57 protein-coding genes and 2 riboswitches (2 of these 59 running past the window's edge) are annotated in these 54,899 nt (G+C 70.7%); of the genes, 25 read left to right on the top strand and 32 right to left on the bottom strand.

What is annotated here, in order from left to right:
* Together menD and ACQPWU_RS26335 are read right to left on the bottom strand one after the other, a co-directional pair.
* Positions 1-7, bottom strand: the start of a protein-coding gene (menD, locus tag ACQPWU_RS26340; protein ID WP_433444384.1) for a 2-succinyl-5-enolpyruvyl-6-hydroxy-3-cyclohexene-1-carboxylic-acid synthase. 1,661 nt of this gene lie to the left of the window's left edge; 7 of the gene's 1,668 nt are visible here — the first part of the coding sequence; it begins with the start codon at positions 5-7; its stop codon lies off the left edge, out of view.
* Positions 4-897, bottom strand: coding sequence for an o-succinylbenzoate synthase (locus ACQPWU_RS26335; RefSeq protein WP_433445291.1), 894 nt, complete (start codon positions 895-897; stop codon positions 4-6). Before ACQPWU_RS26335 ends, menD begins: the two co-directional genes overlap by 4 nt.
* An 81-nt stretch (positions 898-978) precedes the next feature.
* Here ACQPWU_RS26335 and ACQPWU_RS26330 point away from each other — a divergent pair, with 81 nt between their 5' ends.
* The 3 genes from ACQPWU_RS26330 (at position 979) to ACQPWU_RS26320 (ending at position 3,972) form a co-directional block, all read left to right on the top strand.
* Positions 979-2,124, top strand: coding sequence for an AMP-binding protein (locus ACQPWU_RS26330; protein ID WP_433444383.1), 1,146 nt, complete (start codon positions 979-981; stop codon positions 2,122-2,124).
* Between the two features lie 43 nt (positions 2,125-2,167).
* A complete protein-coding gene (locus ACQPWU_RS26325) occupies positions 2,168-2,470 on the top strand; it encodes a hypothetical protein (protein WP_433444382.1) in 303 nt (100 codons plus the stop codon).
* A 170-nt stretch (positions 2,471-2,640) separates the two neighbouring features.
* Entirely contained in the window at positions 2,641-3,972 is a 1,332-nt protein-coding gene (locus ACQPWU_RS26320; protein WP_433444381.1) for an RNA polymerase sigma factor, read from the top strand.
* 333 nt (positions 3,973-4,305) lie between these two features.
* Here the strand turns inward: ACQPWU_RS26320 and ACQPWU_RS26315 are convergent, their stop codons facing one another.
* Positions 4,306-4,704, bottom strand: a complete 399-nt coding sequence (locus ACQPWU_RS26315; protein ID WP_433444380.1) for a hypothetical protein — start codon at positions 4,702-4,704, stop codon at positions 4,306-4,308.
* 114 nt (positions 4,705-4,818) lie between these two features.
* On the opposite strand from ACQPWU_RS26315, the gene ACQPWU_RS26310 reads away from it, so the two are divergent.
* Positions 4,819-5,379: a TetR/AcrR family transcriptional regulator C-terminal domain-containing protein gene (locus tag ACQPWU_RS26310; protein WP_433444379.1), complete on the top strand. Its 561-nt coding sequence runs from the start codon at positions 4,819-4,821 to the stop codon at positions 5,377-5,379.
* A gap of 202 nt (positions 5,380-5,581) precedes the next feature.
* A complete protein-coding gene (locus ACQPWU_RS26305; RefSeq protein WP_138669881.1) occupies positions 5,582-5,773 on the top strand; it encodes a DUF5999 family protein in 192 nt (63 codons plus the stop codon).
* A gap of 1 nt (position 5,774) precedes the next feature.
* Here the strand turns inward: ACQPWU_RS26305 and ACQPWU_RS26300 are convergent, their stop codons facing one another.
* Complete coding sequence (locus ACQPWU_RS26300; RefSeq protein ID WP_433444378.1) at positions 5,775-6,365, bottom strand: alpha/beta hydrolase family protein; 591 nt, start codon at positions 6,363-6,365, stop codon at positions 5,775-5,777.
* A gap of 82 nt (positions 6,366-6,447) precedes the next feature.
* Between ACQPWU_RS26300 and ACQPWU_RS26295 the strand changes: the two genes are divergently transcribed.
* Complete coding sequence (locus ACQPWU_RS26295; RefSeq protein WP_360708704.1) at positions 6,448-6,795, top strand: hypothetical protein; 348 nt, start codon at positions 6,448-6,450, stop codon at positions 6,793-6,795.
* A 53-nt stretch (positions 6,796-6,848) separates the two neighbouring features.
* On the opposite strand, the gene ACQPWU_RS26290 is transcribed toward ACQPWU_RS26295, so the two are convergent.
* Positions 6,849-7,304 (bottom strand): Lrp/AsnC family transcriptional regulator, encoded by a 456-nt coding sequence (locus ACQPWU_RS26290; RefSeq protein ID WP_433444377.1) that lies wholly within the window; start codon positions 7,302-7,304, stop codon positions 6,849-6,851.
* 93 nt (positions 7,305-7,397) lie between these two features.
* On the opposite strand from ACQPWU_RS26290, the gene ACQPWU_RS26285 reads away from it, so the two are divergent.
* Both ACQPWU_RS26285 and ACQPWU_RS26280 read left to right on the top strand, forming a co-directional pair.
* Positions 7,398-8,252, top strand: a complete 855-nt coding sequence (locus tag ACQPWU_RS26285; protein WP_433444376.1) for an LLM class flavin-dependent oxidoreductase — start codon at positions 7,398-7,400, stop codon at positions 8,250-8,252.
* The gene (locus tag ACQPWU_RS26280; protein WP_360708695.1) at positions 8,249-8,674 is read left to right on the top strand and encodes a nucleoside deaminase; all 426 of its coding nucleotides are present in this window, start codon (positions 8,249-8,251) and stop codon (positions 8,672-8,674) included. The genes ACQPWU_RS26285 and ACQPWU_RS26280 overlap by 4 nt, the downstream gene beginning before the upstream one ends.
* Before the next feature lie 13 nt (positions 8,675-8,687).
* Here ACQPWU_RS26280 and ACQPWU_RS26275 read toward each other — a convergent pair whose 3' ends face one another.
* From ACQPWU_RS26275 to ACQPWU_RS26215, 13 genes are all read right to left on the bottom strand, one after another.
* Positions 8,688-9,485: a tetratricopeptide repeat protein gene (locus ACQPWU_RS26275; RefSeq protein WP_433444375.1), complete on the bottom strand. Its 798-nt coding sequence runs from the start codon at positions 9,483-9,485 to the stop codon at positions 8,688-8,690.
* A gap of 111 nt (positions 9,486-9,596) precedes the next feature.
* Complete coding sequence (gcvP, locus tag ACQPWU_RS26270) at positions 9,597-12,422, bottom strand: aminomethyl-transferring glycine dehydrogenase (RefSeq protein ID WP_433444374.1); 2,826 nt, start codon at positions 12,420-12,422, stop codon at positions 9,597-9,599.
* Between the two features lie 55 nt (positions 12,423-12,477).
* A riboswitch (glycine riboswitch) is annotated at positions 12,478-12,590 on the bottom strand.
* Positions 12,591-12,689, bottom strand: a riboswitch (glycine riboswitch). It abuts the riboswitch before it with no gap.
* Between the two features lie 125 nt (positions 12,690-12,814).
* Complete coding sequence (locus ACQPWU_RS26265) at positions 12,815-13,435, bottom strand: MerR family transcriptional regulator (RefSeq protein WP_433444373.1); 621 nt, start codon at positions 13,433-13,435, stop codon at positions 12,815-12,817.
* 147 nt (positions 13,436-13,582) lie between these two features.
* Entirely contained in the window at positions 13,583-14,053 is a 471-nt protein-coding gene (locus ACQPWU_RS26260) for a bifunctional nuclease family protein (RefSeq protein WP_090771501.1), read from the bottom strand.
* A 133-nt stretch (positions 14,054-14,186) separates the two neighbouring features.
* Entirely contained in the window at positions 14,187-14,840 is a 654-nt protein-coding gene (gene ftsR / locus ACQPWU_RS26255) for a transcriptional regulator FtsR (protein WP_433444372.1), read from the bottom strand.
* A gap of 67 nt (positions 14,841-14,907) precedes the next feature.
* Positions 14,908-15,420 (bottom strand): FHA domain-containing protein, encoded by a 513-nt coding sequence (locus tag ACQPWU_RS26250; RefSeq protein ID WP_433444371.1) that lies wholly within the window; start codon positions 15,418-15,420, stop codon positions 14,908-14,910.
* 294 nt (positions 15,421-15,714) lie between these two features.
* Positions 15,715-18,219 carry a sugar phosphate nucleotidyltransferase gene (locus tag ACQPWU_RS26245; RefSeq protein ID WP_433444370.1) on the bottom strand — a complete coding sequence of 835 codons (2,505 nt, stop codon included), beginning with the start codon at positions 18,217-18,219 and terminating at the stop codon, positions 15,715-15,717.
* Between the two features lie 4 nt (positions 18,220-18,223).
* On the bottom strand, positions 18,224-18,805 hold the full coding sequence (locus tag ACQPWU_RS26240) for a CDP-alcohol phosphatidyltransferase family protein (RefSeq protein WP_433444369.1): 582 nt from the start codon (positions 18,803-18,805) through the stop codon (positions 18,224-18,226).
* A 43-nt stretch (positions 18,806-18,848) separates the two neighbouring features.
* Entirely contained in the window at positions 18,849-19,616 is a 768-nt protein-coding gene (locus ACQPWU_RS26235) for a GNAT family N-acetyltransferase (RefSeq protein ID WP_433444368.1), read from the bottom strand.
* Positions 19,606-20,202, bottom strand: coding sequence for a phosphoribosylanthranilate isomerase (locus ACQPWU_RS26230; protein ID WP_433444367.1), 597 nt, complete (start codon positions 20,200-20,202; stop codon positions 19,606-19,608). The genes ACQPWU_RS26235 and ACQPWU_RS26230 overlap by 11 nt, the downstream gene beginning before the upstream one ends.
* Before the next feature lie 10 nt (positions 20,203-20,212).
* Positions 20,213-20,623: a hypothetical protein gene (locus ACQPWU_RS26225; protein WP_433444366.1), complete on the bottom strand. Its 411-nt coding sequence runs from the start codon at positions 20,621-20,623 to the stop codon at positions 20,213-20,215.
* A gap of 118 nt (positions 20,624-20,741) precedes the next feature.
* Positions 20,742-21,422 (bottom strand): response regulator, encoded by a 681-nt coding sequence (locus ACQPWU_RS26220; RefSeq protein ID WP_433444365.1) that lies wholly within the window; start codon positions 21,420-21,422, stop codon positions 20,742-20,744.
* On the bottom strand, positions 21,419-23,011 hold the full coding sequence (locus ACQPWU_RS26215) for a histidine kinase (protein WP_433444364.1): 1,593 nt from the start codon (positions 23,009-23,011) through the stop codon (positions 21,419-21,421). Before ACQPWU_RS26215 ends, ACQPWU_RS26220 begins: the two co-directional genes overlap by 4 nt.
* Positions 23,012-23,140: 129 nt before the next feature.
* On the opposite strand from ACQPWU_RS26215, the gene ACQPWU_RS26210 reads away from it, so the two are divergent.
* Positions 23,141-23,731, top strand: a complete 591-nt coding sequence (locus ACQPWU_RS26210) for a class I SAM-dependent methyltransferase (RefSeq protein WP_433444363.1) — start codon at positions 23,141-23,143, stop codon at positions 23,729-23,731.
* 162 nt (positions 23,732-23,893) lie between these two features.
* Here the strand turns inward: ACQPWU_RS26210 and ACQPWU_RS26205 are convergent, their stop codons facing one another.
* The 5 genes from ACQPWU_RS26205 to ACQPWU_RS26185 form a co-directional block, all read right to left on the bottom strand.
* Positions 23,894-24,673: an enoyl-CoA hydratase/isomerase family protein gene (locus ACQPWU_RS26205; protein ID WP_433444362.1), complete on the bottom strand. Its 780-nt coding sequence runs from the start codon at positions 24,671-24,673 to the stop codon at positions 23,894-23,896.
* The gene (locus tag ACQPWU_RS26200; RefSeq protein ID WP_433444361.1) at positions 24,670-25,584 is read right to left on the bottom strand and encodes an alpha/beta hydrolase; all 915 of its coding nucleotides are present in this window, start codon (positions 25,582-25,584) and stop codon (positions 24,670-24,672) included. Before ACQPWU_RS26200 ends, ACQPWU_RS26205 begins: the two co-directional genes overlap by 4 nt.
* Positions 25,585-25,593: 9 nt before the next feature.
* Positions 25,594-26,280 (bottom strand): gamma-glutamyl-gamma-aminobutyrate hydrolase family protein, encoded by a 687-nt coding sequence (locus ACQPWU_RS26195; protein WP_433444360.1) that lies wholly within the window; start codon positions 26,278-26,280, stop codon positions 25,594-25,596.
* A 243-nt stretch (positions 26,281-26,523) separates the two neighbouring features.
* Positions 26,524-26,814: a hypothetical protein gene (locus ACQPWU_RS26190; RefSeq protein WP_360712908.1), complete on the bottom strand. Its 291-nt coding sequence runs from the start codon at positions 26,812-26,814 to the stop codon at positions 26,524-26,526.
* 12 nt (positions 26,815-26,826) lie between these two features.
* Positions 26,827-27,906, bottom strand: coding sequence for a WD40/YVTN/BNR-like repeat-containing protein (locus tag ACQPWU_RS26185; RefSeq protein WP_433444359.1), 1,080 nt, complete (start codon positions 27,904-27,906; stop codon positions 26,827-26,829).
* Between the two features lie 140 nt (positions 27,907-28,046).
* On the opposite strand from ACQPWU_RS26185, the gene ACQPWU_RS26180 reads away from it, so the two are divergent.
* Positions 28,047-28,844 carry a helix-turn-helix domain-containing protein gene (locus ACQPWU_RS26180; RefSeq protein WP_433444358.1) on the top strand — a complete coding sequence of 266 codons (798 nt, stop codon included), beginning with the start codon at positions 28,047-28,049 and terminating at the stop codon, positions 28,842-28,844.
* Here ACQPWU_RS26180 and ACQPWU_RS26175 read toward each other — a convergent pair.
* Complete coding sequence (locus tag ACQPWU_RS26175; protein WP_433444357.1) at positions 28,841-30,280, bottom strand: sialidase family protein; 1,440 nt, start codon at positions 30,278-30,280, stop codon at positions 28,841-28,843. The genes ACQPWU_RS26180 and ACQPWU_RS26175 overlap by 4 nt on opposite strands.
* A 66-nt stretch (positions 30,281-30,346) precedes the next feature.
* Complete coding sequence (locus tag ACQPWU_RS26170; protein WP_433444356.1) at positions 30,347-31,465, bottom strand: globin domain-containing protein; 1,119 nt, start codon at positions 31,463-31,465, stop codon at positions 30,347-30,349.
* 291 nt (positions 31,466-31,756) lie between these two features.
* Here ACQPWU_RS26170 and ACQPWU_RS26165 point away from each other — a divergent pair, with 291 nt between their 5' ends.
* Together ACQPWU_RS26165 and ACQPWU_RS26160 are read left to right on the top strand one after the other, a co-directional pair.
* Positions 31,757-32,065: a DsbA family protein gene (locus ACQPWU_RS26165; protein WP_433444355.1), complete on the top strand. Its 309-nt coding sequence runs from the start codon at positions 31,757-31,759 to the stop codon at positions 32,063-32,065.
* 40 nt (positions 32,066-32,105) lie between these two features.
* Positions 32,106-32,396 (top strand): hypothetical protein, encoded by a 291-nt coding sequence (locus ACQPWU_RS26160; RefSeq protein ID WP_433444354.1) that lies wholly within the window; start codon positions 32,106-32,108, stop codon positions 32,394-32,396.
* A gap of 51 nt (positions 32,397-32,447) precedes the next feature.
* Here the strand turns inward: ACQPWU_RS26160 and thyX are convergent, their stop codons facing one another.
* The 3 genes from thyX to ACQPWU_RS26145 all read right to left on the bottom strand — a co-directional run bounded on the left by thyX (position 32,448) and on the right by ACQPWU_RS26145 (position 36,622).
* Entirely contained in the window at positions 32,448-33,182 is a 735-nt protein-coding gene (gene thyX, locus ACQPWU_RS26155; protein ID WP_433444353.1) for an FAD-dependent thymidylate synthase, read from the bottom strand.
* A gap of 85 nt (positions 33,183-33,267) precedes the next feature.
* Complete coding sequence (locus tag ACQPWU_RS26150) at positions 33,268-34,422, bottom strand: amidohydrolase family protein (RefSeq protein ID WP_433444352.1); 1,155 nt, start codon at positions 34,420-34,422, stop codon at positions 33,268-33,270.
* 61 nt (positions 34,423-34,483) lie between these two features.
* A complete protein-coding gene (locus ACQPWU_RS26145) occupies positions 34,484-36,622 on the bottom strand; it encodes an anthranilate synthase component I (RefSeq protein ID WP_433444351.1) in 2,139 nt (712 codons plus the stop codon).
* Positions 36,623-36,882: 260 nt separating this feature from the next.
* Between ACQPWU_RS26145 and ACQPWU_RS26140 the strand changes: the two genes are divergently transcribed.
* From ACQPWU_RS26140 to ACQPWU_RS26115, 6 genes are all read left to right on the top strand, one after another.
* Complete coding sequence (locus tag ACQPWU_RS26140) at positions 36,883-38,073, top strand: cytochrome P450 (protein ID WP_433444350.1); 1,191 nt, start codon at positions 36,883-36,885, stop codon at positions 38,071-38,073.
* Complete coding sequence (locus ACQPWU_RS26135) at positions 38,070-38,891, top strand: oxidoreductase (RefSeq protein ID WP_433444349.1); 822 nt, start codon at positions 38,070-38,072, stop codon at positions 38,889-38,891. Before ACQPWU_RS26140 ends, ACQPWU_RS26135 begins: the two co-directional genes overlap by 4 nt.
* Complete coding sequence (locus tag ACQPWU_RS26130) at positions 38,888-39,526, top strand: TetR/AcrR family transcriptional regulator (protein WP_433444348.1); 639 nt, start codon at positions 38,888-38,890, stop codon at positions 39,524-39,526. Before ACQPWU_RS26135 ends, ACQPWU_RS26130 begins: the two co-directional genes overlap by 4 nt.
* 165 nt (positions 39,527-39,691) lie before the next feature.
* Positions 39,692-43,186 (top strand): S8 family serine peptidase, encoded by a 3,495-nt coding sequence (locus ACQPWU_RS26125; protein ID WP_433444347.1) that lies wholly within the window; start codon positions 39,692-39,694, stop codon positions 43,184-43,186.
* Positions 43,187-43,285: 99 nt separating this feature from the next.
* On the top strand, positions 43,286-44,866 hold the full coding sequence (locus tag ACQPWU_RS26120; protein WP_433444346.1) for a CocE/NonD family hydrolase: 1,581 nt from the start codon (positions 43,286-43,288) through the stop codon (positions 44,864-44,866).
* The gene (locus ACQPWU_RS26115; RefSeq protein WP_433444345.1) at positions 44,848-45,789 is read left to right on the top strand and encodes a helix-turn-helix transcriptional regulator; all 942 of its coding nucleotides are present in this window, start codon (positions 44,848-44,850) and stop codon (positions 45,787-45,789) included. Before ACQPWU_RS26120 ends, ACQPWU_RS26115 begins: the two co-directional genes overlap by 19 nt.
* A gap of 1 nt (position 45,790) precedes the next feature.
* Here the strand turns inward: ACQPWU_RS26115 and ACQPWU_RS26110 are convergent, their stop codons facing one another.
* Entirely contained in the window at positions 45,791-46,681 is an 891-nt protein-coding gene (locus ACQPWU_RS26110; protein ID WP_433444344.1) for an SDR family oxidoreductase, read from the bottom strand.
* Between the two features lie 324 nt (positions 46,682-47,005).
* Here ACQPWU_RS26110 and ACQPWU_RS26105 point away from each other — a divergent pair, with 324 nt between their 5' ends.
* Together ACQPWU_RS26105 and mctP are read left to right on the top strand one after the other, a co-directional pair.
* Positions 47,006-47,215 carry a DUF3311 domain-containing protein gene (locus tag ACQPWU_RS26105; RefSeq protein WP_433444343.1) on the top strand — a complete coding sequence of 70 codons (210 nt, stop codon included), beginning with the start codon at positions 47,006-47,008 and terminating at the stop codon, positions 47,213-47,215.
* Entirely contained in the window at positions 47,212-48,807 is a 1,596-nt protein-coding gene (gene mctP, locus ACQPWU_RS26100) for a monocarboxylate uptake permease MctP (protein ID WP_433444342.1), read from the top strand. The genes ACQPWU_RS26105 and mctP overlap by 4 nt, the downstream gene beginning before the upstream one ends.
* Before the next feature lie 71 nt (positions 48,808-48,878).
* On the opposite strand, the gene ACQPWU_RS26095 is transcribed toward mctP, so the two are convergent.
* On the bottom strand, positions 48,879-49,223 hold the full coding sequence (locus ACQPWU_RS26095; RefSeq protein ID WP_360709991.1) for a DUF6285 domain-containing protein: 345 nt from the start codon (positions 49,221-49,223) through the stop codon (positions 48,879-48,881).
* 59 nt (positions 49,224-49,282) lie between these two features.
* Here ACQPWU_RS26095 and ACQPWU_RS26090 point away from each other — a divergent pair, with 59 nt between their 5' ends.
* The 3 genes from ACQPWU_RS26090 (at position 49,283) to ACQPWU_RS26080 (ending at position 52,282) form a co-directional block, all read left to right on the top strand.
* Positions 49,283-50,077 carry a CPBP family intramembrane glutamic endopeptidase gene (locus ACQPWU_RS26090; RefSeq protein ID WP_433444341.1) on the top strand — a complete coding sequence of 265 codons (795 nt, stop codon included), beginning with the start codon at positions 49,283-49,285 and terminating at the stop codon, positions 50,075-50,077.
* Between the two features lie 67 nt (positions 50,078-50,144).
* Positions 50,145-51,335, top strand: a complete 1,191-nt coding sequence (locus ACQPWU_RS26085; RefSeq protein WP_433444340.1) for an acyl-CoA dehydrogenase family protein — start codon at positions 50,145-50,147, stop codon at positions 51,333-51,335.
* On the top strand, positions 51,332-52,282 hold the full coding sequence (locus ACQPWU_RS26080; RefSeq protein ID WP_433444339.1) for a phosphotransferase family protein: 951 nt from the start codon (positions 51,332-51,334) through the stop codon (positions 52,280-52,282). Before ACQPWU_RS26085 ends, ACQPWU_RS26080 begins: the two co-directional genes overlap by 4 nt.
* A 20-nt stretch (positions 52,283-52,302) precedes the next feature.
* Here ACQPWU_RS26080 and ACQPWU_RS26075 read toward each other — a convergent pair whose 3' ends face one another.
* A complete protein-coding gene (locus tag ACQPWU_RS26075; RefSeq protein ID WP_433444338.1) occupies positions 52,303-52,932 on the bottom strand; it encodes a TetR/AcrR family transcriptional regulator in 630 nt (209 codons plus the stop codon).
* Positions 52,933-52,983: 51 nt separating this feature from the next.
* Positions 52,984-53,421, bottom strand: coding sequence for a hypothetical protein (locus ACQPWU_RS26070; RefSeq protein WP_433445617.1), 438 nt, complete (start codon positions 53,419-53,421; stop codon positions 52,984-52,986).
* Positions 53,422-53,608: 187 nt separating this feature from the next.
* On the opposite strand from ACQPWU_RS26070, the gene ACQPWU_RS26065 reads away from it, so the two are divergent.
* Together ACQPWU_RS26065 and ACQPWU_RS26060 are read left to right on the top strand one after the other, a co-directional pair.
* Positions 53,609-54,379 (top strand): hypothetical protein, encoded by a 771-nt coding sequence (locus tag ACQPWU_RS26065; protein WP_433444337.1) that lies wholly within the window; start codon positions 53,609-53,611, stop codon positions 54,377-54,379.
* Positions 54,376-54,899: the beginning of a hypothetical protein gene (locus tag ACQPWU_RS26060; RefSeq protein ID WP_433444336.1), read on the top strand. The gene runs 607 nt beyond the window's last position; the window shows 524 of its 1,131 coding nt (coding positions 1-524); it begins with the start codon at positions 54,376-54,378; the stop codon falls past the right edge of the window. The genes ACQPWU_RS26065 and ACQPWU_RS26060 overlap by 4 nt, the downstream gene beginning before the upstream one ends.

Here is a 54,899-nt window from a genome sequence, read left to right as displayed (position 1 = left end):
GGTTCAAAGTGACGCCTCCTGCATCCGGCGAAGCCACTGGGGAGATTCAATCTCAAATGCCGACAAATGCTGAAAATTCACCGAGGGACGGCGTACCGTCAGGCATCCGTCCACGGGCGCCAGCGAATCGTCCACGACGTCGCCCGTCAGCAGCGCCATCGTGCCGAGCCCGCACGCGTACGGCAACGACGGCAGCGCCGCCGCCAGCGCCAGACCCGCCGCCAGCCCCACGGACGTCTCCACGGCGCTGGAGACCACGGCGGGCAGCCCGCACGCCTCCACCACCCGCAGCGCGCTGCGCACGCCGCCGAGCGGCTGCACCTTGACCACCGCGATGTCGGCGGCCTCCGCCGCCCGCACCCGCAGCGGGTCCTCGGCCCTGCGGATGGACTCGTCGGCCGCGATCGGCACGTCGCACGCCCGCCGCACCGCCGCCAGCTCCTCCAGCGTGGCACACGGCTGCTCGGCGTATTCCAGGTCGAACCGGTCGAGCCGCTTCAGCCGCCGCACCGCCTCGTCGACGTCCCACGCGCCGTTGGCGTCGACCCGCAGCCGGCCGCCCGGCCCGAGCGCGTCACGCACGGCCTCCACCCTGGCCACGTCGTCGTCGAACGTCTGACCGCGCTCGGCCACCTTCACCTTGGCCGTGCCGCAGCCGGACCACCGGACGATGTCGTACGCCTGCTCAGGCCCCACAGCGGGCACGGTCGCGTTGACGGGGACGCTGTCGCGCACCGGCTCGGGCCATCCCTCGAACGCCGCCTCACGGGCGCATGCCAGCCAACGGGCGCACTCGCGCGGGCCGTACTCCGGGAACGGGGAGAACTCCCCCCACCCCGCGGGACCGTGCAGCAGCACGCCTTCCCTGACGGTCTGCCCACGGAACCGCGTGCGCATGGGGATGCGGAAGACCACGGGAGAACGCGTCACGACCCTCCCTGCGCCTCAATCCGACCTGTCGCCACTAACCTTACGAGCATGTGGAGGAACCCGTCGCATCCGGACCGTCCGCTGCATGCCATTGTGCAGCCTCCCGGCCCTGCCCTGTTCAGGGCCGTCCGCGACGCCCTGTCGGGCGAGGGCCCGGCCGTGCTCCCCCTGGCTCCCGGCCAGTCCGAGGCCGCCATCGCCGCCCTGCGCCCCACCCACGTCAACGGCGCGCTCCAGAGCGACGGCACGGGCGTGCCCTCCGACGTGGCGGTCGTGATCGCCACCAGCGGCAGCACCGGCGCGCCCAAGGGCGTGATGCTCTCGGCCACCGCGCTGCGCGCCTCCGCCGCGGCCTCGCTGCGCCGCGTGGAGGCCTCCAAGGGCGAGCGCTGGCTGTGCTGCCTGCCCGTCTCCCACATCTCCGGCCTCCAGGTCCTGGTACGCGCCCTGCTGTCGGACAGCGAGCCGATCATCCACGCCAGGTTCGACCCTGACGAGGTCCTTCGCTCGGGGGCCGGCCACGTCTCCCTCGTCCCCACCCAGCTCCACCGGCTGGTCGAGCTGGGGGCGGACCTTTCGGTGTTCCGCACGATCCTGCTCGGCGGCGCCGCGCCCAGGCCGGGCCTGGTGGACCAGGCCCGTGACCTCGGTGCCCGGGTCGTGACGACGTACGGGATGAGCGAGACGTGCGGCGGCTGCGTGTACGACGGCCAGCCCCTTTACAATGTAGATCTCAAGATCGGCGAGGACGGCCTGATCAGGATCTCCGGGCCCGTGCTGTTCTCGGGCTACCGCTTCGGCGGGCCCGATCCGTTCGACGGCGGCTGGTTCCGCACCTCCGACCTGGGCGAACTGACCGGCGGCCGGCTGCGCGTGCTGGGCCGGGCCGACGACGTGATCAACACCGGCGGCGAGAAGGTCGTGGCGGCCGCCGTGGTCACGGTGCTCTGCACCCACCCCGAGGTGGCCGACGCGGCCGTGGTCGGCACGCCCGACCTGGAATGGGGCGAGCGTGTCACCGCCGTGGTGGTCCCCGCCAACCCCGACACGCCCCCTACGCTTGCTCAATTGCGGGCATACTGCCGCGATAGGCTTCCCTCTCACGCCGCACCACGCGATCTTCGCCTGGTGCCCCAGCTCCCGTTGCTGCCGAACGGCAAGACCGATTTGGTACGGCTTCGGGCAGGAACCTGACGAGTTGCGGCTGCGTCAAATTGGGGAGAAGGAGGGAGCCTTCATGGATCAGACCCGCAAGATGTGGGCATCCGCGGCAGTCGTCGGCGCGATCGTCGCCGGAGGCGCCTCAATCGCGGCGGCCGCCTCGGCGGGCAAGCTCGACCAGGTCGCGAAGGAGACCAGAGCCGTGGTGGAGAAGGCGTCACCGTCCCCGACGGCCGGCGATGACGGCATCGTGGTCTCGCACGAGGTCAATCCCGACCCTCGCACCGTCATCGACTACTGGACGGACCAGCGCATGCAGGACGCCCAGCCGATGCCCATGCCCGAAGTCTCGGCTGGAGAGATCGAGGTTCGGGAATAAGACTCAGGGGAAGGGGGCGGTCGTTCCTTTGGGGCGATCCGCCCCTTTTTCGTCCCCCCGGGAACAAATGACGGCGATTGGCGTTATTGATACTGGTGCGCCGTGCGGACAGAAGCCGCCCCACCACAACCTGCCTGATCGCTTCGACTCCGTACGGAGGAGGTGTCCTCATGCCCAGAACCGCCGTAGCGACCCCACCTGCGACTCTCGACCAACTGATTGAACGAGGGCGAGCCCAGGGTCACCTTTCTCTGGCGGAGCTGCGTGACGCGTTCGCGGAGGCCGGTATCAGCCCCTCTGAAGGCCGCACGATCCTGCGCGAGCTCTCGGAGAGCGGCGTGAGCCTGGCTGCCGAGAACGAACCGTCTCTCAGCAAGACCGCCCCTAAGAAGACGCCCAGGAAGCCTGCGCGTGCAAAGACTACCGGCCGCAAGGTGGCCGAGGCAAAAACCGCCACGGAAACCGCCGCCAAGGCTGTGACCCCGTCCGAGACGAAGCCGGAGCACGAGGAGGACGTCCCTGAAGACCTCGCTCTGAGCTCCGACGACGCCGAAATCGAGAACGAGCAGATCGACCTGGACGACACGCAGTCGGCCATGGGCGACTCCGTGCACACCTACCTGAAGTCCATCGGCCGCCGCACCCTGCTCACAGCCGCGCAGGAGGTCGAACTGGCCCGGCGGATCGAGGCGGGCCTGTACGCCGAGTACAAGCTGGAGACGCAGCCCGACCTGTCCCCCTCCTACCGGGAGGACCTGCTTCTGGTCGTCGAGGACGGCAAGCAGGCCAAGGACCACATGCTGGAGGCCAACCTCCGGCTCGTGGTGTCGGTCGCCAAGAAGTACACCGACCGCGGCATGTCCCTCCTGGACGTGGTCCAGGAGGGCAACCTGGGGCTGATCAGGGCGGTGGAGAAGTTCGACTACACCAAGGGGTTCAAGTTCTCCACGTACGCCATGTGGTGGATCAGGCAGGCCATCCAGCGCGGCTTCGCCGACTCGGCCCGTACGATCCGGCTGCCCGTGCACGTCCTGGAGATGCTGTCCAAGCTGTCGCGCATCGAGCGTGACATGCACCAGCGCCTGGGGCGCGAACCCACGCCCGAGGAGCTGGCCGTCGAGCTCGACAAGACGCCGGACCAGATCGAGGAGCTGCTGCGGACGAGCCGTCAGCCGATCTCGCTCAACGCGACGATCGGTGAGGACGGGGAGACCACGATCGGCGACCTCATCGAGGACGTCGACTCGCCGGAGGCCTCGGAGATCGTCGACCGCCAGCTGCTGGGCGACCAGCTGCGTGGCGTCCTCGACAACCTCTCGCCCCGGGAGTCGAAGATCATGGCCCTGCGCTTCGGCCTGGTGGACGGCAAGCCGCACACGCTGGACGAGATCGGCAAGCACCTGGGGCTGACGCGGGAGCGGATCCGCCAGCTGGAGAAGGAGTCCCTCTCCAAGCTCCGCCACCCGAGCAACACCCGTCCGCTGCTCGACTGGGCCAGCTGACATTCCGGGAAGCCCCGGCACAACGAGGGAGGATGTGCCGGGGCTTCACCGTGTCCGGCCCCAGACGGCCTACCGGCCTCGCGCGCGGCGGGGCCATGCCGACGGCTCTCGCCTTGCGGGCCCGCGTCGGCGAGACGCCCGGCGAAGGGACTCGGCGCAAGGCCCCCCGCCACTCCCGCCCGCGGCCGGCAGCGCCAAACGCAACAGCACAAGACACCTGCCGCACGCGTGGCGTCGAACCGCTCCTCACCGGCCCGGCACTCGTGCGGGCGTGGGTGACAGCGGCGTAGTTCGGCCGCCGCGAGGCCCTGGAAACCGCCAGAAACCTTTGTGTCAGAGGGTCGCGGGCACCGAACGGGGCACGCGGGGGATCCCCCACAGCCGGTTGTCCTCGCGGAGCGTGCGCAGCCGATCGACCTCGGCCGTCCACATGGCCCCCGCGGGCGTCGCCTTGGCCTTGCGGCGCGCGATCCGGTTGTCGTACGACTTCACCCCGAACGTGGACCGCTGCCCCGCCTCGGCGGCACGCAGCGCGTCCGTCAGCGTACGGTCGAACTCCCGCCCGGCGGCCAGCAGCTCGATCTCGTCGGCAGCGGCGGCCCGCAGCTCCCGCACCGTCTCCTCGGCCCGGCGAGCCTTCTCGAGCAACTCGGGATAGCTCTTGGAGATCTCCTGGTCCGCGTGGTAGCGAACCTCAGCCTCCCGGCTCACCCGCGGACGGAAAAACGCCATCGAACCTGCCCCTTCACGCTGCCATTACTCGTTCAAGCGCCAAGGGTACGCCGTCGCGCGACACAGCGGGAAATCGGCCCGGCGCGGCGGCCTTTACGAAGTAAGATGATCTCCATGCCCGCCAAGAGACCGCCCGTCCCGCTCTCCCGCGAGCGCATCATCGAGGCCGCGCTCCACATCGCCGACAGCCAGGGCCTGCGCCGGCTCACCATGCGCCGCCTGGGCGACGCCCTGCAGGTGGAGGCCATGGCCATCTACCACCACCTGCCCCGGGGCAAGGAGGCGCTGATGGACGCCCTGGCCGAGCACGTGACCACGGTCCACGTCGAGCAGGGGCCCTCCTGGCAGGAGACCGCAAAGGCATGGTGCAGAGCGGAGAGGGAGCTCCTGCGCGAGCATCCGGGCGTACTCGCACTGGCCCTGACCAAACCGCCCAAAGGCGCTACAGCCCTCGCCATCAGGGAGCAGACGGAGCAACTGACCGAAGGCGGCCTGCCCGGCGCGGCGGAGGCCGTACGCGCGCTGCGGGCCTTCGTGTTCGGGAGTGTGGCCGTCGAGGTGCAGCAGTCGGGCTGGGCCGATCCCGAGGTTGACGAGTGGGTCAGGCGTGACGAAAGAGCCGATGTGGATTTCGAGCGCGGACTCGACGCTCTGCTCAAGGGATTGCAAAGGTAGTGCGCGTGTCACGCTTGGCCCGTTATTCTGCATAAGGCACGCTGTGTCGAAGGTCACACGACCGGGCAAATCTCCCGTAACGGGTCCGCAACGGGCTATGCCGAGAGTGTGACATCCGTCGCACACTTGCCAGTACAACTATCCGAGCCGGCTCCCGGACCCTCCAAACGGGAGCATCCCACGAGATATCGGAGGCACGCCGATGTGCCCGCACGACCCGGCCTGTCCGGATGCCGAGGCGCCTGACCGCGAGAAGGCACGCACTCTCGCCTGCCACCCCGAGCAGGGGTGGAGCCTGCTCTGCAACGGCGTCGTCCTGTTCGAGGACACCGGGGAGCTTCTTCCCAGCGGCGCCACCATCGAACCGCACCGGCCCGTCGTCGGCGCCGCGTGAACTACGCGTAGTGGACGATCCACTCCGCCACGACCTCGCCCACCCGGGCGGGGTCCTTTTTCAGATCATGTCCCTCTCCCGGCAGCACCACCAGGCGTGCGGCGTCCTCGGCCTCCGGCACGCCGAACGGATCCCGGTCCCCGTTGACCACCAGCACGTCCACCCCGGCGCCACGTAGCTCATCGGCCCTGGAGCGTTCCGGCTTCCCCGGCGGGTGCAGCGGAAAGGCCAGCGCCACCACCGCGGCCGCGCCGACCGCCCTGGCCGTACGGCAGGCCACCCGCGCCCCGTTGCTCCGCCCGCCCTGCACGACAGGCAGCCCGGGCCGGCGCTTACGCAACTCCTTGAGCACGATCTCCCAGGCCTCGTCCTGCCTGACCGCAGAGCCCGGCGCCCGCGCCCCCGCCACCCTGAACGCCTGCGTCACCCTGGCCACCGTGGCCCCGGCCCTCAACGCGGCGTCCCGTACGGCCAGCAGGTCGGGAGCGTCCACTCCCCCGGACGACCCATGGGTGAGCACCAGCAGCAGCCGCGGCTCCGCGACCTCGTCCATTTGGACGAGCGCCGGCCCTCGCGGGGTCATGACCTCCATGCCAGCACCGTACCTGGGGAGGATCTCACGTTAGCTCTCAGGTCGGATGACGGCGTGCCGTACGCGGTGGATGATTGCTCACATGCCAGACACGCGCCCCATCCGGGATGAACTGCAGGCCACGCTGGACGCCCGCCGCGACCTGGGTCCCGAGTACGAAGCCGCGCTCGTCGAGTCGTTCGTGGAGCGCCTCGACGCCACGATCTCCGCCCGCGTGCGGGCCGAGCTGGACCATCACGGCGCCGCGCCGCGCAAGAAGAGCACTCCGGGCGCCGCCATGATCCCGATCGCGCTGGGCTCGATGGGCATCGGCATCCCGCTGACGGCCATCGCGGCGGGCTACGCGGGTCTGACGGGGCTGACGATCGCGTGGATCGCGATCGTGATCATCAACGTGGCCGCCGCCGGAGCCGTGATGCGCCGCAACTGAACCTCGCGGGTACTCGGCGCAGGCCACGGGAGTGCCCCGCCGTGCACGTGCCATCAGGCGTCCGGCGGGCGCTGCGGACCGCGGTACGTCAGCGTCTGGCTGTAAACGATGCTGGTCGTCGTGCTTCCGAACTCGGCGAGCTCGCCGACCAGCCGTTCCAAATGCCGCATGGACGCCGCGGCGACCTTCAGCGTGTAGCAGTCGTCGCCGGTGGTCCGCAGGCACTCCAGGATCTCCATCCGCTCGGAGAGCAGCCGGTGCAGCGGCTCGTGCCGGTTGCCCGGGTACTTGAGGCGTACGACGGCGAGCACCGCGAACCCGGCCTTCTCCAGGTCGACGTCGGCGTGGTAGCCGGCGATGACGCCCATCGACTCCAGGCGTCTCACCCGTTCGGTCGTCGCCGAGGAACTGAGGTTCACGCGCCGGGCCAGTTCGGTGAACGGGACGCGGCCGTCTCGTTGGAGCTCTACGAGGATCGTCCAGTCGGTCGCGTCGAGATTCTCGGCCATCCGGCAAACATACCGGCAGAATCCCGGATATCTTCCGCTTATGCCGGAAGGAATCTCTTAATCACATGGTGATCGCCTGGATAGCCTGAACCAGTGCGAATAGGTGTGAACGTTCCGAACTTCGGGCCCGGCACCGACCCCGGCGTCCTGCGTGGCTGGGCGCAGACGGTGGAGGGGCTGGGCTTCGATCTGCTGATGGTCTCCGACCATGTCGTGGTGACGCCCGATGTCGCCGAGCAGTATCCCGCGCCGTTCTATGAGCCGTTCACCACCCTCGCCTGGCTCGCCGGCATCACCGGCCGGGTCCGGCTCGGGACCACGGTGCTCATAGCGCCGTACCGGCACCCGCTCCTGACCGCCCGCATGGCCGCCAACCTCAACCAGCTCAGCGGCGGCCGGCTGGTCCTCGGTGTGGCCTCCGGCTGGGCCCGGCAGGAGTTCGCGGCGCTGGGCGTGCCGTTCGGCCGGCGCGGGAAACTCACCGACGACACCCTCCTGGCGATCCGGGCCGCCCGGGACGACACCGAGGACTACCGCGCCGGACCGATACCGCTCTGGATCGGCGGCAACAGCGACGCCGGCATCCGCCGGGCGGTTCGCCTCGGCGACGCGTGGCACCCGCTCCGCAACACTCTCCCCTGGCTGCGCGACGCCGTTGACCGGGTGAAGGCCATCGCCGGTGACCGGCCGGCACCTGCCTTCGTCCCGCGCATCATCCTGCGGATCACCCGATCGCAGGTCACCGGTCCCGACCGCCTCGCCGGCGAGGGCACCATCGGCCAGGTCATAGAGGACCTCGAACAGCTACGGCTGCTCGGCGCCGAGACGGTCGTGCTCGACCCGTTCGACGGCGACCCGGACGAGACCCTCCACCCCGAGGCGAAATGGCAGATGCTCGCCGCCGTCGCCGCTCATTGGGACCTTCACCCGCGAATGGAGCAACTGTGACACAGGACGAGGAACGACTTCTGCGCCGTGCGATCGAGCTCGCCGCCGCGGCTCGGGCGGGCGGCAACCCGCCGTTCGGCTCGCTGCTGGCAGGTCCGGACGGCCGCGTGCTCGCCGAGGAGCGGAACACCACACTCACCGACGCCGACATCAGCGCGCATCCCGAGCTGAAACTGGCCCGCTGGGCGGCCCGCGAGCTCGATCCCGCCACCGCGGCCGCCACGACCATGTACACGAGCTGCCAGCCCTGCACCATGTGCACGGGGGCGATCCAGCGGTCCGGGCTCGGCCGCGTCGTGTTCGCCCTCTCCGAGGAGCAGCTCACCGGCCTCAAACCGGGTGGCGGCTGGCCGCATGTGCCGCATGAGGGCCCGGGCCTGTATGAGGAGGCGCGCGTCCCGGTCGAGGGGTACTACCAGTGAGCCTGGCTCTCGGTCAGGTGTCGCGGTGGTAGCGGAGGCGGACCTCGGCGGCGAGGGTCTCGTCCTCGTGCTCCAGCCCGTACGACCACACCCGGCCCGCGTCGTCGTCGCGTCCCCGTAGCGGCAGGGTCCGGGCCAGGAGCTCGATGGCCAGGGCGCTGGTCTGCGGATCCGCACCGTACTCGACGCTCTCCGCGAACTCCGCGCAGGCCAGATCCAGATGTACGATCCCGAGCTGGACCCGCAGCCCCGGCACCTCCTCGGGCGGAGCGACCTCGAGGGCGTCCATGAGCACGTCGGCCGCCGCCCCGGGCTCCCCCTGCTCCAGCAGCAGGCCGGCCAGCTGCTGGGCGGCGTGGGCGCCGACGTACGGGTCACCGGCCTCCATGGCGGCGCGCAGCTCCTCCTCGGCCTCGGCCGGGTTGCCGGAGCCCACGGCCAGCCGGGCCAGCGCGAGGTGGGCCAGCGGCACGTATGTGGCCGTACCGACCCCCAGGACGGCCTGCCAGGCGGCCCTGGCCTGCTCGGGCCGCCCCTCCCGCTCGAACCCCTGAGCCAGGTGGCAGGCGGCCTGGGCGGCGTATTCCGGGTGTCCGGTGGCCAGCGCGGTCCTGGCGGCGGCCCTGGCGGCCTCCACGTCGCCGCGCTCCTCCAGCACCACGGCGAGCCCGACGGCCGCCTGAGCCCGGTCGGGACCGTCGGGGTCGGCGACCAGCTCGGCGAGTATGGCGGCGGCGCCGTCCAGGTCGCCGCTCTCGGCCAGGCGGCGGGCGATGTCGAGAGGCGGGGTCTCCAGCTCTGAGGACGTCAAGAGAGCTCCTTCTGGCGACGGTCGCACCGAGCCTAACGACTTCTGTCGATCATGTCTGCTCAGTTGACGCGGATGGACTGACCGGCTTCGGACGCCGCCCCGCCTGATCTCCTAGTCCTCGTACGCCTCCAGCGGAGGGCACGAGCACACCAGGTTGCGGTCACCGTACGCCTGGTCGATCCGCCGCACCGGCACCCAGTACTTCCCGTCCCGCAACGACGGCACCGGATAGGCCGCCTCGGAACGCGAGTAGGGGTGCCGCCACTCGTCCGCGCTGACCGACTCGGCCGTGTGCGGCGCGTTGCGCAGCGGGTTGTCCGTCTTGTCGTACTCGCCGGACGCCACCTTGGAGATCTCCCCGCGGATGGCGATCATCGCGTCCACGAACCGGTCGAGCTCCCCGAGGTCCTCGCTCTCCGTCGGCTCGATCATCAGCGTCCCGGCGACGGGGAAGGACATGGTGGGCGCGTGGAAGCCGTAGTCGATGAGGCGCTTGGCCACGTCGTCCACGGTGACCCCGGTCTCCTTGGTGATCTGCCGCAGGTCGACGATGCACTCGTGGGCCACCAGCCCGCCGCGCCCCGTGTAGAGCACGGGGTAGTGCGGGGCGAGCCTCCTGGCCAGGTAGTTCGCCGACAGGATGGCCTGCTCGGTGGCCGCCGTGAGCCCCTCCGAGCCCATCATCCTGATGTACGCCCACGAGATCGGCAGGATCCCCGCCGACCCGTACGGCGCCGCCGAGACGGGCCCCACCGGCGTGCCGTTGTGCAGCGGGTGGCCGGGCAGGTAGGCAGCCAGGTGGCCGCGTACCGCGACGGGGCCGACGCCGGGACCGCCGCCCCCGTGCGGGATGCAGAACGTCTTGTGCAGGTTGAGGTGGGACACGTCGGCCCCGAACTCGCCCGGCTTGGCCAACCCGACGAGCGCGTTGAGGTTGGCCCCGTCCACGTAGACCTGGCCGCCGGCGTCGTGCACCTTGGCGCACACCTCGGTGATCGTCTCCTCGTACACTCCGTGCGTCGAGGGGTACGTCACCATGATCGCGGCGAGCTGGTCACGGTGCTTGTCGATCTTGGCGTCGAGGTCGGCCAGGTCGACGTTGCCGTCGGAGTCGCAGGCCACGACCACGACCCGCATGCCCGCCATGATGGCGCTGGCCGCGTTGGTGCCGTGCGCCGAGGACGGGATGAGGCAGACGTCGCGCCCGTCCTGGCCGTTGGCGCGGTGGTAGGCGCGGATGGCCAGCAGCCCGGCGAACTCCCCTTGCGAGCCGGCGTTCGGCTGGATGGAGACGCGGTCGTAGCCGGTCACCTCGGCCAGCCAGTCCTCCAGCGTGCCGATCAGTTCCCGGTAGCCCTCAGCCTGCTCGTCGGGCGCGTACGGGTGGATCGCGGCGAACTCCGGCCAGGTGATCGGCTCCATCTCGGTGGTCGCGTTCAGCTTCATCGTGCAGGAGCCGAGCGGGATCATCGAGCGGTCGAGGGCGATGTCCTTGTCCTGAAGCTTGCGCAGGTAACGCAGCATCGCGGTCTCGGAGCGGTGGCTGTGGAAGACCGGGTGGGTCAGGTACGCCGACTCGCGCGGCAGCGAGGCGGGCAACGCGTCGGCGTCCAGGTCCACGTCGGTGCGCTCGATCCCGAACGCGGCCCACACCTTGGCCACCTCGGCGGCCCCGGTCTTCTCGTCGCAGGAGATGGACACGTGGTCGTCGTTGGCCTGCCAGAGGTTGACGCCCCGCTCGGCGGCGGCGGCGACCACGGCGGCGGCCCGGCCGGGAACGCGTACGAGCACGGTGTCGAAGAACTCGGGGTGCACGACCTCCAGCCCCGCCTGGCGCAGCCCTCCCGCAAGGGCCACGGCGTGCCGGTGCACCCGGTGGGCGATCCCGCGCAGCCCCTCGGGGCCGTGGTAGACGGCGTACATGCTGGCGATGACGGCGAGCAGGACCTGCGCGGTGCAGATGTTGCTGGTGGCCTTCTCGCGGCGGATGTGCTGCTCGCGGGTCTGCAGGGCCAGCCGGTAGGCGGGGTCGCCGTCGGCGTCCACCGACACACCGACGAGCCGCCCGGGGAGCTGGCGCTGCAGGCCCTCGCGTACGGACATGTACGCGGCGTGCGGCCCGCCGAACCCGAACGGCACCCCGAACCGCTGCGAGGACCCGATCGCGATGTCGGCGCCCAGCTCGCCGGGGGCGGCCACGATCGTCAGGGCCAGCAGGTCGGCGGCGGCCACGACGAGCGCGCCCGCCTCGTGCGCGGCGGCGGCCACGGCGCGGAAGTCGCGCAGCCGGCCCGACGCGCCCGGGTACTGCACGAGCACGCCGAAGCACTCGGGCAGCTCACCCTCGAGGGAGTGCTCGACCAGCTCGATGCCGAGGGGCTCGGCCCGGGTGGCGAGCACGGCCTTGGTCTGCGGCAGCGCGTCGGCGTCCACCACGAACACGTCGCTCTTGGACTTGCCCGCGCGGCGGGCCAGCGTCATCGCCTCGGCGGCCGCCGTGCCCTCGTCGAGGAGGGAGGCGCCCGCGACGGGCAGGCCCGTCAGGTCGGAGACGACGGTCTGGAAGTTCAGCAGCGCCTCGAGGCGGCCCTGCGAGATCTCCGGCTGGTACGGGGTGTAGGCGGTGTACCAGCCCGGGTTCTCCAGCAGGCTGCGGCGGATGACGGCGGGCGTGATCGTGTCGTAGTAGCCCAGGCCGATCATCGAGGTGAGCACGCGGTTGCGCCCGGCCAGGGCGCGCAGTTCGGCGATGGCCTCGGCCTCCCCGACGGCGGCGGGCAGATTGAGCCGGTCCTTGGCCCTGATGGCCTCGGGAACGGCCACGGCCACCAGATCCGCCACGGACTCGAAGCCCACGGTCTCGAGCATGCGCTGCTGCTCGGACTCCGACGGGCCGATGTGCCTGGATGAGAACGGCGGGGCTGACAGGTCGGTCATGAAAAGTGCCTCCCGAGGCTATGGAGACCGGCGCCAGGGCGCGGGCGAGTGCCGGATCTCCCCCTCTGTCAGCGCGGCGGGACCGCGACCTGAGAGCTTCACCCCGAAAACGGGGCTTGCACCGTCGGTGAGACGCGCCTGGCCGGTGCGCCTGCTTTCCAGAGTTGCCTCGCCCGAGCGGTACGGGATGCCTGAGAGATTCCGGGGAGGGTTGCTCCTTCGGCGCCCCGGGACCCGTAGGCCCGGAGACTCTCCCGCACGGGGTCGTCAGCCTTGCTGTCCTAGATTACAACCCTATCCGTTACGGGCGAATTTCCACGACAGGGCGTGATTAGTCCGCCCGCGCGTAGGGGGCCCCGTTCGGGGGCCCACGCGGGCGGCGGGGTTCGCGCTCAGCCCATGCGCCGCGCGCGGCGGCGGCGGGCGAGTTCGTCAGCGGGGTGGTCGGCCGGGACGGTGTCCTCGACCGCTGCTCTTTCCCCCGGCAGCTCCGCGAGGGATCCCTCGACCTCACGCCAGACCCGGCCCAGCGCGATGCCGAACACGCCCTGACCGCCCTGCAGCAGATCGATCACCTCGTCGGCCGAGGTGCACTCGTAGACGCTGACGCCGTCGCTCATGAGCGTGATCTGCGCGAGGTCGGCGACCCCGCGGTCACGCAGATGCTGCACGGCCGTGCGGATCTGCTGCAGCGACACCCCGGTGTCGAGGAGCCGCTTGACGACCTTGAGCACCAGGATGTCTCGGAAGCTGTAGAGCCGCTGGGAGCCTGAGCCCTGCGCGGCTCTTATCGTGGGCTCCACGAGGCCCGTGCGCGCCCAGTAGTCGAGCTGCCTGTAGGTGATGCCGGCCGCCGCACAGGCCGTCGGCCCGCGGTATCCGATGTCGCCTGGCAGCGACGCCGGCTGCTCGTCGAAGAGCAGACCCTGCTCCCCGGCACGCTGCCGCGCGCTCTCGCGCCGCACCGGATCTTCCTGGCCGGCTGTCTTTCCCTCGCCGCTGCTGACCGCCACGCGGACCTCCGGCTTTCTCTCATCCCGTGGCCTGATCTGGGGGTTCGTAAAGGGCGACCACGGGTTTCACTTGCACCGTAGGACCGTGACCATGCTCAGTCAACGATCCGGCTCGGCGCGTCGTGAAGCGTAAATGCACCGAAATACCTACCCCGCCCTGCCGAAGTCTTCGGGTGTGATCGTGTCAAGGAACTCCCTGAACTTCTCCACCTCGTCCTCCTGGTCATCCGGGATGATGACCCCGGCCTCCTGGACGACCTCCTCGCTGGCGAAGATGCGTGCTCCGGTGCGCAGGGCGAGCGCGATCGAGTCGGACGGCCGCGCGCTCACCTCCACGCCGTTGGAGAACACCAGGTCGGCGAAGAAGATGCCGTCGCGCAGGGCGACGATGTTGACTGCTCGCAGGCCTACGCCCAGAGCGCTCAGCACGTCTCGGAAGAGGTCGTGGGTGAGCGGCCGCGGAGGTGGCTCCTCCGCTTGGGCCAGAGCGATGGCTGTCGCCTCGGTCATGCCAATCCATATAGGAAGGAACCGCTCCCCGTGTGCCTCCTTGAGCAAGACGATCGGCTGATTTGTGGGCATTTCTACTCGAACGCCCACGACCTCCATCTGCAACACGGGCTGCTCCGTATTCCTGACCGGTCATCCGGCACAGTTATTTGGCTCGTCGCTTCTGCTGACTGGCTACTGCAATTCAACGTAACACCCGGCGGGCATGGAACGCGCCTCCACCTCCCAGCTCGACTGGGTCTCAGCGCCCCAGAACGGACCGGATCCCCGACCGCACAAGGGATGCGTGCAAATCGAGCAGGAGTGCGGAAAGCTCCCTGGCGGCCTCGTCCGCCTCTCCGATGGCGCCGGGAGCCCGCCGTTTGAGTATGGGGGCGACGGTCTGCTCGACCAGGCCGCACTCGCGCTCGGCCGCCGCCTTGACCGCGCGCAGATGGCGGGCGTGCAGGCCGAAGCGGGCCAGGGCGCCGACGCTGCGGGCCACGTTGAGCGCCTCCTCGTCGTAGCGCCTGGCCACCGGGGCGAGCAGCCCGTAGTCCTCCAGCTCGGTGAGCGTCTCCTCGTCGATCCCCGCCGCCTCGAGCAGCTCGGCCCGGCTGAGCCGGACCTCCCGCTTCTCCTGCACGGCGCGCGGGCGGCCGAAGCTCTCCGCCATCCTGTCCTTGATCACCCGCAGCGGCAGGTAGTGGTCACGCTGCTCGGTCAGGATGAAGCGCAGCTGCTCTACGTGCAGGTGGGTGAACTTACGGTAGCCGGACGGGCTGCGCTCGGGCTCGATCAGCCCCTCACCCTCCAAGAACCGGATCTTGGAGATGGTCACGTCGGGGAACTCGCCCCGCAGCAGCGCGAGCACCTCCCCGATGCTCATGTGCGAGCGAGCCGCCTGTGCGCTCATGCGGCCTCCCTCGGCGGCCCCATGAGCTCACATGGGGCTGTGCGTGCCGGTCGCTCGCTCCGCTCGCTCATGCGCCGGCGTTGGTCCGCATCAGGAAGACGAGGCGGAACTTGCCGATCTGCACCTCGTCTCCGGAGTGCAGGGGGACCTCCTCGATGCGCTCCCTGTTGACGTAGGTGCCGTTGAGGCTGCCCACGTCGCGCACGGAGAACTGGCCACCACGGTGCCGGTAGAACTCGACGTGGCGACGGGAGACCGTGATGTCGTCGAGGAAGATGTCGCTCTCCGGATGGCGCCCGGTCGTGGTGAGCTCCTTGTCGAGCCGGAAGCGACTGCCCTGGTTGGGGCCTCTGGTCACCGTGAGCAACGCCGAACCGGGCGGCAGCTGCTCGACGAGGGCCCGCTCGGCCAGGAGCATGTCGCCTGTCTCAGCCTCGTACGCCTCGATTCCCGCGATGGAGATCGTCGATGTGGTGTCCCCGGAGACCTCGGGCCTGGTCAGCGGTGACCCACAACGGGAACAGAAACGGGCATCCTCGGGGTTGGCGTGCCCGCACTGCGTGCAGTAGACGCTCGGCATCGATCGGCTCGGCCTCCTACCGCGAAGACGCGGCGACGGTGCTCTAGGGCGCGCCTCGCTTCGCTTTTTCAAGTTTGCGAATGCCGCAACATACGCTGATCAGCGGCAAAGGTCAAGGCGGGGCACTGGACTATGGTTTGGACGCAGACAAAGTTACCGTCGCCCCGCCCCGTGGTCCATGCCGCCGCGCGTTTCTACATTACGATCTTGCGGCACTGAACGCGCACACTGTGAGTAGCGTTCTTCACCAGATTCATCGCCAGAGACCGTTCCATCACTCTCTGTGAGAGTTGATCAACCGGCGGCCTGCTCGACGATACGAGCCCACCGCTCGAGCAACGCCTGCGCGCTGTCCATGTCGTTCGCCTCGGCCCACAGGTCGGTGACGGGCTCGCTGGCGGCGGGCAGCACCAGCACCCAGCTCCCGTCGTCGCGGGCCACGCGCACGCCGTCGGTGGTGTCGATGCGGTGGCCATCCTGCTCCGCCTCGGCCGTCTCGATGACCGAGCGCATGACGGCGCCCTTGGCCGCCCACGGCGTGGGCACCGTGCGCTTGAGCATCTTCACCTCGGGGATCCTGGCGTCGATCTGGCTGAGCGAAAGGCGGGTGCGGGCCACCAGGCCGAGCATGCGCATGAACGCGGCCAGCCCGTCGATGGCCGGGCTGAACTCCGGCACGACGAAGCCGCCGCGCCCGTCGGCGGCGAAGATCATGTCGGGGCCGGCGGCGGCCGAGGTGAGGGCGTCGAGCGCGGTGGAGGTCCACTGCACCTGAACGCCGTGGAAGCGGCAGACCTGCTCGGCGACCCTGGTCGTGGTGACCGGCAGCGCCACCTGACCGCCCCTGCGCTCGGCGGCGACGAGGTCGAGCACGACGAGCAGGGCGCGTTCCTCGTTGATGAGGTGGCCCAGTTCGTCCACCAGGGCGATGCGCTCGCCGACCGGGTCGAACCGGACGCCGAACGCCGCCCGCGACGAGCTGACCAGCTCCGACAGGCGCTGCAGGTCGCGGCGGCGCTCGGCGAGCGTCTCGGTGGGCGAGACGTCGTCGAGGCGGGCGTTGACGGTGAGCACGTCGACGCCGACCCGGCCGAGCAGCTTGGGCAGCACCAGCGAGGAGGTCCCGCCCGCGCAGTCCACGACGACCTTCATGTCCCTGACGTCGTCCACGTCGACGTGGCGCAGCAGCTCGTTGGTGTAGTCCTCGACGGTCCTGGCCGGGTAGGTCAGCGAGGCGATCTCGCCGGGGAAGGCCCGGCGGTACTCCTGGCGGGAGACGACCCGCTCCAGCTTGCGCTGGGCGGCCGGGGGCAGGTCGGCACCGCGGCCATCCATGATCACGATGTCCACGCTCTGCGGGTCGCCCGGCGTGGTGCGCAGCGCGATGCCGCCCGCGGCCGACTCCCGTGCCGCGTGGAAGCGGGCGACGGGCAGCGGGGCGGCCTCGAGGTCCAGTACGTTGATCGCGCCCGCGGTGAGCGCGCCGATGACGGCCCGCTTGAGCGCCCTGGCGGCCAGGGAGCAGTCGCGGGAGGTGACGACGTACTCGCCCTTCTTGAGCGTGGTGGCGTACGCGCTGGCCAGGCGGACGCAGAGCTCGGCGGTGATCTCGACGTTGACCAGGCCGCTGACGCCCCTGGGGCCGAACAGGTTGCGCTGGCCGCGCGACTCCCAGATGACGCTGGTGTTGACGACGGCGCCGGCCTCGATGGTCTTGAACGGGTAGACCTTGACGCCGCTGGAGACGTACGCCTCGGGCTCGATGACGCACTCGTCGCCGATGACGGCGTTCTCCTCGATGCGGGCGCCGGCCATGATGTCGGTGCTCTTGCCGATGACGCAGCCGCGCAGGTGGGCGCCGGGGCCGAGGTAGACGTTGTCGTGGACGACCGCGCGGTGCAGGAAGGCGCCCTCGCGGACGACGACGTTGTTGCCGAGCACGGTGTACTCGCGCAGCTCGGCGCCCGCCTCGACCTTGGCGTAGTCGCCGATGAGCAGCGGGCCCTTGAGGACGGCGTCGGGGTCCACGGAGGCCGAGTCGGCGACCCAGACGCCCGGTGAGAGTTCGAAGCCGCCGATGTCCACGTTGACCTTGCCCGACAGGACGTCGGCCTGGGCCTTGAGATAACTTTCGTGGGTGCCGACGTCCTCCCAGTAGCCGTCGGCCACATAGCCGTAGATGGCGGCGCCGCGGTCGAGGAGGGCGGGGAAGACGTCGGAGGACCAGTCGACGGGCTCGCCCGGGGCCACCGCGTCGAGGACATCGGGTTCCATGATGTAGATTCCGGTGTTCACCGTGTCGGAGAAGACCTGGCCCCACGTGGGCTTCTCGAGAAAGCGCTGAACGCGCCCTTCCTCGTCCACGATGATGATCCCGAACTCGAGGGGGTTCGGCACACGCTTCAGACCAATTGTCACAAGTGCCGAATTTTCACGGTGAAATCGGATCATGTCCGATAAATCGATATCGGTCAGTGCATCGCCGGAGATGACCAGGAAGCGATCGTCGCGGAGGCGGTCGGCGGCGTTCTTGACGCTGCCCGCGGTGCCCAGGGGCACGTCCTCGGTGGCGTACTCGAGGCTCATGCCCAGCTCGTCACCGTCGCCGAAGTAGTTGCGCACGAGGGCAGCCAGGAACTGGAGCGTGACCACCGTCTCGGTGACGCCGTGCCGTTTGAGCAGGCGCAGCACGTGCTCCATGATCGGGCGGTTGGCCACGGGAAGCAGGGGTTTGGGCTGGTTGGCGGTCATGGGACGCAGCCGAGTGCCCTCTCCCCCTGCCATGACGACCGCCTTCACCCGATCACTCCTTTTTGGCCGAGGTTACGAGCTGGAGCACCTGTACCACATACAACACGCCTGCCCACCAGTACAGGCCCGTTCCCCAGAGCGCGAACGCCCACCCGGCAATTCGGGCTATATCGGCATACCACCCCGTGTGGGAGGCAAGGAAGAGGAGAGGGAAAGCGTACATGAGGTTGAACATGGCGGCCTTGCCCAGGAAATGCACCTGAAGTGCCTTGTAGCCATGTTTGCGAAGTACTGGAATGAAACTTCCGACGAAGAGTTCACGGCCCAGGATGACCACGACCAGCCACCACGGGATGACGTCACGTAGCAGCAGGCCGACGATGGTGGCGAAGACGTAGAGCTTGTCGGCCGCCGGGTCGATGATCCGGCCGAGCTTGCTGGTCTGGTTGAACGCCCGAGCGATCTTCCCGTCGAGCCAGTCGGTGAACCCTGCCACCGCGAGGATCCCGATGGCCCACCCGTCCGCCTTGGGTCCGAGAACCAGCCAGAGGAACACGGGGACGCCCAGGAGTCGCAGGAAGCTCAGGAGGTTGGGAATCGTCCAGATCCGGTCCTCGGCGGAAGTTTCGCTCACGCAGCAGACCCTACTGCGTGGAACTCCGACGCAGCGGGGGTGGTCAGGTGCGGAGGAAGGCGTGGGTGCGGCCCAGTTCCACGAAGCCGAGCTTGGCGTAGAAGTCCTTGGGCCAGTCGGCCGCGTCGGCCACCAGGAAGATCAGCTCGGCCTCCGCGGCCGCCGCGAGCAGCGCGGTCATCAAGGCGCGCGCATAGCCCTTGCCCCGATGCCCCTCACCGGTGAAGACGCTCTCGATCTGGGCGACGCCTCCGTGCACGTACAGGTCGGCCCTGGCGGCGATCTCCCCGTCCGGGGCGCGTACCCCCCAGAAGCTCACCGCGTCGGCGCCGCGCAGCCGGGCCTCCACCCGCCGGGCGAGCCGGTCGACGACCTCCTCCGGCGCCTGGGGCAGCGTCGCGCGCCAGTCGCGCCGTACCACGGGCAGCAGCTCCGCCAAGGAGAGCCGCTCGGCCGCGGGCGGCGGGCCGGGCGGGAGCGAGCCGCGGAAGGCCAGGATCAGGTGGGTCTCCCGCTCGTAGCCCGCGGCGGCGAACGCGGGCGCGAACGCGGTCCCGAGCCGGTCGTCGTCCACGCACACCAGCCGGTGGTCCCGCTCGGCGAGCACCTCGTCGGCCGTCCGCAGCAGGCTCTCGGCCGCCTCGGGCGGGGTCGCGGGGCCGGCGATCAGCTTGTTGTCGTCGTACGAGCCGGGAAAACGATCGTCCAGCACCGCGAACCCGCCGGGCGCCGCCACCACGCGGGGCGCCTTGCGGCGGGCGAAGGCGTGCTGGAAGCCCACCGCGCGGGTCAGCGCGACATCAGCCGACACCGCGGGCTTTCCGCAGGAACTCCCGGATGAGGGCCGAGTCCTTCACCCCGGGCGAGGTCTCGAGGCCGCTGGACACGTCGACCCCCCACGGACCGGCGGCCGCGATCGCCTCCGTCACGTTCGCGGGGGTGAGGCCCCCGGCCAGGAGCCACTGGCCCGAGGGACGGCCGCGGACCGCGGCCCAGTCCCACGGCTGTCCGGAGCCGGCGTGCGGTGCGTCCACGAGGAGCAGGTCCTCGTCGTAGGCCCCGCACCGCAGGTCGGCCTCCGCGTCGACGGCCCTGATCAGCCGGAGGCCGAGGTCCTTGAGCGCGGTGAAGTCGCCGTGCGGGTGCCTGCCGTGGAGCTGGATGGCGCGCACCCCGGACGCCAGCACCGCCGCCCGCACCGTGTCCGGGTCCTCCCCGCGGAACACCCCCACGGTCAGCACGTGGCCGGGCACCGCCGCGGCCAGCTCCGCCGCCCGCTCGGGCGTGATCCTGCGGGGGCTCCGGGTCATGACGAACCCGATCGCGTCCGCGCCCGCCTCGACGGCGGTGGCCACGTGCTCGGGATCGCTCAACCCGCAGATCTTCACATACACCACACCCCTGACCCTAGCGGCGGCCGGCGGCTGCCGGTGACCATGCCCAGATGAGTACGGCGACGATCAGCCCGAACAGGAGCACGCCGTTGGGCAGGTGCGCCCCCAGCCACAGCCAGGTGACGTGCTGGGCGAGCCCCACGACGAACAGCGCGAGGCTGGCCAGCGCGGGCCAGCCCGCCCCGCGGCCGGGGCGCCAGACGAGGACGGCCAGGACGATCTGGACGAGAGCCACGAGGTGGACGACCATGCCGGCCATGACGTGGGTCTCGATCATGGAGTCGGTCTCCACGGCCTGGCCGGCGAACGAGGCGGCCACGAGCAGCGCGGCGGCCTGGGCGGTGACGGCGATGCGCAGGCTGTAGAGCAGGCCCGGGGAGATCCGGCCGGCCGTCTTGGGTGCCTGGACCATGGTTTCCCGCATGATGATCAGAGGTCCTTTCCTCGGAAGTTGGAAAGACCAATGTTCGGGGCGGAGATCGCGGATGGGCGTCAGCCTGCGGGGTGACCGCCCGTACGCCGCCTGGCGGACCTGCGACCGTTCAGGAGGGCGAGCGCGGCCGGCGTACCGGGCGGAAGGAGGCGTCGACCAGGCCCGTACGGTGGGCCACGACCGCGGCCTGGATGCGGTTGCGCAGCCCCAGCTTGTCCATGGCCGCCGCGATGTGGGTCTTGACCGTCGTCACCCCCACGTGCAGCTCCTCAGCGATCTCCGCGTTGGACAGCCCGGTGCCGACCAGGGCCAGCACCTCCAGCTCGCGCTCGGTCAGCCCGGCGGGCGGGGGCGCCGCGGCCTGCTCCTCGGCCGACAGGAACCGCTCCACGACCCGCCGCAGCACCGATGGCGCCAGGAGCTGCTCCCCCGCGGCCGCCCGGCGCACGGCGTCCACCATGCGTTCCGGCTCGTCGTCCTTGACCAGGAACCCGACCGCGCCGGCTCGCAGCGCGGCGTAGACGTTGGCGTCCTCGGCGAACGTCGTCAGCACCACGAGCCGGGCACCCGGGCGGGCTGCGAGCACGCGCTTGATCGCCTCCAGCCCGTCCACCCTGGGCATGCGCAGGTCCATCAGGATCACGTCGGGCAGGTGGCGCTCGGCCAGGCGCACCGCCTCGGCGCCGTCCTCGGCCTCGCCCACGACCTCCATGTCGCCCGCGGCCTGCAGCAGCATCCGCACACCTGCCCGTACAAGAGCCTGGTCGTCGGCCACCAGCACGCGGATCACGCGGCGCTCCTCGACGGGAGGCTGGCGGCCAGCAGCCAGCCTCCCTCGCCGTCCGGACCGGCGGTGAGGGTGCCGCCGAGGGTGCGGACGCGTTCGCGCATGCCGGCCAGGCCGCGCCCGGACGAGGGCAGGCGTTCGACGGCGCTCGCCGGGCGGCCGTTGCGGATCTCCACCGACAACCCTTCCTTCGACGGGGTGACGGCGACGCGGACCCGGGTGCCGGGGCCGGCGTGTTTCAGCACGTTGGTGAGTCCTTCCTGGACGATGCGGGCGGCGGAGGCCCGGGCGATGAGCGGGGCCTGGTCGGTGGCGGGGTCGAGGTCGAGGTCCACGACGAGTCCGGCGGCGGCCATGCGCTCGGCGGACTCGCGGACCACGTCGGAGGGGTTGGCCAGCAGGTCGGGCTGGCGTTCGGGGTCGCGCAGCAGGTCGAGCAGGTCGCGCAGGTCCTGCAGCACCTGGTGCCCCGTCTCGCGGATGTCGGTGAGGGCGTCGGCGACGGGGCCGTCGGGGGCGGTGTAGCGGGCGGCGCCGGCCCGCAGCACCATCGCCCCCACGTGGTGGGCCACGATGTCGTGCACGTCGCGGGCGATGCGCTCGCGCTCGGCGAGCTGGTCGGCGCGCACCTGGGCGAGCGCCGCCCGGGCGGACTCCTCGGCGCGCAGCCGCTCGGCCGCCGTCGCGGCCTGCCGCATGCCGAGGTAGCGGCCGATCGCGATGGGCGTGGCCACCAGCGTCATGAGGATCCCGACACGGAACCCGGTGACCTGGGTGTCCGCGCCGACGACGGCGATCGCGGTCAGCATGCAGCCCGCGAAGTACGCGACCAGCGTCCACGCCCAGGAGCTCACCCGCATCGCGAACACGCCGATCGCGACCAGCGTGAGGATCACGCAGGTGTTGACGGCCTCGTTCAGGTAGGTGTCGGCGGCGACGAGCAGGACGCCCTGCATCAGGAACACCAGCCCGGGCAGCCGCCTGGCGATGCCCAGTGACAGGCCCCCGACCACGGCGAGGAGCCCGACCATCCAGACGGGCTGACTGCCCGCGTGCCAGCTGGTCCAGGTGCCCAGCACGGTGATCGCCACCCCGCCGGCCGCCAGCAGCGCGTCGGGCGTGACGTCCCGCTCCTCCAGCCGCCCCGCGGAGCTGCGCAGGTACGCCCCGAGCAAGGCGGGGAAGACCGGCAGGAAGACCGAGTACACCCAGCTGTTCGCCGTGAGCGCGATGCCGGGATCGGCCAGGTTGACCGCGGTCGCCATGATCGTGGCAGCCACCGCGACCGTGACGGCCCGCCACCCGGAGCGGTATCCCACCACCCCGACCGCGACGCAGACGAGGATCTGCGCCGTGTTGGACGTGAACGACCCGAGCTGGTCGGTCAGGATCAGGAACCCGGCCAGGTAGAGGCTGACCGGCACCGGCCACCGCCGGACGAACCCCATCGGCAGGCCCGCCAGCAGCGCCATCGGGACGTTCATCCCGGCGGGCAGGAACTCGGTGTCACCCGCGTGTGCCGTCGTCAACAGATCCAGCCCCACGCCCGAGACCGCGAGCAGGAGATCCAGCGGCCAACCGCGCCAACGCATGCCCACACGGTATCCGTCCGGCCTGGCGGCCTGATCCTCCGCGCGGAGGACCCCGCCTCCTCCATCTGGCCAGAGATCCGCCCCGACGAGGGAGCCCCCGGGAGAGATCTCACCCTAGGCTTAGGGGGCATGTCCAACGACACCGCACTTTTCCTCGGCCAGTTCCTGCGCGCCCCCGCCACGATCGGGGCGGTCGCGCCCAGCTCGCGGCGGCTCGCCTCGGCTGTCTGCGCGCCCGTCCCCGAGCGCGGCGAACCGACGGTGGTGGAGCTCGGCCCCGGCACCGGCCCCTTCACGGAGGAGATCCAGCAGCGGCTGGGCGGGCGCGGCCATCACCTGGCCGTGGAGGTCAACGAGCCGATGGCGCGACTGCTGGCGGCCCGGTTCCCGGCCGTGGACGTGGTGCACGCCGACGCCGCCCGGCTGGGCGACCTGCTGGCCGAGCGCGGGCTGCGGCAGGCGGACGTGGTGGTGAGCGGGCTGCCGTGGGCGGCGTTCCCGCAGGAGTTGCAGCACTCCTTGCTGGACGCGGTGACCTCGGCGATGAACCATGGGGCGGCGTTCACGACGTTCTCCTACATTCACGCCATCCCGCTGAGCTCCGCCCGTCGTTTCCGCGCGCTGCTGGCCGAGCGGTTCGAGGAGGTCGTGCCGGGGCGTACGGTGTGGCGCAACACCCCTCCGGCCTTCGTCTTCCATGCGCGCAGGCCCCGGACTTAAAGTAAAAGGAGGCGGCCATGGTGCGCGCAGGCCGGGGTGAGTCTCTGCCTCGTCCCCGGAGCAACGTTCTCGGCCTCGGTGAACAGGCCCTCGACAACCGCGCGCCCCAGGCCGCCCCGTCCTGTCCCCGCTACCCGAAGCAGGGGGAAGCACACACGTGGGTCAGCCGAACGACGGCGGCCGCTTCTCCCGCAGCGCACGCAGGCCCTCGGCCACGTCCGGGCCGGTGAAGCCGAGGAACTCCATGGCCAGGGAGGCGTCGAAGGACGGCCCGGCCAGGCGCAGCCAGTTGTTGAGCGAGTATTTGGTCAGCCTGATCGCCTCCTGGGCGCCGGAGGCGAGCCTGACCGCGATCTCCATGGCCTTGTCGTGCACCTGGTCGTCGTCCACGCACAGGCTGACCAGGCCCATCCGCTCGGCCTGCTCACCCGTGACGGGCTCGCACAGCAGCAGGTGGTATTTCGCCTTGGCCAGGCCGCACAGCAGCGGCCACACGATCGCCGCGTGGTCGCCCGCGGCGACGCCGAGTCTGGTGTGCCCGTCGATGATCCGCGCGGTGCGGCCCGCGACGGAGATGTCGGCCAGCAGCGCCACGGCCAGCCCGGCCCCGACCGCCGGGCCCTGGATGGCCGAGACGATCGGCTTGGAGCAGTTGAGCACGTTGTAGACGATGTCGCGAGCCTCGGCGAACACGCGCAGCCTGGTGGCGTGGTCGCGGGTCATGTCCTCGATCATGGACAGGTCGCCGCCCGCGGAGAACGCCTCGCCCTCACCCCTGACGACCACGGCCCTGACGCCGTCGTCCCGGTCGGCGTCGCGCCAGATCTCGCCCAGCTCGCGGTGGGCCGTCGCGTCCACGGCGTTGAGCCTGGACGGCTCGCTGATCGTGACCCGCAGCACGCCGTCGGCCGGGGTGTCGATCTTGAGCTTGGCGTACGTCACAACGACTCCCGCAGCCGGTCGGCGACGTACTCGCGGGCCTCGAGTGCCTGGTCGAACAGGCCCGGCAGGACGAAGAAGCTGTGCACCGCGCCGTCGAACCTGCGGAGCTCGGCCGGCACGCCGGCCTCCGCCAGGCGGCGCGCGTACCGCTCGCCCTCGTCCCTGAGCACGTCGCACTCGGCGGTCACGACCGTCGCGGGCGCGAGACCGGCGACGTCGGGCAGGCGCAGCGGCGACAGCCGCGGGTCCTGCGGGTCGGCGCCGGGCGCGTACTGGCGGGCGAACCATGCCATCTCCTCGGCGTCCAGCCCGAACCCCTTGGCGAACTCGCGGTAGCTAGGCGTGTCCATGCCCACGTCGAGCACGGGGTAGACGAGCGCCTGGTGCTTGAGGGTCAGACCGGCGTCGCGGGCCTGCCAGGCGGCGACGGCCGCGAGGTTGCCGCCCGCGCTGTCGCCGACGACGGCCACGCTGCCGTTGCTCTGGTAGAAGGCGGGGCGGGCGAAGATGTCGCGCACCACCGTCCAGGCGTCCTCGGCGGCGGCCGGGAACGGGTGCTCCGGAGCCAGCCGGTAGTCGACGGACACCACCACCGCGCCGGTGCGGATGGCCAGGTCGCGCCCGGCCGCGTCGTTGCGTCTGACGCTGCCGAAGACCCAGCCGCCGCCGTGGAAGTAGACGACGACCGGCAGCAGGCCGTCGCCGGGGTCGGCGCGGTAGATCCGGATGGGCACGCCCTCGGCCAGCTCGTCCCGGACGAAGGGCAGTTTCGTCAGCGGCCCCCGGTGGGCGGCCAGGCCGTCCTGCGCGCGCAGCTCCTGGATCCTGGCCAGGTCGAGCGTGGCCAGATCGGTGTCGAGATCCGACGGATAGAGGGCGACGTACTCCCGGGCCTGGGGGTGCAGCGTCATGATCGCAGCCTATCGGGCCGCCTCGATGAACGCATCGAAGAGCCGGTCGTCGCCGTCACGCTCCGGGTGCCACTGGACACCCACGCCGAACCTGTGGCCCTGCAGCTCGATCCCCTCGACGATCTGGTCCTCGGCCCAGGCCACGGCCAGCAGGCCGCTGCCGAGGCGGCGTACGGACTGGTGGTGGGGCGCGGTGACCTCGACCCGGTCGCCCACGGCCTTGCCGAGCTTGCTGGAGACGCTGACCTGGATCGTGTGCCCGGCTCCGGGCTCGCCGTGGCGGTCGTTGTCGAGCACCTCGGGCAGCCAGGGGATCAGCGTGCCGCCCTGGGCGACGTTGAGCACGTGCATGCCCCTGGCGACGGCCAGGATGGGCAGGTCGGCCCGGACGGCGGCCCTGGCCAGGGCCAGCTCGAACCGGTCGCGGTGGCGCTGCGGCTCGGGCACGCGCTCGTCGCTCTCGCCGCCGTAGGTGTCCGCGCCGACCTCGGCGCCTCCGGCCAGCACGATGCCTTGGAGGCCGCGTACGTAGTCCTCGATGGCGGGCGTGCCGATCGGCGGCAGCATCACGGGCGCGCCCCCGGCCCGCCCGATCGCCTTGGCGTAGGCGGGAGGCGACAGCACGGCCTCGCGTACGTATTCACTCCAGCGGGCGGCCTCGAGGTAGGCGGTGATGCCGATCAGCGGTCGGGACATGCGATCTCCAGGGGGCATGGGAGCCGTGCCGCCATCAGCCTGTCGAGGTGACGGCCACATGCCCATCATGGCGCAGACTCTTTCCGTTATGTCACCTCTCCCAAAGATCTACCACTTCTGTCCCTCTGAGGTAGACGCGCAGCCTTCCGGCCAGGGCCGTCGGCGGGCACGGCCTTGGCAGCGCCGTGCCCGTGACCTGGTCGTGCGCGCCGCGAAGCTGAGCGCCGCCGCGTCCGGCGGCGCTCAGACCAGCGCGGGCGTGACGTAGATCTCCGCGCCAGGGGGCAGGGCGCAGTCGAGGTCGCCGAACCCCGTGGCGTTCTCACCGCACACGATCATGCTGATGTGCCTGCGGATGAGCCCGTACTCGTCGCGCAGCCGCTCCTCCAGCAGCGGATGCGTACGGCGGAGCATGTCGAGCGCCGACCCCAGGGTGGGCGGGGAGTCGCGGTCGGCGGCGACGGCGAAGACCTTGACCTCCGTGCGCCCGCTCACCCACCGCCGCAGCATGCCCGGGAGAACGAAAACCACCATGGTCACCATGGCCTAGAGCACCGCCGCGCGCACCGTGAGCACGTCGGGCAGGTGGCGGCCGACCAGCGACCAGGTCTCGCCGTCGTCGCGCGAGCAGTGGACCTCGCCGTCGCGCGTGCCGAAGAAGAGCCCCGCCTCCGACGCGGTCATCGCATCACGCAGCACGCTCCCGTGCACGGGCGCCTCGGGGAGCCCCGCGCCGAACGGCCGCCACGTCTGGCCCGCGTCGTCGCTGCGGAAGACGCGGTAGCGGTGGTCGACCGGCGTGCGGTCCATGTCGGCCGTCAGCGGCAGCACGAAGACCGTGCCGGGCCGCGACGGGTGCGCCACGATCGGGAAGCCGAAGTCCGACGGCAGCTCCGAGCCGATGTCGTGCCAGCTCCCGCCGAAGTCGTCGCTGCGGTAGACGCCGAAGTGGTGCTGCAGGTAGAGCCGCTCCGGCCGGGAGGGGTCCATGGCGACCTTGTGCACGCACTGCCCGAACTCCGGGTATTGCTGACCCTCGGGCATGAACGGGGCCCGGATGTTCTGGTTGGCGGCCTCCCATGACAGCCCGCCGTCGGTGGAGCGGTAGAAGCCGCCGGTGGAGATCGCGACGCCCAGGGTCTGGGGGTCGGTCGGGTGGAGGACGATCGTGTGCAGGCACAGGCCGCCGCCGCCCGGCTGCCACTGCGGCCGGTGCGGGTGCTCCCACAGCCCCTCGATCAGCCGGTAGGTGACGCCGCCGTCCTCCGAGCGGAACAGCGCGCCCGGCTCGACGCCCGCCCAGACGACGCCGGGCTCGGAGGGTGAGGGCGCGAGCTGCCAGACCTTCGTCAGGGTCGTCTCCGTCTTGTCCGGGAAGGCGATCGGCGGCTGCTCCGCCTCGCCCCAGGTCTTCCCGAGGTCATCCGAATAGACGACGGACGGACCGAAATGACCGTATTCGATGCCGGCCAGGAGTCGGGGTGTGGTGCCGCGGGTGTCGATCGCCACCGACGGCACCGCGACCGTGGAGAACTGGATCGGCTCGATCTCGAACGGGCCGCCGCCGGTCGAGCGGGCGAGGAACAGGCCCTTACGGGTGCCGATCGCGAGGACTGCGTCACTCATGGCTTCGCTCCTTCTCGTCGTGCGGCCATCGTGCCACGTGGGACCGACAGGTTCTGAGGACTGGGAGTTTTCCTCCCACAGGAGCCGCATTACCTGGCGGGTAATCGAGACGCTTCCCTCCAAGCGATAGCGTTCCGGACATGGGAGCCGTAGCCATATATGACGAGTCTTTTGGGGATCTGCTGCGTTCGTGGCGGCAGCGGCGACGGGTCAGCCAGCTGGACCTGGGCATAGAAGCCGACGTTTCGGCCCGCCACATCAGTTTTCTGGAGACCGGGCGCGCCCGGCCGAGCCGCGAGATGGTGATCAAACTGGCCGAGGAGCTGGAGGTGCCGCTGCGGCACCGCAACAGGCTGCTGGTGTCCGCCGGGTTCGCGCCGGTATACCCAGAACGCGAGGTACGCGCCCCTGAGTTCGGGGTCGTGCGCCAGGCGCTGGACAAGATCCTGGCCGGGCACGAGCCGTATCCGGCGGTCGTGGTGGACGCGGCGTGGAACCTGGTGGCGGCCAACTCGGCGGCCGCGATGTTCATGGACGGGGCGCCGGCCGAGCTCCTGAAGGAGCCGATCAACGTGATGCGGCTGTCGCTGCACCCACAGGCGATGGGCGGCCGGCTGCTGAACCTGGCCGAGGTCCGGGCGCACCTGCTGCACCAGCTGCGCAGGCAGGCCGAGGTGTCCGGCGACGGGCGGCTGGCCGAGCTGCACGATGAGCTGGCCTCGTACACCTATCCGGGGGTGGACCTGAACGTGGCGCACGTGCCCGGCCCCGCGGACATCCTGGTCCCGCTGCGGATCGCGGCCGGTGACCGGGTGCTGTCGATGTTCACCACGATCGCGACGTTCGGCACGCCGGTGGACGTGACGGTCTCCGAGCTGGCCATCGAGACGTTCTGGCCGAACGACGAGGAGACGGCCGCCGCGTTCCACAAGGGTTAGCGGGCCGTCGCGGGCAGGTCCGGCGCCTCCTCGCCGGCCGCGACGGGCGCGTCGATCGCGAGCGGGGCGCGGCCGCCGCCGGTGATCGGCAGCCCGCCCGTGACGGTGTAGGTGCGCACGTCGTACGCGCCGCCCTCGGGGGCGGCCGCGGCCGTGAAGGCCACGTAGGCGTTGCCGCCGGGGACGACCGAGGTGGAGATGTAGTCGCCCGCCATGCGGCCGTGCGCGGTGTTGGCGAGCCAGCCGAGCTCCATCGGCCCGTGCAACTCGCCGGGCCGCGACCAGCTCGCGCCGCCGTTGTCGGAGGAGGTGTAGCCGATCGTGAGGCGGCAGGTGGCGGCCGTGCAACCGGCGGACGGGTAGCGGTAGTAGGCCAGCGCCAGCCTGGCGGTGCCGCCCGAGCTGTCGCGGTCGACGCCGAGGCCGGGGATGAAGTGGTCCCCGCCGTCGTTCGTGACGCGTGTGATGTGGCTCCACTCGTCGCCGGTGGCCGAGGTGCTCATGACGATGTCGTTGCCGCCGCAGCTGAGCTGGAAGCGGCAGTCGTGCCAGGCGACGTACACGGTGCCGGCCGCGTCGGTCTCCGCCGACGGCAGCGGCGCGGCCCGCAGCCCGCCGGCGACCGTGTGCCGCCGCACGGTCGCGACGAGCACGCTGTCGCCCCAGCTCGCACCGCCGTCGCCGGAGCGTAAGGAGCGGATCTGCTGCTCCCCGCTCAGGTACGGCACCACGACGGCGCCGTTGGGCCGCACCACCGGCTGCCCGCCGAGACCGGTCGCGGACGTGCCGGTCTCCTGCCAGGTCAGGCCGCCGTCGGAGGAGCGGGACACCTTGATCGCGTTGCCCGCGGCGACGTCGTCGTACACCGTGTAGCAGCGGCCGTAGAACGGGCTGCGCGGGGCGTTGTCGCAGACGATCCAGCTCTTGTCCAGGTCGCCCCCGTTGGCGACGGCGGTCGTGACCGGCCCCTCCCAGGTCAGCCCGCCGTCCGTGGAGCGGCTGGTGAGCACTGCCGCACCGGCTATGCCGCCCGTGTCGGTGAGCGCCAGCGAGGAGATCAGCCAGACGCCGTGCCTGGCGTCGAAGGCCACCGACGGGTCGCTGACCCGGTTGTAGGAACCCCCGCCGAACGTGGTGATCCCGGGCAGGACGCCCTTGGCCCACGTGGCGCCGTCGTCGGTGGAGGTCGCGAACGCGATGCCGGACGCCCCTCCGTCGAAGAACCGGCCCGCCTGCTGCGCCGCCACGATGGTCGTGCCCGAGTGGAAGGTGTCGGGGCCGGCCTGGGTGCCGTGCTGGCTGGTGGCGTTCGCGTACGAGTCGGCCCCGAGCTCCGTCAGCGGGACGGCCTCGGACGCCAGGGCGGGAACGGGGGTGAGGAGGAGCGTTACGATCAGCAGCCCGCCGATTCCTCGGCGCCTGGCGGGGGATGGCACAGTCCACCTCCACGTTGGCGTGTCATCCTCCACCTCTCACCTTTCGACCCGATATGTCAAGATCTGTCAGCGTTCGGCATGGACGACGTCCCGGTGGATGCGCGACAGGGGCACGCCGTCGATCTGGAGGCGCCGGACCGTCTCGTTGACCATGGAGGTCGGGCCGCACACGTACACGTCGTGCTCGGCCCAGGAATGGAAGCGCTGCGTGACCTCGGGCAGGTGGCCCCGCATCCCGTCGTAGGAGGGCTCGTCCGACACCACGGGCAGCACCCGCAGCCAGGGGAACGACGACTCCATCCTGATCAGGTCGGGCAGGTCGTACAGCTCCTCCGACGTGCGCGCGCCGTACAGCAGGTGGATGTTGGGCCGGCGGCCCGAGGCGATGATGTGCTCGATGATCGCCTTGAGCGGCGCCAGGCCGGTGCCGCCCGCCACGCACAGCACGTCACGCGAGCTGCGCTCGCACGGCGCCATCGTGCCCATCGGCGGCCCCAGCATGAGCGTGTCGCCGATGCGGGTGTGCCTGATGAGCGTGGTGGACACCCAGCCACCGGGGACGGAGCGGACGTGCAACCTGATCGTGTTGTCGGGGCGCGGCGCGTTCGCGATGGAGAAGTTCCGCCACACGCGGGGCCAGCGCGCGGTCTGCACGTTGACGTACTGTCCCGGCGTGTACGGCAGCCGCTGCGCGGGCCGCAGCGTGAGAACCGCGATGTCGCGATGGCGCTGCTCGTGGTCGATCACCTCGGCCAGCCACCAGGCGGGCGAGCCCCCCGAGTCCGACTCGGCCGACTCCATCATGAGCTTCGCGGCCGCCGTGTACGCCGCGACCCAGGCCGCCTCGATCTCGGCGTTCCAGATGTCGGCCGCGAAGCGGCGGATGGTGGCCAGCAGCGCGTTGCCGACCGCGGTGTAGTGCTCGGTGAGCACGCCGTACTTGCGATGGTCCCTGCCCAGCTGGCCCAGGTAGGCCGCGAGGCTGTCCGGGCTGTCCAGACTCCACACGATCCGGGTCAACGCGCTGAACAACCGGTCGCGCTGGACGTCCATGGCAGGCGGGAACATGCCACGCAGGTGCGGGCTTTCGGCGAACAGCCGGCCGTAGAAGTAGGCCGTGGCCTTGTCGGCCTGCGGTTCGATGACGGAGAAACTCTCTTTTACGAGGCGCGGATTCAACGACATTTACCAACCCCACCTAGGGACCGGAATGGTATTCCGGTCGTGTCGTTCACCCCCTTGACGGCTCCGGGTCACGAGCGCCCGGTCCCTCCCCGGCACTCCGATGCGCTCGAAATTGAGTCTTACACCACCGATGACCCGTCACAACCGTTTCCCCCCAATACGGTGCGATGCGAGCTATCCGTAGTTGTTTCGTGATTCTCCGCACACGATTTTCGGACTATAAATACGAATAAAAATCACATTTACTGGTGTAGTCCGCTCTTTGAATGATCGTGATGCATTTGCGCGGCCATGATCTCCTGCGCGGAACGCGCGATCCAATCAACCAGCCCGCGCAGATGCGAGACCGCCTGCCTGCTCGCGAGCCTGGCCTCCGAGGCGGGTCTGGACGCGCCGGCCGTTCGCGAGATGCTCGCCCGGGGCGACTTGGCCGACGCTGTCAGGGCGGAGGAGCGGCGGGCCGGCGAGCTGGGCGTCTCAGGCGTGCCCGCGTTCGTCTTCGGCGATCGTTACGCGGTCTCGGGCGGGCAGCCGGTGGAGACCTTCGCCAGGCTGCTGGACCGGACGTGTCAGGCCGGCACAGGCAACGGTAACCGCTGACTCCATTCCCGTCCTGTCGCGGCAGGCGTACCATCCGGCCATGGCAGTCCTCCATCCCAGGCGGGTAGCCTGGGAAGGCGCTCGGATCTTCGTCTCCGCCGCGAACACGGACGCCTACTGGTGGCTCAGCGACACGGTCGGCCACTATCTGGGGTCCATGTACCAGCTGGAGCTGTGCGAGACGCGGCTGCGGTTACAGGCGGAGGCGGACGCGATCTACGCGGAGGCGGGCGCGTGGCGCGCCCGCCTGGACGAGCTCCTCGACACCCACCCCGCCGCGGCCGCGATCCTCACTCAGATGATCTCCGAGACGACTTCCCGCCTCCCTTGACGCATGCGGCAGAGGCTCCGCTGCCTGCTTCCAACCCCGTGGAGCGTGAGGTCAAGGGCAGACTCGTCCGTTGGCCTCGAACGCCTCATGAGTCAAGGGCATGAGCTCCGCCCACAACGCCTCCATCTTCTCGGCGACCATCTCGATCTCGCGCTGCGGGAACGACGGGAACGCGGAGTCCTCCCGCTTCACACGGAGCGACAGGAAGTTCATCAGGGCACGGGCGTTGCAGGTGGCGTACATCGAGGAATAGAGGCCCACAGGCAGCACCGTGCGGGCCACCTCGCGCGCCACCCCTGCCTCGAGCATTTCCAGATAGGCCCGATAGGACTGCCGGTAGCTTTCCTGGGTCGCCTCCGTGACCAGCTTGTGCTGCTCGGCCGTGCCGTCCTTGAACACGTACTTGCCGGGCTTTCCTTCTTGCACCAGCTTCCGGTCGGGTCCTGGCACATAGAAGACCGGCGTCAGCTTCCGATACCTGCCGGACTCCTCGTTGTAGGAGAAGGTCCGGTGCCGCATGAACTCCCGGAAAACGAAGATCGGCGCGCTGACGTAGAAGGTCATGGAAGAGTGCTCGAACGGCGTGCCGTGCCTGTCTCGCATCAGGAAGTTGATGAGGCCCTTGGAACGCTGGGGATCGGCTTCGACCTCCGCCAGAGAGCTCTCACCCTTCGTGGAGACCCGTGCCGCCCACAGCACGTCCGCGTCCGACGCGGCAGCCTTCACCAGCTCCACGTCCATGTCGCCGCGGAACGTGATCTCGGTCTCGGGTTCGGCATTGCCCATGGAGAGCCCCCGCTCAGGTTGGGTGTTGTGACGGCCTCAAGCAAACCAGGTCGGGCCACTCGGCGCGAGTCAGGGGTGACCCGGTTCAGAGGCGGTAGACGCGGCGGGCGTTGCCTGAGCCGATCATGTGGGCGACGCGGGCGGCGTCGGCGGGGCTCCACTCCCCCGACGCGAGCCGGGCCGAGAGTGCCGCGCCGAGCGCCCGACGGTAGTAGAGCGCGCCCAGGTAGGCCGTCTCGGCCACGCTGTGGCAGCCCGAGCTGAACAGCTGCTTGTGGAACGGCGCCAGCTCGAGCAGCTCGTCCACGACCTTGACCAAGGCGGAGGTGTGCGGGAGTGCGAGGCCGACGTCGACGTACACGTGCGGGTAGACGCCGGCGAGGTAGGCGGCCTGGCGGTGGTACGGGTAGCAGTGCAGCAGGATGATCGGCACGCCGAGCGGCTGCAGCATCCTGGCGAACTCGCTCAGCCTGCCCGGGTCGGTGCGGTGCAGGTCGAGGCCCGAGCCGCCGAAGCCCGTGTGGAACTGCACGGGCAGCCCGCGCTCCCTGGCCACGTCGACCGCGCACCACAGCAGGTGGCGGAGCATGACCTCGTCGGTCAGCGGCTGCTTCGGGTCCGACAGCCGCCGGTTGGCCGCCGCGATCACCGATCCCCTGCTGGGCCTGGCCGGGTCGAAATCGAGGCCGCACAGCGCGCCGATGACGGTCTTGAGCCCGACCGCTCTGGCGGCCCTGGCGGCCAGCTCCTCGCCGAGGCCGTCCAGGTAGTCCGCGGCCAGCTGGGCCGTCTCGGCCACGTCCCGCTCGACCTGCTCGATCCGTACGAGCTCGTCGGCGGCGGCCCCGCCGTGGCGGCCCATCTCGGTGGCCGTCAGCAGCTCGACGTCGTCCGATGCCGTGTCCACCGCCGTGTCCACCAGGAACGCCACCACCCCGCCCCCCGCCAGCAGCCGCCGGTTGACCTCGGCCGCGCCCAGCTCCTCACGGCGTGAGAGGTAGACGGCGGGCGGCGCGTGCGGCTCCAGGTCGAGCACCGGCGCGCACCAGCGGCGCAGGGCCGCGCCGAACGGCGTGTCGAAGTGGGTGGTGCCGGGCGGCGCCGGGCTGCCGCCCTCGTTGATGAGCAGCTCGAACTGGGCTCTGCTCAGGTCGTCTCGCCGCACCCCGTGACAGTGGTGGTCGACGAGCGGGGCGAGCAGCGCGTCACGCACCGTGCGGGGTAGATCTACGGGGAGCATGCGGAGACTCTAGGGGAGCTCCGCATGCCCCGGCGGCGGTTTTACCTACGGCTGGGGCCGCTTACTTGCGGCACAGGCGGAGCACGTTCGCGATGATCTTCGCGCCCGCGCCGCCCTCCTGCGTGAGGATCGACTCGGGGTGGAACTGCACGCCGAAGCGCCGCCGCTCGACGTCCTCGATGGCCATGACGTTGCCGTCGGGCGTGAGCGCGGTCGCCGTGAACCCGACGACGCCGGGCCGCTTGGCGTGCAGCGAGTGGTAGCGGGCCGCGGTGAACTCCTCGGGCAGCCCCTCCAGCAGCGCGCTGCCGGCGACCCTGGAGACCTGGCCGCGCTTGCCGTGCTCAGGGTAGTCCAGCAACTCAAGCGTGCCGCCTGCCTGCTCGACCATGGCCTGCAGCCCCAGGCATACGCCGAACACCGGCAGGTCGCGGGCGTAGATCTGGTCGAGCAGCGCCGAGATGCCGAAGTCGGACGGCCAGCCCGGCCCGGGCGAGAGCACCACCAGGTCGGGCGCGATGCCGTCGATCATGTGGGGCGGGAAGCCGTGGCGCAGCGTCACCACGTCGGCGCCTTCCTGCCGGAAGTAGTCGGCCAGCGTGTTGACGAAGGAGTCCTCGTGGTCGACGAGCAGCACCTTCATGCCCTGGCCCGGCTGCGGCCTGGGCTCGGGGACCGGCACGGAGCCCGGGCTGTTGACCGCGGCCAGGGCGCCGAGCAGGGCGCTGGCCTTGAGCTCGGTCTCGCGCTCCTCCGACTCGGGGTCGGAGTCGAACAGCAGCGTGGCCCCGGCCCGCACGGTCGCCACGCCGTGTTTGATCTGCGCGGTACGCAGGGTCAGGCCGGTGTTCATGGAGCCGTCGAAGCCGATGAAGCCGATGGCGCCGCCGTACCACCTGCGGGTGGTGGCCTCGTGGTCCTCGATGAACTGCATGGCCCACGTCTTGGGCGCGCCGGTGACCGTGACGGCCCACATATGGGTGAGGAACGCGTCGAGCGCGTCGAACTCGGGCCGAAGCCGCCCCTCGATGTGGTCGACGGTGTGGATCAGGCGGGAGTAGAGCTCGATCTGGCGGCGGCCGATGACCTTGACGGTGCCCGGGACGCAGATGCGCGACTTGTCGTTGCGGTCGACGTCGGTGCACATGGTCAGCTCCGACTCCTCCTTGACGCTGGACAGGAGGGTGCGGATCGCCTCGGCGTCCTCGACCGGGTTGCTGCCGCGGGCGATGGTGCCGGAGATGGGGCAGGTCTCGACCCGGTCGCCGGTGACCCTGACGTACATCTCGGGCGAGGCGCCGACCAGGTGCTCGCCCTCGCCGAGGCTGATGATGAACTCGTACGGCGCGGGGTTGCTGTGCCGCAGGCCGCGGTAGAAGGCGGCCGGGTCGGCGCAGGTGGCGTGGAAGACCTGGCCGGGCACGACCTCGAACAGGTCGCCGCGCTTGAACCGCTCCTTGGCGGCGGCGACGACCTTGGCGTACTCGCCCTTCTCCGGGTCCTTGGGCAGCTCGCCGGGGGTGACGGGCTCGGCGGCGGCGCCGGTGCGCTCCAGGCCGCGGGTGGTGGCGCCGTCGACGGTGAACTCGTAGCGGTATTCGACGCTGGTCTCGCGCTGCCGGTCGATCACGACGAGCCGGTCGGGCAGGTGGAGGACGAGGTCTCGCTGGTCGTCGGGGCGGACGAGCTCCTGCCTGATGGGCTCGAACTGGAAGGCCAGGTCGTAGCCGAACGAGCCGTACAGGCCCAGGTGCGGGTCGTCGCCCTTGAAGGCGGCGATGACCTCACGGATCGCGGTGAACACGGTGGGCCTTCTGCTGCGCATCTCCTCCGGCAGCAGGTCCCCTGGATCGCTGCTCGGCTCCGGTACGTGCACCGCGATGTGGTCGGGGGTGGGCTCGGCGACCGGCTTGCCCGCGGCCAGCAGGCAGGAGGCGACGGCGGGCAGCACGACCCGGCCGCGTTCGTTGAGCGCGGTGGCCGAGATGGTGCGGCCCTTGGCGACCAGCTCCAGGCACGGATCGACGTAGCCGAACGCCCATCGGCTGTAGCGGCCCGGGTAGTCCATGCCCGAGGAGAACGCACCACCGCGCCTGGTCCCGAGGGCGGTCACGATCTCTTCCAGCGCGGCCTCGTCCACCTCGCGCGCTTCGCGCTCCACCCCGATGCCCCCGGCGGTGGTATATCCGCTCGTCTCCACGTCCTGCCCCTTTACCACGTCAAATGATCGAGCCCCGGGGGCGGACACGAGAAAGGCCGCCATCCGGGGCGGCCGTCCGTTCAGGAATGCGAAACACACGCCGCCTAGGAGCGGCGCCACCACTGAAGCCGGGCGTGAGTTCGCATGGACACAGATTAACCGCCGGACCATGATCGCGCAACGCGAATCCCTCCTCCGCCACCCCGAGCCCGCGACTTTCAATACAGAGCTGTACTGTATTCATTGAAAGGAGATCCGAGATGACCGAGACCGAGGCGATCAGCCTCCCCACCGATCGGCCCACCCCGTTCGACCCGCCCGACGACCTCAACAAGCTGCGCGAGACCCGCCCCATAGCCCGTCTGGCCTACCCCGACGGCCACCGGGGCTGGCTCGTCACCAGCCACGCGCTGGTGCGCGAGGTGCTGGCCGACCGGCGCTTCAGCGCCCGCTCCGAGCTGCGGCACATCCCCATCGCGAGCACCAGCGCGGCCCAGCCCTCGCCTCCCGGGATGTTCGTCGGGATGGACCCGCCCGAGCACACCCGCTACCGCCACCTGCTCACCGGCGAGTTCACCGTGCGCAGGATGCGCCTGCTCGCCGAGCGCATAGAGGAGATCACCAAGGAGCAGCTGGACCTCATGGAGCGCCAGGGGCCTCCGGCCGACCTGGTGCAGACGTTCGCGGCGCCGGTCCCGGCGGTGGTGATCTGCGAGCTGCTCGGCGTCCCTGACCAGGACAGGGCCCGCTTCATGGCCGAGGGCGTCAAGCTCATGCGGCCGGACCTGCCGCAGGAGGAGAAGATCTCCGCGTTCCTGGCGATGCAGGCGCACATGCGCGAGCTGGTGCCGGCCAAGCGGGCCGAGCCCACCGACGACATGCTGAGCGGCCTCACCAAGAGCGACCTGACCGACGAGGAACTGGCCAACATCGGGTTCATGCTGCTGGGCGCCGGCCTCGACACGACGGCGAACATGCTCGCGCTGGGCACGTTCGCGCTGCTGCGCCACCCCGATCAGCTGACCGTCCTGCGCGACGAGCCGGAGCGGGCGGAGCAGGTGGTGGAGGAGCTGCTGCGCTACCTCAGCATCATCCCCTTCCTGGTGCGTACGGCGCTGGAGGACGTCGAACTCGGCGGCGAGCTGGTCAGAAAGGGCGAGACGGTCACCGTCTCCATCCCGTCAGCCAACCGCGACCCGCGCCGTTTCCCCGACCCCGACGTCCTCGACCTGCGCCGGGACACCGGCGGGCACGTGGGCTTCGGCCACGGCGTGCACCAGTGCCTCGGCCAGCAGCTGGCCAGGGTGGAGATGCAGGCGGGCTATCCGGCGCTGTTCAGGAGGTTCCCGTCGCTGCGGCTGGCCGTCGAGCCGGGCGAGGTGCCGCTCCGTACGGACATGCTCATCTACGGGGTGCACAGCCTCCCCGTCACCTGGGATGTGGCGCGATGAACGGCAAAGTCTGCCTCGTCACGGGCGCGTCGTCCGGGATCGGCCGCGCCACCGCCCTGGAGCTGCTGCGCGCGGGCCACACCGTCTACGGTCTGGCGCGCCGGGTGGAGAAGATGGACGTCATCCGGTCCGCCGGCGGCCACCCGATCGGCGCGGACGTCACCAGCGACGCCGACCTCGACCGCGCCGTGCGGACCATCCTCGACCAGCACCAGCGCATCGACGTGCTGGTGAACAACGCGGGCACAGCCGTGCACGGCGCCACCGAGGAGGTGCCGCTGGAGCGCGCCAGGCAGGTGTTCGAGGTCAACCTGTTCGGCCTGGCCCGGTTGACCCAGCTCGTGCTGCCGCGGATGCGCGAGCGGCGTTCGGGCACGATCGTCAACATCTCCTCGATCGCCGGCGAGATCTCTCTCCCGATGGGCGCCTGGTACCACGCCTCCAAGCACGCGCTGGAGGCGTACTCGGACTCGCTCAGGCAGGAGGTCGCCCGGTTCGGCGTGCATGTCGTGGTGGTGCAGCCCGGGATCATCAAGACCGAGTTCGAGGGCGACACGCCGCGCCAGCTGCGGGAGATCTCCGGGCACGGGCCGTACGCGCAGGTCGCGGAGTGGATGGCGCGGCGGGCCGAGGAGGGGTTCGGGCCGGGCAGCAAGGCGTCCGATCCCCGCGTGGTGGGCCAGGCCGTCGCCCGGATCGTGGCCGCGCGCGACCCGAAGCCCCGCTACGCCGTCGGCTATCTGGCCGATCTGCTGCTGTGGGTCAATAGACTCCTGCCGGACCGCCTCTACGACAAGATGGTGACCCGCCAGGCATGATGACGACCGACGACCTCGGCATGACCGGCACGCGCGCACCGCGGCCGGCTGGACGGCCACGCAGCCAGGAGGCCGATCTGGCCATCCTCACGGCCGCGCTCGACCTGCTCATCGAGTACGGCGTGGCCCAGACCAGCATCGAGCAGGTCGCCAGGCGGGCCGGCGTGACGAGGGCGACGGTCTACCGCAGGTACGCCGACAAGACCGCGCTGCTCGTACGGGCCCTGCAGTGGGCCAACCACGACAACGACCCCGATTTCATCGGCTGGCGCGACCTCGACCACATGTTCGGCGACTGGGCGGCGCATCTGTCCGAGCCGCGCAACCGGGTCCTGCTGCGCCGGGTCTTCGGCGCGGTCGACGATCATCCCGAGCTGATGAGGGCGTACCGGGAGGCCAACGCGGGGCGGCGGGCGGCGGTCGTGCGCGACGCGCTCCGCCTGGCCCAGGACCGCGGGGAGCTCCCGGCGGACGCCGACGTCGACGTGGTGCAGGAGGTCCTGAGCAGCGCGGTGATGGGCCATCTCGGCGGGCATCCCGACGACGAGGGCGCCGAGCAGATCAAGGCGTACTTCCTGGCGATCATGAAGCAGTTCGGCTATCGGCCGGCGACGAAGGGGTCCGAAAGGATCTAGTTTGGGCCCTGGTCGGCCATGTGGCGATATTTCAGCTGACCAGATTACATTTCCGCCAGTCACGTTACATTTCACGTCACCTCTTGCTTTCCGGACAAGATCTCTTCACGCTTCTCGACAGAGGCGTAAAGATCACCAGTCTCGAAAGTCTCGAAGGAGAGGCGCGTGCCCAAAACCCCCCGCTGGCGGTCGATCCTGACCGGGATCGTCGTCGTCGCAGGCTTATCCGTCCCGCAGGCCGCGGCCCACGCGGCGCCGGACCCCGCCAAAATAGAGGCGACCGTCCAGGCACGGCTGGCGCAGGACGACAAGGCCACTTTCTGGGTCCGGATGAAGGGGGCGGCCGACCTGAGCGGCGCCCGACGGGCCGTCACCAAGGACGCCAAGGCCGAGCAGGTCTTCGAGGCGAAGACCGAGCAGGCCAGGACCTCCCAGGAGGGCCTGCGCAAGCTGCTCGACTCCCGCCACGCGGACTACACCCCGTACTGGATCGTCAACGCGGTGCGGGTGACCGCGGGCGAGAAGCTTGCGGGCGAGATCGCCAACCTGCCCGAGGTCCAGAGCATCGAACCGGTCCGTACCTACGCGCTGCCCGACCCCGTTGCGGGGAAGGCGGAGAACAAGGTCAACGCGGTTGAGTGGAACATCGACCGGATCAACGCGCCGCGCGTCTGGAACGAGCTGGGCGACCGCGGCGAGGGCATCGTCGTCGCCCACATCGACACCGGCGCCCAGTTCGACCACCCCGAGCTGGTCGCGTCCTACCGCGGCAGGAACCAGGACGGCACGTTCAGCCACGACTACAACTGGTTCGACCCGGCGCACATCTGCCCGTCGGCCGCGCCGTGCGACAACAACGGCCACGGCACCCACACCATGGGCACGATGGTCGGCGCGAACGGCATCGGCGTCGCGCCCGGCGCCAAGTGGATCGCCGCCAAGGGCTGCGAGGTCAACACCTGCACCGACGCCTCCCTGCTCGCGGCCGGCCAGTGGATCCTCGCGCCCACGGACCTGAACGGCCGTAACCCGCGTCCCGACCTGGCGCCCGACATCGTCAACAACTCCTGGGGCGGCGACCCGGGCGACCCCTGGTACAAGGAGACGGTCGAGGCGTGGATCGCCGCCGGGATCTTCCCGGCGTTCGCCAACGGCAACGAGGGCCCCGCCTGCCGCACCAGCGGCTCGCCGGGCGACTACGCGATCAGCTACAGCGCGGGCGGCTTCGACGTCAACAACGCCCTGTACAACCGGTCGAGCAAGGGCGAGGGCGAGAACGGCGAGATCAAGCCGAACATCGCGGCTCCGGCCGTCAACGTGCGCTCTTCGACCCCCGGCAACACCTACAGCAGCTACACCGGCACGTCCATGGCCTCACCGCACGTGGCGGCCACGGTCGCGCTGATCTGGTCCAGTTCGCCGGGGCTGCAGGGCAATGTGGCGGCCACCCGGCCGCTGCTCGACAGCACCGCGATCGACGTCAACGACACCAGCTGCGGCGGCACCGCGGCCGACAACAACGTCTGGGGCGAGGGCAGGCTCGACGCGTACGCCGCCGTGCAGGCCGCGCCCCACGAGGGGCTCGGCGACCTGCGCGGCACGGTCACCGCGGGCGGCGCCCCCGTGGCCGGGGCGACGGTCACGGTCTCCGGGCCGCTGAGCCGCACCGTGACGACCGGCGATGACGGCACGTACGCCATCCCGCGCCTGCTGCCCGGCGACTACCAGGTCGGCGCCGAGAAGTTCGGCTACGACAAGGGCACGGGATCGGCCACGATCACGGCCGGGCAGTCCACGACCGCGGACGTGACCATGACCAGGCAGGCGGCGGGTGTGGTGTCCGGCACGGTCAGCACGGCGGGCACGCCGGAGGCAGGCGCGACGGTGGCGGCCACCGGCACGCCGGTCAGCGCGGTGACCGACGCGGCGGGCCGCTACAGCCTGACGCTGCCTGCCGGCGACTACGAGCTGACGGTCACGCCGACCTCGCGCTGCGCCAGCGGCACGACGGCGTCCGTCTCGGTGGCCGGCGACATGACCAAGGACATCGAGCTGCCGCTGCGCGGTGACAACTTCGGCTACACCTGCAAGAGCGGCGCGCAGGCGTACGTGGCGGGCACCGAGAAGCTGGCGCTGGCCGGTGACGACGAGGCCCAGCAGGTGACGCTCCCGTTCCAGGTCCCGTTCTACGGCACGGGCTACGGCAAGGCGTGGATCGGCACGAACGGGTACGTCTCGTTCGCCACCGACCGGGTCACCACCGGCAGCAACGGCCGGCTCCCGACCACGGGCACGCCGAACAACGCGGTCTACCCGTACTGGGACGACCTCACGGTGGACGCCCAGGGCGGGGTCTACACGGCGGTGACGGGCACGGCGCCGCACCGGACGTTCGTCGTGGAGTGGCGCAACGTCAACTTCTACAGCGAGAGCGACCAGCGGGTGTCGTTCTCGGCGCTGCTGGGCGAGGACGGCTCGATCGGGTTCCGGTACAAGGACATCGAGAGCGAGCGCGACCAGGGCTCCAGCGCCACCATCGGCATCGAGAACGCGGCGGGCGACGACGCCATGCTGTACTCGTACGAGGAGCCCGTGCTGTCCACCGGGCAGGGCCTGACGTTCACGGCCAGCAGGCACGGCCTGGTGACCGGCGCCGTCACCGACGCCAACGACGGGCAGCCGCTGGCAGGGGCGACGGTGAAGGTGGGCGACGTGGCCACGTTCACGACCGGCGAGGACGGCTCGTTCTACGGGCAGGTGCTGGCCGGCGACTACGACGTCGTGGTCTCCAAGGAGCACTACGGCACCTTCACCAAGACCGTCACGATCGCGCCCACCACGGTGACGCGGATCGACACGGCGCTGGTCACCGGGCGGGTGAGCGCGTCGGCCGCCGAGCTGACCGTGGTGATGCCGGCCGAGTCCACCCGCACGCGGACCCTGGAGTTGACGAACCTCGGTTCGTCCACGCCGTACACGGTGACCTCGGAGCCCTGGTTCGCCACGACGCCGGCCTCGGGCGACCTCGCCAAGGGGCAGAAGGTGATGCTGAAGGCGACGCTCTCCAGCGCGGGCGTCGCGCCGGGCACGGTGAAGACGGGCAAGCTGCTCGTCCAGTCGGCCAGCGGCCGGCAGCCGACCATCGAGGTCAAGGTGACGGTCGTGGTGCCCAAGCTTCAGGTGGCCATCGACGCGGCCGCCACCAAGAGCCTGGTCGACAGCGCCGGTGACACCTGGACGCCCGACAAGAAGTACGTCGCGGGGAGCTACGGCTACGTGGCCACCTCGACCGGCACGTCGAGCACGTCCAAGACCATCGCCGGGACCGACGACCAGGCGCTGTTCAGGACCGCCAGGGAGAAGATGCTGGAGTACCGGTTCGACAACGTGCCCGCCGGCACGTACACCGTCGAACTGGACTTCGCCGACCTCAAGAGCACGCAGCCGGGCAAGCGCGTCTTCGACGTGCTGGTCGAGGGGCAGCTGGCGATCCCGGCGCTCGACCTGGCCCTGGAGGCGGGCACGTACACGGCCGTGAGCAGGCAGTACACGGTGAAGGTCACCGACGGCCAGCTCAACGTGCGCTTCGCCACCCGGCAGGGCGCGACGATCGTGAACGGCATCCGCATCTCGGAGCGCCCGGACAAGGCGCTCTCCTAGCGGCTCCCGGGTAAGGGCGCCCGGTCCATGGGTGCCCTTACCCGGAATGGACGCCCCCGGGATACCGCACGGCGGGCGGCATATGTTACTGGTAAGTACATGAGACGCGTACGGCTCCAGCGGGATCTTCCCGTGCCGATGCCCGACGGCGTGACGCTGCTGGCCGACCACTACGACCCGGTCGGCGGCGGTAGGGCCCCGGTCATCCTGATGCGCTCCCCCTACGGCCGGCGCGGCCTGTTCGGCTGGTACTACGGCCGCGGCTTCGCCCGGCAGGGCTTCCACGTCGTGATCCAGAGCTGCCGCGGCGGCTTCGGCTCCGGCGGCCTGCTCGACCCGCTCGGCGACGAGCACGACGACGGCCTGGCCACCGTCGCCTGGCTGCGCGAGCAGCCGTGGTACGGCGGCTCGTTCGCGATGTTCGGCCCCTCCTACCTCGGCTACACGCAGTGGGCCGTCGCGGCCTACGCCGGGCCGGACCTGAGGGCCATGGCCACGCAGATCACCGCCTCCCAGTTCAGGGACGCGGCCTACGTGGGCGGCGCGTTCGCGCTGGAGTCGGCGCTGAGCTGGACCACGCTCACCGACGGCATGTCGCGCCGCTTCGGCGGCGCCGCGGTGCTGACCGCGCCCAGGCACGCCCACAGGGCGGTCCTGTCGGGCCGTCCCGTGGCCGAGCTGGACCTGGCCTCGGCCGGTCGGCAGCTCCGGTTCTACCAGGACCTGCTCACGCACCACGCCGACCCGGCCGTCCCCTATTGGGACAAGCGTGACTTCTCCCCGAAAGTGGGCGAGGTGGAGGCAGCGGTCACCATGCTGGGCGGCTGGTACGACGTGTTCCTGCCCTGGCAGCTCAAGGACTACGCGGCGATGCGCGCCGCCGGGCGGCGGCCGTACCTGACGATCGGGCCCTGGTACCACGTCGACACCCGGCACGGGCGGCCCGCCATGGCCGACGCGTCGGCCTGGTTCCGCGCCCACCTGCTGGGCGACTACTCCCGGCTGCGGGCCGAACCCGTGCGGCTCTACGTCACGGGGGCCGAGGAGTGGCGGGACTACTCCGACTGGCCGGTGCCCGGGACGCGGGAGCAGCGCTGGCACCTGCAGCACGGGTTCGGACTGGGCGTCGAGGGGCCGCTGGACTCCTCGCCCGACCGGTTCCGGTACGACCCCTCCCATCCGACGCCCGTGATCGGCGGGCCCGTGCTGCTCGGGGACTCCAGGCCGCGCGACCAGCGTCGGCTGGAGCAGCGGCGCGACGTGCTGGTGTACAGTTCAGCGGCGCTGGAGTCGGACGTGGAGATGATCGGGCCGGTGCGGGCTGAGCTGTTCGTGCGGTCGAGCACGCCGTACGTGGACGTGGTGGTGCGGGTGTGCGACGTGCACCCGGACGGGCGCTCGTTCAACGTGTGCGAGGGTGTCCGCCGTCTGGCGGACGCCGGTTCCGGGCTGCGGCGGGTGTCGGTGGATCTCTGGCCGATCGCGCACCGGTTCGGGCGCGACCACCGGATCAGGGTGCACGTGGCGGCGGGGGCGTACCCGACGATCGCCCGCAACCACGGCACCGGCGATCCCCTGGGCGGCGGCGACGGCGCGATGGTGCCCGCCGACGTCGAGGTGTTCCACTCCCCCGACCATCCGTCCTCCGTGGTGCTGCCGCTGTGCGCGCCTCACGGTTGATGTCGCTGGTCCTGCTGTTGCAGGGCCGGGGCGGGATGACGGCGGCCGAGCTGGCCGAGGAGCTGGAGGTCTCGGAGCGCACGGTGCACCGGGACGTGCTGGCGCTGTCGGAGGCGGGCGTGCCCGTGTACGCCGACCGGGGGCGGGGCGGCGGTTACCGGCTGCTCGACGGGTACCGGACCCGGCTGACCGGCCTGGACCGGGCCGAGGCGGAGGCGCTGTTCCTGTCGGGGGTGCCGGCGGCGCTGCGGGAGATGGGGCTGGAGGGGGTGGCGGCCACGGCCCGGCTGAAGGCCGCCGCCGCGCTCTCCCCCGGGCTGCGGGACGCGCCCGCCGTCGCGGCGCAGCGCTTCCACCTGGACGCGCCCGGCTGGTTCTCCGGCGACGACCCGCCGCCGGAGTCCCTCGCCCCGCTGGCCAGGGCCGTGTGGAACGACCGCCGCGTCTCGGCCGTCTACAAGGGGCGGGAACGGACGCTGGAGCCGTACGGGCTGGTGCTCAAGGCGGGCACCTGGTACCTGGCCGCGCGGCTCGGGACCCGGTTCCTGATCTTCCGGGTGCACCGGTTCGGCGCGGTGTCCGTGCTCGCGGAGCCCTTCGACCGGGACCCTCTGTTCGACCTGGCGGCCTTCTGGGCGGAGCAGTCGGCGGAGTTCAGCCGGTCGCTGCTGCGGGAGGTGATCACGTTGCGGCTCAGCGAGCGGGGGGTGCGGATGCTGCGGCACATCGCCGACCCGGCCGCCGTCGACGAGGCCCTCGCCTCGCTCCAGCCGGACGGGACGGTGCGGCTGGAGGTGGAGTCGGTGGAGGTGGCGTACTCGCAGGTGCTCCGGTTCGGGCCGGAGGCGGAGGTGCTGGATCCGCCGGAGCTGCGGGCGACGGTCGCCGACGCCGCCGCCCGCATGTCCGCCCTCTACCGTTAGGTCACCGGTAGCCGGCCGGGTCGATCTCCTTGCCCGGCTCGCGTACCTCCGTGATGAAGCTCCACACCCGTGGCCGGCTGCCGTCCACGTCCGTGAGGCCGTACGCCTCGGCCAGTTCCTCGCTCGACACCGATCTGCCCGACCAGCGCTGCCGGTCGGGGTCGCCGGCGAGGGCCGCCACGCCCCTTCCGACGTACGCGGGTGTTTCGGAGACCTGCCAGGCGATGTCCACCTCGGCCTCCCGCCAGTTGTCCTCGGTGACGCCGAAGTTGTCGAGCATGGACTCCGAGCGCAGGAAGCCCGGCGTGACCGCCACCCCGGTGCCGCCGTACGGGCGCAACTCGTTCGACCAGGCGAACCCGAGCCGGTTCACCGACATCTTGGCCAGGTCGTAGTAGACGTTCTCCCGGTAGCGGGTCTCGTTGAAGGCCCAGGTGCCGTCGGTGACCTCCACGACCAGCCCGCCCTCGTTCCTGATCATCAGCGGGAGCAGGTGGCGGCTGGTGATGATGTGGGTGTCGATCGCCAGCCTGAGCAGCCGGAGCCCCTTGTCCATGTCATGTTTCCAGACCGGCGTGTCCCAGTCCCACAGGTGCTCGCTGCCCCAGATGTCGTTGACCAGCACGTCGAGCCTGCCCTGCTCGCGGTCCACGCGCTGGGCCAGCGCCTGGACCTGGGCGGAGTCGAGGTGGTCGACCTGGACGGCGACGCCTGTCCCGCCCGCCGCCGTCACGAGCTCGGCCGTCTCCTCTATGGTCTCGGGCCGGTTCATCTCGGAGCGCTGCTCCCTCGTGCTCCTGCCGGTGCAGTAAACCGTCGCGCCTGCCGCGCCCAGCGCGACCGCGATGCCCCGTCCCGTTCCGCGGGTCGCTCCCGCTACCAAAGCAATCATGCGAGCGATCGTTTCCCGAATACCCGACATCTCGTGTCATCTTTTCCGCCGGGCTCTGGCGTCCCTACAGGCCACTGGCGCGGTGGGGTGACCGTTCGGCGCGGGGAAACGACCATTCGGCGAGGGTGCTGGGATCGCGGCATTGGCGTGTTTAGAGTTGCGCCAGGTGCAGGCGTGGCGCTCACCGGGCGGCTCAGATCATTTAGGCCAAAACGTAATACTAACGGCATTTGGTTTAATACCTCCGTAAAGCTAACCTCCCTCCATTGACTAGCCGTCAGGAACCGGTCAAAGACGGGTCCTGATCCACTCATCGGAGGGTCGATGACTACCGGGGAACCCGGGCAGCCACGCACCGACCGCAGCCCTTGGAACTGGCTGCTGGTCCTGCCCATCGTGCTGCCGCTGCTGACGTTCCTGTTCAACGCCGACGAGCCCCGCCTGCTGGGCTTCCCGCTCTTCTACTGGCTGCAGCTCGCCTTCATCGTGGTCGGCGTCACGACCACGACCATCGTCTACAGGATGACCAAATGAGCGGGCACACGACCGAGCTGGTCGTCTTCATCCTGCTGTTCGTCCTGGTCAGCGGCATGGGGTTCGTGGCCGCGCGGTGGCGGCGGCCGAACGACCTGGCGAGCCTGAACGAGTGGGGCCTGGGCGGGCGCAGCTTCGGGTCGTGGATCACGTGGTTCCTCGTGGGCGGCGACCTCTACACCGCCTACACGTTCGTGGCGGTGCCGGCGCTGGTGTTCAGCTCCGGCGCGCTGGGGTTCTACGCGCTGCCGTACACGGTCGTGGTGTATCCGCTGGTGTTCCTGGTGCTGGCCCGGATGTGGTCGGTGTCGCACGTGCACGGCTTCGTCACCCCGGCCGACTTCGTACGGGCCCGCTTCGGCTCGCCGACCCTGGCGCTGGTCATAGCGATCACCGGTCTGGTGGCGACGATGCCGTACATCGCGCTCCAGCTGGTGGGCATCGAGGCTGTGCTGAAGTCGATGGGCATCACCGGGCACCTGCCGATCATCATCGCGTTCGCGATCCTGGCCGCGTACACGTACCAGTCGGGCCTGCGGGCGCCGGCACTGATCGCGTTCGTCAAGGACGCGCTGATCTACATCGTGATCCTGGCCGCGGTGATCTACATCCCGGCCAAGCTGGGTGGATGGGGCTCGATCTTCGACGCGGCCAAGGCCAAGTTCGACGCCACCCCCGCGCCCGGCGACGGCATCATCCTCAACGCCAACAACCAGCTCCAGTACGTGACGCTGGCGTTCGGCTCGGCGCTGGCGCTGTTCCTCTACCCGCACAGCCTCACCGGCGTGCTGGCCTCCAAGAACCGCAACGTCATCAAGCGGAACATGTCGGCGCTGCCCGCCTACAGCTTCGTGCTCGGCCTGATCGCGCTGCTCGGCTTCATGGCCATCGCGGCGGGCACCAAGCCGGTCGGGACCGACACCAACACGATCGTGCCGATGCTGTTCGACCAGCTGTTCCCCGACTGGTTCGCGGGCGTCGCGTACGCGGCCATCGGGATCGGCGCGCTCGTCCCGGCGGCGATCATGTCGATCGCGGCGGCGAACCTGTTCACCCGCAACATCTACCGCGAGTACCTCAACAAGAACGCCACCGACGCCCAGGAGGCCAACGTCTCCAAGATCGTGTCGCTGGTCGTCAAGGTGGGCGCGGTGCTGTGCATCCTGCTGCTCGACCCGCAGTTCTCGATCGACCTGCAGCTCATCGGCGGCGTGATCATCCTGCAGACGCTGCCGTCGGTGGCGCTGGGCCTCTACACGCGCTGGTTCCACAAGGGCGGCCTGATCGCGGGCTGGGCGGCCGGCCTGGTGGCGGGCATGTGGATGCTGTATCTCATCCCGAACCCGGTCAAGCACCAGCTGCACTTCGGCGGCTCGGCGTTCCCGCTGTCGAACCTGGGCTTCGACACCAAGATGACGCTCTACGCCGGGTTCCTGGCGCTGATCGTCAACCTGGTGGTGGCGGCCCTGGGCACGCTGCTGTTCCGGGCGATCAAGGTGGCGGACGGTGAGGACGCGACGACCCGCGACGAGTACTTCGCGGACGAGGGCGACCCGAGGGTGAAGGACCTGGATCTGGCCGACTCCCACTGACCGGCCCGACCACTGATCGGCCCGGCCGCTGATCCGGCTGACGGCCCGCCCCACCGCGAGGGGGCGGGCCGTCAGTCTGTCAGGTACGCCGGGTTGGCGACCTCCAGTTTCGCCCGTACGGCCTGCTCCAGGGCCGCGACGAGGGCGTGGTCGTCCTCGACGCGGCCCTCGCGGATGGCGGCGGCCAGCTCCGCGTCGTCGGCCACGCCCAGCCCGGCCAGCCGCGCCGCGTGCTCGCCGGCTTGGGAAGGGCCGAGCGAGATCTCCCGCTCCACCATGCCGAGCACGTTGATCGCCACCCGCGTGTGGAACCGCACCCGCCCGTCCACGGCCGGGAGCACGTCGCTCTCGAGGAAGTCACGGACGGCGGCCACGAGCTGGGACGCCGTGGGCACATCGTGCGGGGCAGGTGTCATCTGGAATCCTCAATTCGGCGTTTATCTTGACCCGATCAATGAACGGTTACCCTGCGGCCATGCGCACTGAGTCTCCCACCGCGTCCTTTCCTGGGCCTCCCCTGGTGCTCGCGCCGAAGCTCATCCGGGCCGAGGTGCTCGTCGTGTTCTCCGTTTCGCTCGGCGCCAGCGCCCTCGTGGCGCTCGTCCGGCTGATCGGCGCGCTCACGGCGCCCAAGGAGCTGAAGGGCCAGCAGGCGGTGCTCGTCGGGTCGATGGCGCCCGGGCGGCCGTGGCTGGACCTGGCACTGCAGCTCGTCGACATCGCGATCACGGTGGCGCCGGTCGGGCTGGTGGCCTACCTGATGGTGCGCTCCGGGGAGTCGCTGCGCACGATCGGCGTGGACTTCCGGAACAAGGCCCGTGACGCGGTGCGCGGGGCGCTGCTGGCGGCGGCGATCGGCGGCACCGGGCTGGCGTTCTACCTCGCCGTGTGGGCGGCGGGCGTCAACCTGACCGTGGTCCCGGGTCAGCTCCCGCAGGTGTGGTGGCAGGTGCCCGTGCTGCTGCTCGCGGCCGCGCAGAACGGGGTCCTGGAGGAGGTGCTCGTCGCCGGATACCTGCTGCACCGCCTGGAGCAGGCCGGATGGAGTCCGTGGAAGGCCGTCGCGGTGTCGTCGGTGCTGCGGGGGTCGTACCACCTCTATCAGGGGTTCGGGGGATTCATCGGGAACGTCGTGATGGGGCTGGTGTTCGGGCGGCTGTACCAGCGGGGGGGCCGGGCCATGCCGCTGGTCGTGGCGCACACGCTGATCGACGCCGTCGCCTTCGTCGGGTACGCCATCCTGCACGGCCGCGTGAGCTGGCTGCCCTGAATCCGTTGGCCACGCTGGTTGACCGTGTTGGTTGACTGGGCAACTGGTTTCGGGATGAGATCCTCACATGAGCTTCGCCGTCCCCGACGGCGTCCGGCCGGTCCGCGACGCCGTCCACGCGTTCATGACCGAGCGGGTGGAGCCCGCCGAGCCGGTGCTGCACGCGGGCGGGCCCGACGCGGCCGCGGCGCTGGACGAGCTGCGGGCCGAGGCCAAGAAGGAGGGCCTGTGGGCGCTCGGCCACCCTCGCGAGCTGGGCGGCGGCGGGCTGCCGTTCCTCGACTACGTCTACGTCAACGAGGTGCAGGGGCGCAGCGAGTTCGGGCAGCTGGCGCTGGGCACGTTCACGCTGCAGGACTCGCTGATGCTGCACGAGCACGCCTCGCCCGAGCAGCGCGAGCGCTACCTCGAGCCGCTGGTACGGGGTGACATCTGGCCCAGCTTCGCCATGACCGAGCCGACGATCTCCAGCAGCGACCCCACCCAGATCAAGACATCCGCGGTGCTCGACGGGGACGAATGGGTGATCAACGGGCACAAGTGGTTCACGACCGGGGCGTCGCGGGCGGCGTACACGACCGTGATGTGCAGGACCGAGCACGACGCGCCGCCACATTTGGCGTTCTCCATGATCCTCGTGCCGACGGACACGCCCGGCTACCGCATCGTCCGCGAGACCCCCGTGCTGGGGCTCGACGGGGCGCACTGCGAGGTCCGGTACGAGGACGTCCGCGTGCCCGCAGCCAACCTGCTCGGCCCGCGCGGCCACGGGTTCGTCATCGCGCAGCAGCGGCTCGGGCCCGGCCGGATCTTCCACTGCATGCGCTGGCTGGGGCAGGCGCAGCGGGCGTTCGACCTGATGTGCCGCAGGTTGCAGGAACGGACCGCGTTCGGCGAGCCGCTGGCCAAGAAGCAGCTCATGCGGCAGCACGTGTTCGACTCCTACGCCGAGATCCAGGCCGCCAGGCTCCTCACCCTCAACGCCGCCGAGGCCGTCGACGCCGGCTCTCAGGCCCGGGTGGAGATCGGCGCGATCAAGGTGGTGGGGGCGCGCATGCTGCACAACGTGATCGACCGCGCCATCCAGGTGTACGGAGCCGCCGGGCTCACCCCTGACACGCCGCTGGATCGCATGTACCGGCACGCGCGCGCCGGGCGGATCTACGACGGCCCCGACGAGGTGCACATCGACTCGGTGGGCCGGCGCATCCTGGGCGAGTACGCCGCGGGCGGCAACTGGGAGTTCGGCCTGCGATGAGCGACCTCCACGCCGTCGTCGAGGAGGTGTTCGAGGCCGGCGCGTCGGTCGCCTTCAGCGCCCGGTTGCCCGGCGGGGCGTCGCGCGAGACGTGGGCGCTCGACGTCGTCACCGGCTCCGAGCGGCACGAGCTGATCCTGCGGCTCGACTCCCCCGGCGCCGCCGTGGAGGGCCCCATGGAATCCAGCGGCGGCCTGGCTGCGGAGGCCGCGCTGATGCGGGCCGCGTCCGGCGCCGGGGTGCCGGTGCCCGAGGTGGTCTCCAGCGGCGGGTCCTACATCCTCATGACGCGCGTGCCCGGCGAGACCATCCCGCGCAAGATCCTTCGCGACGACGCCTACGCGGCCGCCAGGCCCCGGCTGGCGGCGCAGTGCGGGCAGGCGCTAGCCGCGATCCACCGGATGCCGGCGTCCGTCCTGCCACAGGAAGCGGGCGATGACCCGCTGCGGCGCTGGCGGGACGTGCTCGACCTGCTCGGCGAGCCGCACCCGGTGTTCGAGCTGGCGCTGCGCAGGCTGGCCGCCGACCGGCCGGGCAGCACGCGGCGTACGGTCGTGCACGGCGACTTCCGCAACGGCAACCTCATCGTCGGGCCCGAGGGGATCAGGGCGGTGCTCGACTGGGAGCTCGCCCACCTCGGCGACCCTCTCGAGGATCTCGGGTGGCTGTGCGTGAAGGCGTGGCGGTTCGGCTCGCCGCTGCCGGTGGGCGGCTTCGGGGACTACGACGAGCTGATCTCCTCGTACGAGCGGGCCGGCGGCCACCCCGTCGACCGGGACGCGCTGCGCTGGTGGGAGACGTTCGGGGTGCTCAAGTGGGGCATCATCTGCGTCATGCAGACCATGCGGCACCTGCGCGGCGGCGCGCGGTCGGTGGAGCTGGCCGCGATCGGGCGGCGCGTGTGCGAGAACGAGTGGGACCTGCTGCGGATGCTCGGGCACGATTGACCGGTGGCCATCGTGGGCGCTCAGGTACGCCCGGCGGCGTGGGAGGCTGTCCCGCTTCGGGGACTGACGGCGGCGCTCCGGGAGGCGAGGGCGGCGGCGACCACGTCCACCAGGCCCTCCACCACCTCCGCGCGGTCCACCTCGGGGTGCTCCAGCCACCAGTCGCAGGTCGTCTGCACCATGCCGACGAAAGCGTGCCCGAGCACCTGCGCCTTGGTCGGCTCCGGCACCACGCGCTCGGCGACGAGCAGGCCGCCGAGCTCCTCGCCCAGGCCCCTGACGAGGGCTGTCATGTGCGAGCGGATCCTGGAGTCCTCGGAGCTGGCCCGGTGGAACAGGAACCGGTAGAGGTTGCGGTTGGCCGAGATCAGGTCGAGGTAGACGCCGATGGTGCTCCGCGCCCTGCTCCGCAGGTCGGTCCCTGGGGCGGCGAGCTCGGGGCGGAGCTGGGCGATCACGGTGCGGACGTGGCGGTCGGCCAGTGCCTGGTAGAGACCGCTCTTGTCGCCGAAGTGGCGGTAGAGGATCGGCTTGGTGATGCCGGCCTCTGCGGCGATGGCCGCCATCGAGACCTCGGGTCCCTGGGCCAGGATGACCCGGTCGGCGGCGTCGAGCAGCGCTCTGCGCCGGTCCGGGTCCCGTCCACTCACCCGCCCAGGATAGGACGCCGCTGATCTCTCGCCCTTACCGCCCCGGACGGATCATTCGTTCAACAGGGCCCGCAACCGGCCGGGCAGCAGCGCCGAGAGGACCAGCAGCGCGCCGATGAGCGTGTAGAGGCCGGTCATGCCCGCCATGGTGCCGGGCGGCTCGGTCATCTCGGCCCAGGGCACGCCGTCCGGGTGCGACCACGGCAGCCCGCCCGCCCGCGCCCACGGCAGGCTCCCCGCCACGCCGAGCGCGGCGTTGAGGTCGAGCGCGAACACGGCGCCCGCGGCGACCAGCGGGATGCCGCAGCCGAGGGCGGCCGCGGGCCAGGCGCTCAGGAGGGTGACGATGACAGCCACCGCCGCCAGGAAACCGAGCGCCGCCGGGGAGGGACCGAACGTGGCGTTGCCTGTCCGCAGCGCCCTGGCGGCCGCCTCGGTCAGGTAGTAAACAGGCACGAGGGCGAGCACGCCTGCGGCGCCTCCCACCATATGACGAGTCTCACGAGTCACACCGCGATCGTCCCCGTCTCACGCCCTGGTTACGCACGTCGTTTACGGCCGCCGTACAGATCGCCTCGAGGGCACGGACCGAGCGCCTTTACATCGTAGATCAACAATTTGGCTCTATATCGCGAAATTACTGGAAAATACTGGGACTGTTGGTACGCTCGCCACCATGAGTGACCGGCTGGACGATCTCGAGCGCCGGATCGACGAGCTGCGAGCGGCGGTGCGCAAGGCGATGCGGATCAGGGACGGCGCCACCGCCCGCGCCCTGCGTGCCGAGCTCCGTACGGCCGAGCGGGAATGGGACGCCCTGGTGAGCGGTGAGCAGCCCCAGGCCAAGCCCGAGCCGCCTCGCCTGGTCACCGTGCGCGAGCAGGTGCAGCAGGGGCTGCGGCTGCTCGGCGCGGCCGCCCAGCCGCGGCTCGTCGTGGCCGTCAGCGACGCGTTCTTCGGCGGCACGATCCGCAGCGCCCAGCTCACCAGCCTGCGCAGGGACGAGGAGCGCTCGTTCAGGTCCTCGCCGCACGGGCGGCCGTACTATCTGTGCGCCGCGCTGACCGACCGCCTCTCCCCCGCCCGCGGGCTGCTCACACTCAGCACCTGGCCGATGGAGCGACGTGTGGTCGGCCCGCTCAGCCCTCGCGTCGACTTCCTGACCTGCGCCATCGCGGTGGCCTCGCACGAGTCGATCGACGGGCGGGCCGGCCGGTTACTCGTCCGGATGGCCAGGAACATCCCCGGCGCCACCGACGGCACGCTGGGCCCGCCCGACCCCGAGCGGGTCATCGAGGCGGCCCGCGCCGAGCTGCGCGTGCACGGCGAACGCGACACGCGGGACCGCGCCGAGCTGGCCCAACGCGCCGCGGCGCAGCTCGGTGACGTGGCTCGCCTGTTCGGCGCCGCTACGCTGAGCACGATCAAGAGGGAGAAGGCGAAGTGAGCGGCTTGAAGCGCGAAGGCGATCACGTGTACCGGCTCGACGCGTTGCGGGGCACGACGCCACCGCGGCCGCACGACGCCCGCGCGATCGCGGCCCTGGCCGCCAACCCCGGCTGCAGCCGCCGGGCGCTCCTCGACGGCGCCGGCATCGACAAGGACGCCGCGGCCCGGTACCTGGGCTTTCCCGCGCCGTTCGGGCAGTCGCCGTTCGCGATCACGCGCGGCAACGTGTTCGAGTCGCTGGTCAAGGCCGACGGATGCGCGGAGTTGCTGCGCATGCTGCGCGAGCTGCTGAACCTGCCGGTCGCCGAGGTCGCCTACCACGACGTCGAGAACGTCGGCGCCCATCTGCGCCACTCCCACACCCGCGCGCTGATCGACCGCGCGGCGCGCGAGGGCCAGGACGCAGGCACGCTGTACGACCACCCGCTGCTCAGCCTGGAGATCGCCGGCCACACCGCCTACCTGGAGCCCGACGTGGTGGCCTTCCAGCTCGGCGGCCGCTTCCACATCGTGGAGAT

Source organism: Nonomuraea sp. CA-141351, from assembly GCF_050944675.1.
Taxonomy (GTDB): domain Bacteria; phylum Actinomycetota; class Actinomycetes; order Streptosporangiales; family Streptosporangiaceae; genus Nonomuraea.
This window is presented reverse-complemented; position numbering and strand designations above follow the sequence as displayed.

What these genes read in the sequence shown, in the direction of transcription:
- ACQPWU_RS26335 (WP_433445291.1), bottom strand. Translation starts at nt 897, where the DNA reads ATGCGCACGCGGTTCCGTGGGCAGACCGTCAGGGAAGGCGTGCTGCTG.
- ACQPWU_RS26330 (WP_433444383.1), top strand. Translation starts at nt 979, where the DNA reads ATGTGGAGGAACCCGTCGCATCCGGACCGTCCGCTGCATGCCATTGTG.
- ACQPWU_RS26325 (WP_433444382.1), top strand. Translation starts at nt 2,168, where the DNA reads ATGGATCAGACCCGCAAGATGTGGGCATCCGCGGCAGTCGTCGGCGCG.
- ACQPWU_RS26320 (WP_433444381.1), top strand. Translation starts at nt 2,641, where the DNA reads ATGCCCAGAACCGCCGTAGCGACCCCACCTGCGACTCTCGACCAACTG.
- ACQPWU_RS26315 (WP_433444380.1), bottom strand. Translation starts at nt 4,704, where the DNA reads ATGGCGTTTTTCCGTCCGCGGGTGAGCCGGGAGGCTGAGGTTCGCTAC.
- ACQPWU_RS26310 (WP_433444379.1), top strand. Translation starts at nt 4,819, where the DNA reads ATGCCCGCCAAGAGACCGCCCGTCCCGCTCTCCCGCGAGCGCATCATC.
- ACQPWU_RS26305 (WP_138669881.1), top strand. Translation starts at nt 5,582, where the DNA reads ATGTGCCCGCACGACCCGGCCTGTCCGGATGCCGAGGCGCCTGACCGC.
- ACQPWU_RS26300 (WP_433444378.1), bottom strand. Translation starts at nt 6,365, where the DNA reads ATGGAGGTCATGACCCCGCGAGGGCCGGCGCTCGTCCAAATGGACGAG.
- ACQPWU_RS26295 (WP_360708704.1), top strand. Translation starts at nt 6,448, where the DNA reads ATGCCAGACACGCGCCCCATCCGGGATGAACTGCAGGCCACGCTGGAC.
- ACQPWU_RS26290 (WP_433444377.1), bottom strand. Translation starts at nt 7,304, where the DNA reads ATGGCCGAGAATCTCGACGCGACCGACTGGACGATCCTCGTAGAGCTC.
- gcvP (WP_433444374.1), bottom strand. Translation starts at nt 12,422, where the DNA reads ATGACCGACCTGTCAGCCCCGCCGTTCTCATCCAGGCACATCGGCCCG.
- ftsR (WP_433444372.1), bottom strand. Translation starts at nt 14,840, where the DNA reads ATGAGCGCACAGGCGGCTCGCTCGCACATGAGCATCGGGGAGGTGCTC.
- ACQPWU_RS26250 (WP_433444371.1), bottom strand. Translation starts at nt 15,420, where the DNA reads ATGCCGAGCGTCTACTGCACGCAGTGCGGGCACGCCAACCCCGAGGAT.
- ACQPWU_RS26225 (WP_433444366.1), bottom strand. Translation starts at nt 20,623, where the DNA reads ATGCGGGAAACCATGGTCCAGGCACCCAAGACGGCCGGCCGGATCTCC.
- ACQPWU_RS26215 (WP_433444364.1), bottom strand. Translation starts at nt 23,011, where the DNA reads ATGCGTTGGCGCGGTTGGCCGCTGGATCTCCTGCTCGCGGTCTCGGGC.
- ACQPWU_RS26210 (WP_433444363.1), top strand. Translation starts at nt 23,141, where the DNA reads ATGTCCAACGACACCGCACTTTTCCTCGGCCAGTTCCTGCGCGCCCCC.
- ACQPWU_RS26200 (WP_433444361.1), bottom strand. Translation starts at nt 25,584, where the DNA reads ATGACGCTGCACCCCCAGGCCCGGGAGTACGTCGCCCTCTATCCGTCG.
- ACQPWU_RS26195 (WP_433444360.1), bottom strand. Translation starts at nt 26,280, where the DNA reads ATGTCCCGACCGCTGATCGGCATCACCGCCTACCTCGAGGCCGCCCGC.
- ACQPWU_RS26190 (WP_360712908.1), bottom strand. Translation starts at nt 26,814, where the DNA reads ATGGTGGTTTTCGTTCTCCCGGGCATGCTGCGGCGGTGGGTGAGCGGG.
- ACQPWU_RS26185 (WP_433444359.1), bottom strand. Translation starts at nt 27,906, where the DNA reads ATGAGTGACGCAGTCCTCGCGATCGGCACCCGTAAGGGCCTGTTCCTC.
- ACQPWU_RS26180 (WP_433444358.1), top strand. Translation starts at nt 28,047, where the DNA reads ATGGGAGCCGTAGCCATATATGACGAGTCTTTTGGGGATCTGCTGCGT.
- ACQPWU_RS26170 (WP_433444356.1), bottom strand. Translation starts at nt 31,465, where the DNA reads ATGTCGTTGAATCCGCGCCTCGTAAAAGAGAGTTTCTCCGTCATCGAA.
- ACQPWU_RS26165 (WP_433444355.1), top strand. Translation starts at nt 31,757, where the DNA reads ATGATCTCCTGCGCGGAACGCGCGATCCAATCAACCAGCCCGCGCAGA.
- ACQPWU_RS26160 (WP_433444354.1), top strand. Translation starts at nt 32,106, where the DNA reads ATGGCAGTCCTCCATCCCAGGCGGGTAGCCTGGGAAGGCGCTCGGATC.
- thyX (WP_433444353.1), bottom strand. Translation starts at nt 33,182, where the DNA reads ATGGGCAATGCCGAACCCGAGACCGAGATCACGTTCCGCGGCGACATG.
- ACQPWU_RS26150 (WP_433444352.1), bottom strand. Translation starts at nt 34,422, where the DNA reads ATGCTCCCCGTAGATCTACCCCGCACGGTGCGTGACGCGCTGCTCGCC.
- ACQPWU_RS26140 (WP_433444350.1), top strand. Translation starts at nt 36,883, where the DNA reads ATGACCGAGACCGAGGCGATCAGCCTCCCCACCGATCGGCCCACCCCG.
- ACQPWU_RS26135 (WP_433444349.1), top strand. Translation starts at nt 38,070, where the DNA reads ATGAACGGCAAAGTCTGCCTCGTCACGGGCGCGTCGTCCGGGATCGGC.
- ACQPWU_RS26130 (WP_433444348.1), top strand. Translation starts at nt 38,888, where the DNA reads ATGATGACGACCGACGACCTCGGCATGACCGGCACGCGCGCACCGCGG.
- ACQPWU_RS26120 (WP_433444346.1), top strand. Translation starts at nt 43,286, where the DNA reads ATGAGACGCGTACGGCTCCAGCGGGATCTTCCCGTGCCGATGCCCGAC.
- ACQPWU_RS26110 (WP_433444344.1), bottom strand. Translation starts at nt 46,681, where the DNA reads ATGATTGCTTTGGTAGCGGGAGCGACCCGCGGAACGGGACGGGGCATC.
- ACQPWU_RS26105 (WP_433444343.1), top strand. Translation starts at nt 47,006, where the DNA reads ATGACTACCGGGGAACCCGGGCAGCCACGCACCGACCGCAGCCCTTGG.
- mctP (WP_433444342.1), top strand. Translation starts at nt 47,212, where the DNA reads ATGAGCGGGCACACGACCGAGCTGGTCGTCTTCATCCTGCTGTTCGTC.
- ACQPWU_RS26095 (WP_360709991.1), bottom strand. Translation starts at nt 49,223, where the DNA reads ATGACACCTGCCCCGCACGATGTGCCCACGGCGTCCCAGCTCGTGGCC.
- ACQPWU_RS26090 (WP_433444341.1), top strand. Translation starts at nt 49,283, where the DNA reads ATGCGCACTGAGTCTCCCACCGCGTCCTTTCCTGGGCCTCCCCTGGTG.
- ACQPWU_RS26085 (WP_433444340.1), top strand. Translation starts at nt 50,145, where the DNA reads ATGAGCTTCGCCGTCCCCGACGGCGTCCGGCCGGTCCGCGACGCCGTC.
- ACQPWU_RS26080 (WP_433444339.1), top strand. Translation starts at nt 51,332, where the DNA reads ATGAGCGACCTCCACGCCGTCGTCGAGGAGGTGTTCGAGGCCGGCGCG.
- ACQPWU_RS26070 (WP_433445617.1), bottom strand. Translation starts at nt 53,421, where the DNA reads ATGGTGGGAGGCGCCGCAGGCGTGCTCGCCCTCGTGCCTGTTTACTAC.
- ACQPWU_RS26065 (WP_433444337.1), top strand. Translation starts at nt 53,609, where the DNA reads ATGAGTGACCGGCTGGACGATCTCGAGCGCCGGATCGACGAGCTGCGA.